The organism is Geodermatophilus sp. DSM 45219, assembly GCF_900104025.1.
Taxonomy (GTDB): Bacteria; Actinomycetota; Actinomycetes; order Mycobacteriales; family Geodermatophilaceae; genus Geodermatophilus.
The window spans coordinates 746,216-801,963 of the sequence record NZ_FNIQ01000003.1 but is presented as its reverse complement, the minus strand read 5'-3'; the positions used below and the strand labels follow the sequence as shown (position 1 = coordinate 801,963).

Annotated in this window: 56 protein-coding genes, 1 pseudogene and 1 riboswitch (2 of these 58 running past the window's edge); of the genes and pseudogenes, 34 read left to right on the top strand and 23 right to left on the bottom strand. The window is 73.5% G+C overall.

Annotated features, from left to right (window positions below; translation table 11 throughout):
- Positions 1-161: the 5' portion of a TetR family transcriptional regulator gene (locus BLR12_RS12855; protein WP_176832483.1), read on the bottom strand. 412 nt of this gene lie to the left of the window's left edge; only the first 161 of its 573 coding nucleotides appear in the window; its start codon is at positions 159-161; the stop codon falls past the left edge of the window.
- Positions 162-242: 81 nt separating this feature from the next.
- Here BLR12_RS12855 and BLR12_RS12850 point away from each other — a divergent pair, with 81 nt between their 5' ends.
- Positions 243-1,055, top strand: coding sequence for a mycofactocin-coupled SDR family oxidoreductase (locus BLR12_RS12850; protein ID WP_091378333.1), 813 nt, complete (start codon positions 243-245; stop codon positions 1,053-1,055).
- A 16-nt stretch (positions 1,056-1,071) separates the two neighbouring features.
- Here the strand turns inward: BLR12_RS12850 and rpsD are convergent, their stop codons facing one another.
- Positions 1,072-1,710 (bottom strand): 30S ribosomal protein S4, encoded by a 639-nt coding sequence (gene rpsD, locus BLR12_RS12845; protein WP_218120643.1) that lies wholly within the window; start codon positions 1,708-1,710, stop codon positions 1,072-1,074.
- A gap of 25 nt (positions 1,711-1,735) precedes the next feature.
- Here rpsD and BLR12_RS12840 point away from each other — a divergent pair, with 25 nt between their 5' ends.
- Positions 1,736-2,485 carry a DUF2470 domain-containing protein gene (locus BLR12_RS12840; protein ID WP_255363465.1) on the top strand — a complete coding sequence of 250 codons (750 nt, stop codon included), beginning with the start codon at positions 1,736-1,738 and terminating at the stop codon, positions 2,483-2,485.
- Positions 2,486-2,488: 3 nt separating this feature from the next.
- Here BLR12_RS12840 and BLR12_RS12835 read toward each other — a convergent pair whose 3' ends face one another.
- The 3 genes from BLR12_RS12835 to BLR12_RS12825 form a co-directional block, all read right to left on the bottom strand.
- Entirely contained in the window at positions 2,489-3,106 is a 618-nt protein-coding gene (locus BLR12_RS12835) for a hypothetical protein (RefSeq protein WP_091378324.1), read from the bottom strand.
- A gap of 107 nt (positions 3,107-3,213) precedes the next feature.
- The gene (locus BLR12_RS12830; protein ID WP_091378321.1) at positions 3,214-4,611 is read right to left on the bottom strand and encodes a YlbE family protein; all 1,398 of its coding nucleotides are present in this window, start codon (positions 4,609-4,611) and stop codon (positions 3,214-3,216) included.
- On the bottom strand, positions 4,608-6,095 hold the full coding sequence (locus BLR12_RS12825) for an FdrA family protein (protein WP_255363464.1): 1,488 nt from the start codon (positions 6,093-6,095) through the stop codon (positions 4,608-4,610). Before BLR12_RS12825 ends, BLR12_RS12830 begins: the two co-directional genes overlap by 4 nt.
- Before the next feature lie 175 nt (positions 6,096-6,270).
- On the opposite strand from BLR12_RS12825, the gene BLR12_RS12820 reads away from it, so the two are divergent.
- The 5 genes from BLR12_RS12820 (at position 6,271) to BLR12_RS12800 (ending at position 12,396) form a co-directional block, all read left to right on the top strand.
- Positions 6,271-7,749 carry a uracil-xanthine permease family protein gene (locus BLR12_RS12820; protein ID WP_091378618.1) on the top strand — a complete coding sequence of 493 codons (1,479 nt, stop codon included), beginning with the start codon at positions 6,271-6,273 and terminating at the stop codon, positions 7,747-7,749.
- Entirely contained in the window at positions 7,746-8,624 is an 879-nt protein-coding gene (locus tag BLR12_RS12815) for an FAD binding domain-containing protein (protein ID WP_091378314.1), read from the top strand. Before BLR12_RS12820 ends, BLR12_RS12815 begins: the two co-directional genes overlap by 4 nt.
- Before the next feature lie 73 nt (positions 8,625-8,697).
- Entirely contained in the window at positions 8,698-9,213 is a 516-nt protein-coding gene (locus tag BLR12_RS12810; protein WP_091378310.1) for a (2Fe-2S)-binding protein, read from the top strand.
- A gap of 40 nt (positions 9,214-9,253) precedes the next feature.
- Complete coding sequence (gene cutA, locus BLR12_RS12805; RefSeq protein WP_091378307.1) at positions 9,254-11,671, top strand: aerobic carbon-monoxide dehydrogenase large subunit; 2,418 nt, start codon at positions 9,254-9,256, stop codon at positions 11,669-11,671.
- Positions 11,668-12,396 carry a CoxG family protein gene (locus BLR12_RS12800; RefSeq protein ID WP_091378303.1) on the top strand — a complete coding sequence of 243 codons (729 nt, stop codon included), beginning with the start codon at positions 11,668-11,670 and terminating at the stop codon, positions 12,394-12,396. The genes cutA and BLR12_RS12800 overlap by 4 nt, the downstream gene beginning before the upstream one ends.
- On the opposite strand, the gene BLR12_RS24035 is transcribed toward BLR12_RS12800, so the two are convergent.
- Together BLR12_RS24035 and BLR12_RS12795 are read right to left on the bottom strand one after the other, a co-directional pair.
- Positions 12,375-13,265: an O-methyltransferase gene (locus BLR12_RS24035; protein ID WP_369803443.1), complete on the bottom strand. Its 891-nt coding sequence runs from the start codon at positions 13,263-13,265 to the stop codon at positions 12,375-12,377. The genes BLR12_RS12800 and BLR12_RS24035 overlap by 22 nt on opposite strands.
- Positions 13,266-13,273: 8 nt before the next feature.
- The gene (locus tag BLR12_RS12795; RefSeq protein WP_218120642.1) at positions 13,274-14,671 is read right to left on the bottom strand and encodes an ATP-binding protein; all 1,398 of its coding nucleotides are present in this window, start codon (positions 14,669-14,671) and stop codon (positions 13,274-13,276) included.
- Positions 14,672-14,689: 18 nt separating this feature from the next.
- On the opposite strand from BLR12_RS12795, the gene BLR12_RS25655 reads away from it, so the two are divergent.
- The gene (locus BLR12_RS25655; protein WP_091378296.1) at positions 14,690-16,141 is read left to right on the top strand and encodes a DNA cytosine methyltransferase; all 1,452 of its coding nucleotides are present in this window, start codon (positions 14,690-14,692) and stop codon (positions 16,139-16,141) included.
- On the opposite strand, the gene BLR12_RS12785 is transcribed toward BLR12_RS25655, so the two are convergent.
- The 5 genes and pseudogenes from BLR12_RS12785 to BLR12_RS12765 form a co-directional block, all read right to left on the bottom strand.
- Positions 16,135-16,605: a very short patch repair endonuclease gene (locus tag BLR12_RS12785; protein WP_255363463.1), complete on the bottom strand. Its 471-nt coding sequence runs from the start codon at positions 16,603-16,605 to the stop codon at positions 16,135-16,137. The two genes, BLR12_RS25655 and BLR12_RS12785, sit on opposite strands and share 7 nt — an antisense overlap.
- A 364-nt stretch (positions 16,606-16,969) precedes the next feature.
- Complete coding sequence (locus BLR12_RS12780; RefSeq protein WP_091378290.1) at positions 16,970-17,911, bottom strand: oxidoreductase; 942 nt, start codon at positions 17,909-17,911, stop codon at positions 16,970-16,972.
- A pseudogene (locus BLR12_RS12775) lies at positions 17,908-18,474 on the bottom strand (peroxiredoxin family protein); the annotation flags it as partial. The pseudogene BLR12_RS12775 and the gene BLR12_RS12780, both read right to left, overlap by 4 nt.
- 130 nt (positions 18,475-18,604) lie before the next feature.
- The gene (locus tag BLR12_RS12770) at positions 18,605-19,165 is read right to left on the bottom strand and encodes a hypothetical protein (protein WP_091378284.1); all 561 of its coding nucleotides are present in this window, start codon (positions 19,163-19,165) and stop codon (positions 18,605-18,607) included.
- Between the two features lie 20 nt (positions 19,166-19,185).
- The gene (locus tag BLR12_RS12765; RefSeq protein ID WP_091378281.1) at positions 19,186-20,307 is read right to left on the bottom strand and encodes a serine hydrolase domain-containing protein; all 1,122 of its coding nucleotides are present in this window, start codon (positions 20,305-20,307) and stop codon (positions 19,186-19,188) included.
- A gap of 362 nt (positions 20,308-20,669) precedes the next feature.
- Between BLR12_RS12765 and BLR12_RS12760 the strand changes: the two genes are divergently transcribed.
- Entirely contained in the window at positions 20,670-21,860 is a 1,191-nt protein-coding gene (locus BLR12_RS12760; protein WP_091378279.1) for a sensor domain-containing phosphodiesterase, read from the top strand.
- Between the two features lie 6 nt (positions 21,861-21,866).
- On the opposite strand, the gene BLR12_RS12755 is transcribed toward BLR12_RS12760, so the two are convergent.
- Both BLR12_RS12755 and BLR12_RS12750 read right to left on the bottom strand, forming a co-directional pair.
- Positions 21,867-22,238 (bottom strand): PPOX class F420-dependent oxidoreductase, encoded by a 372-nt coding sequence (locus tag BLR12_RS12755; protein WP_091378277.1) that lies wholly within the window; start codon positions 22,236-22,238, stop codon positions 21,867-21,869.
- The gene (locus tag BLR12_RS12750) at positions 22,235-22,660 is read right to left on the bottom strand and encodes a DUF6069 family protein (RefSeq protein WP_091378274.1); all 426 of its coding nucleotides are present in this window, start codon (positions 22,658-22,660) and stop codon (positions 22,235-22,237) included. The genes BLR12_RS12755 and BLR12_RS12750 overlap by 4 nt, the downstream gene beginning before the upstream one ends.
- 94 nt (positions 22,661-22,754) lie before the next feature.
- Here BLR12_RS12750 and BLR12_RS12745 point away from each other — a divergent pair, with 94 nt between their 5' ends.
- Positions 22,755-23,186 carry a MarR family winged helix-turn-helix transcriptional regulator gene (locus BLR12_RS12745; RefSeq protein ID WP_091378270.1) on the top strand — a complete coding sequence of 144 codons (432 nt, stop codon included), beginning with the start codon at positions 22,755-22,757 and terminating at the stop codon, positions 23,184-23,186.
- Positions 23,187-23,305: 119 nt separating this feature from the next.
- Here the strand turns inward: BLR12_RS12745 and BLR12_RS12740 are convergent, their stop codons facing one another.
- From BLR12_RS12740 to BLR12_RS12730, 3 genes are all read right to left on the bottom strand, one after another.
- Complete coding sequence (locus tag BLR12_RS12740; RefSeq protein WP_091378267.1) at positions 23,306-24,382, bottom strand: alkene reductase; 1,077 nt, start codon at positions 24,380-24,382, stop codon at positions 23,306-23,308.
- A 334-nt stretch (positions 24,383-24,716) separates the two neighbouring features.
- On the bottom strand, positions 24,717-25,361 hold the full coding sequence (locus BLR12_RS12735) for a response regulator transcription factor (RefSeq protein ID WP_255363462.1): 645 nt from the start codon (positions 25,359-25,361) through the stop codon (positions 24,717-24,719).
- A 297-nt stretch (positions 25,362-25,658) separates the two neighbouring features.
- A complete protein-coding gene (locus tag BLR12_RS12730) occupies positions 25,659-26,372 on the bottom strand; it encodes a LuxR C-terminal-related transcriptional regulator (RefSeq protein ID WP_091378262.1) in 714 nt (237 codons plus the stop codon).
- A gap of 363 nt (positions 26,373-26,735) precedes the next feature.
- On the opposite strand from BLR12_RS12730, the gene BLR12_RS12725 reads away from it, so the two are divergent.
- The 15 genes from BLR12_RS12725 (at position 26,736) to BLR12_RS24030 (ending at position 41,916) form a co-directional block, all read left to right on the top strand.
- The gene (locus tag BLR12_RS12725; RefSeq protein WP_091378259.1) at positions 26,736-27,062 is read left to right on the top strand and encodes a TcmI family type II polyketide cyclase; all 327 of its coding nucleotides are present in this window, start codon (positions 26,736-26,738) and stop codon (positions 27,060-27,062) included.
- Between the two features lie 28 nt (positions 27,063-27,090).
- Entirely contained in the window at positions 27,091-28,803 is a 1,713-nt protein-coding gene (gene accA, locus BLR12_RS12720; protein WP_176832481.1) for an acetyl-CoA carboxylase carboxyl transferase subunit alpha, read from the top strand.
- Positions 28,804-28,832: 29 nt separating this feature from the next.
- A complete protein-coding gene (gene accB, locus BLR12_RS12715) occupies positions 28,833-29,315 on the top strand; it encodes an acetyl-CoA carboxylase biotin carboxyl carrier protein (protein WP_091378612.1) in 483 nt (160 codons plus the stop codon).
- On the top strand, positions 29,312-30,835 hold the full coding sequence (locus BLR12_RS12710; protein ID WP_255363461.1) for an acetyl-CoA carboxylase biotin carboxylase subunit: 1,524 nt from the start codon (positions 29,312-29,314) through the stop codon (positions 30,833-30,835). Before accB ends, BLR12_RS12710 begins: the two co-directional genes overlap by 4 nt.
- Entirely contained in the window at positions 30,799-31,059 is a 261-nt protein-coding gene (locus tag BLR12_RS12705; RefSeq protein ID WP_143018763.1) for an acyl carrier protein, read from the top strand. The genes BLR12_RS12710 and BLR12_RS12705 overlap by 37 nt, the downstream gene beginning before the upstream one ends.
- Positions 31,060-31,187: 128 nt before the next feature.
- A complete protein-coding gene (locus tag BLR12_RS12700; protein ID WP_091378254.1) occupies positions 31,188-31,688 on the top strand; it encodes an SRPBCC family protein in 501 nt (166 codons plus the stop codon).
- The gene (locus BLR12_RS12695) at positions 31,685-32,107 is read left to right on the top strand and encodes a cupin domain-containing protein (RefSeq protein ID WP_091378252.1); all 423 of its coding nucleotides are present in this window, start codon (positions 31,685-31,687) and stop codon (positions 32,105-32,107) included. The genes BLR12_RS12700 and BLR12_RS12695 overlap by 4 nt, the downstream gene beginning before the upstream one ends.
- A 2-nt stretch (positions 32,108-32,109) precedes the next feature.
- Positions 32,110-33,399 carry a beta-ketoacyl-[acyl-carrier-protein] synthase family protein gene (locus BLR12_RS12690; protein WP_304440647.1) on the top strand — a complete coding sequence of 430 codons (1,290 nt, stop codon included), beginning with the start codon at positions 32,110-32,112 and terminating at the stop codon, positions 33,397-33,399.
- A complete protein-coding gene (locus tag BLR12_RS12685) occupies positions 33,396-34,769 on the top strand; it encodes a beta-ketoacyl synthase N-terminal-like domain-containing protein (RefSeq protein ID WP_255363460.1) in 1,374 nt (457 codons plus the stop codon). The genes BLR12_RS12690 and BLR12_RS12685 overlap by 4 nt, the downstream gene beginning before the upstream one ends.
- Positions 34,766-35,107 carry an antibiotic biosynthesis monooxygenase family protein gene (locus BLR12_RS12680; protein ID WP_255363459.1) on the top strand — a complete coding sequence of 114 codons (342 nt, stop codon included), beginning with the start codon at positions 34,766-34,768 and terminating at the stop codon, positions 35,105-35,107. The genes BLR12_RS12685 and BLR12_RS12680 overlap by 4 nt, the downstream gene beginning before the upstream one ends.
- Positions 35,104-37,983 (top strand): FAD-dependent monooxygenase, encoded by a 2,880-nt coding sequence (locus BLR12_RS12675; RefSeq protein ID WP_091378246.1) that lies wholly within the window; start codon positions 35,104-35,106, stop codon positions 37,981-37,983. The genes BLR12_RS12680 and BLR12_RS12675 overlap by 4 nt, the downstream gene beginning before the upstream one ends.
- 35 nt (positions 37,984-38,018) lie before the next feature.
- Positions 38,019-39,302 (top strand): cytochrome P450 family protein, encoded by a 1,284-nt coding sequence (locus tag BLR12_RS12670; protein ID WP_091378599.1) that lies wholly within the window; start codon positions 38,019-38,021, stop codon positions 39,300-39,302.
- On the top strand, positions 39,299-40,141 hold the full coding sequence (locus BLR12_RS12665) for a TcmI family type II polyketide cyclase (RefSeq protein WP_091378243.1): 843 nt from the start codon (positions 39,299-39,301) through the stop codon (positions 40,139-40,141). The genes BLR12_RS12670 and BLR12_RS12665 overlap by 4 nt, the downstream gene beginning before the upstream one ends.
- 5 nt (positions 40,142-40,146) lie before the next feature.
- Complete coding sequence (locus tag BLR12_RS12660) at positions 40,147-40,584, top strand: VOC family protein (protein ID WP_091378240.1); 438 nt, start codon at positions 40,147-40,149, stop codon at positions 40,582-40,584.
- 356 nt (positions 40,585-40,940) lie between these two features.
- A riboswitch (cyclic di-AMP (ydaO/yuaA leader) is annotated at positions 40,941-41,097 on the top strand.
- A 261-nt stretch (positions 41,098-41,358) separates the two neighbouring features.
- Positions 41,359-41,916 (top strand): aggregation-promoting factor C-terminal-like domain-containing protein, encoded by a 558-nt coding sequence (locus tag BLR12_RS24030; RefSeq protein WP_143018762.1) that lies wholly within the window; start codon positions 41,359-41,361, stop codon positions 41,914-41,916.
- 138 nt (positions 41,917-42,054) lie between these two features.
- On the opposite strand, the gene BLR12_RS12655 is transcribed toward BLR12_RS24030, so the two are convergent.
- Complete coding sequence (locus BLR12_RS12655; RefSeq protein ID WP_091378238.1) at positions 42,055-43,044, bottom strand: LLM class flavin-dependent oxidoreductase; 990 nt, start codon at positions 43,042-43,044, stop codon at positions 42,055-42,057.
- Positions 43,045-43,182: 138 nt separating this feature from the next.
- Here BLR12_RS12655 and BLR12_RS12650 point away from each other — a divergent pair, with 138 nt between their 5' ends.
- Positions 43,183-44,400 carry a sensor domain-containing phosphodiesterase gene (locus BLR12_RS12650; protein ID WP_091378236.1) on the top strand — a complete coding sequence of 406 codons (1,218 nt, stop codon included), beginning with the start codon at positions 43,183-43,185 and terminating at the stop codon, positions 44,398-44,400.
- Here BLR12_RS12650 and BLR12_RS12645 read toward each other — a convergent pair.
- Entirely contained in the window at positions 44,390-45,028 is a 639-nt protein-coding gene (locus BLR12_RS12645) for a dihydrofolate reductase family protein (protein ID WP_091378233.1), read from the bottom strand. The two genes, BLR12_RS12650 and BLR12_RS12645, sit on opposite strands and share 11 nt — an antisense overlap.
- A 236-nt stretch (positions 45,029-45,264) precedes the next feature.
- Here BLR12_RS12645 and BLR12_RS12640 point away from each other — a divergent pair, with 236 nt between their 5' ends.
- The 4 genes from BLR12_RS12640 to BLR12_RS12625 all read left to right on the top strand — a co-directional run bounded on the left by BLR12_RS12640 (position 45,265) and on the right by BLR12_RS12625 (position 48,663).
- The gene (locus BLR12_RS12640; RefSeq protein WP_091378230.1) at positions 45,265-46,326 is read left to right on the top strand and encodes a PKD domain-containing protein; all 1,062 of its coding nucleotides are present in this window, start codon (positions 45,265-45,267) and stop codon (positions 46,324-46,326) included.
- A 64-nt stretch (positions 46,327-46,390) separates the two neighbouring features.
- A complete protein-coding gene (locus BLR12_RS12635; RefSeq protein WP_255363458.1) occupies positions 46,391-47,044 on the top strand; it encodes a class E sortase in 654 nt (217 codons plus the stop codon).
- 18 nt (positions 47,045-47,062) lie between these two features.
- The gene (locus BLR12_RS12630) at positions 47,063-47,800 is read left to right on the top strand and encodes an SGNH/GDSL hydrolase family protein (protein ID WP_091378225.1); all 738 of its coding nucleotides are present in this window, start codon (positions 47,063-47,065) and stop codon (positions 47,798-47,800) included.
- Between the two features lie 20 nt (positions 47,801-47,820).
- Positions 47,821-48,663 (top strand): endonuclease/exonuclease/phosphatase family protein, encoded by an 843-nt coding sequence (locus BLR12_RS12625; RefSeq protein WP_255363457.1) that lies wholly within the window; start codon positions 47,821-47,823, stop codon positions 48,661-48,663.
- A 33-nt stretch (positions 48,664-48,696) separates the two neighbouring features.
- Here BLR12_RS12625 and BLR12_RS12620 read toward each other — a convergent pair whose 3' ends face one another.
- Both BLR12_RS12620 and BLR12_RS12615 read right to left on the bottom strand, forming a co-directional pair.
- A complete protein-coding gene (locus BLR12_RS12620; protein WP_091378223.1) occupies positions 48,697-49,131 on the bottom strand; it encodes a VOC family protein in 435 nt (144 codons plus the stop codon).
- Positions 49,132-49,243: 112 nt separating this feature from the next.
- Positions 49,244-51,088: an ABC transporter ATP-binding protein gene (locus BLR12_RS12615; protein ID WP_091378220.1), complete on the bottom strand. Its 1,845-nt coding sequence runs from the start codon at positions 51,086-51,088 to the stop codon at positions 49,244-49,246.
- A 63-nt stretch (positions 51,089-51,151) separates the two neighbouring features.
- Between BLR12_RS12615 and BLR12_RS12610 the strand changes: the two genes are divergently transcribed.
- The 4 genes from BLR12_RS12610 (at position 51,152) to BLR12_RS12595 (ending at position 53,518) form a co-directional block, all read left to right on the top strand.
- A complete protein-coding gene (locus BLR12_RS12610; RefSeq protein WP_091378217.1) occupies positions 51,152-51,571 on the top strand; it encodes a MarR family winged helix-turn-helix transcriptional regulator in 420 nt (139 codons plus the stop codon).
- 218 nt (positions 51,572-51,789) lie between these two features.
- Positions 51,790-52,221, top strand: a complete 432-nt coding sequence (locus BLR12_RS12605) for a DUF1707 SHOCT-like domain-containing protein (protein ID WP_176832480.1) — start codon at positions 51,790-51,792, stop codon at positions 52,219-52,221.
- A gap of 1 nt (position 52,222) precedes the next feature.
- Complete coding sequence (locus tag BLR12_RS12600; protein WP_091378213.1) at positions 52,223-53,305, top strand: winged helix DNA-binding domain-containing protein; 1,083 nt, start codon at positions 52,223-52,225, stop codon at positions 53,303-53,305.
- A 9-nt stretch (positions 53,306-53,314) separates the two neighbouring features.
- A complete protein-coding gene (locus BLR12_RS12595) occupies positions 53,315-53,518 on the top strand; it encodes a hypothetical protein (RefSeq protein ID WP_091378210.1) in 204 nt (67 codons plus the stop codon).
- Positions 53,519-53,530: 12 nt separating this feature from the next.
- Here BLR12_RS12595 and BLR12_RS12590 read toward each other — a convergent pair whose 3' ends face one another.
- Entirely contained in the window at positions 53,531-55,345 is a 1,815-nt protein-coding gene (locus BLR12_RS12590; protein ID WP_091378207.1) for a gamma-glutamyltransferase family protein, read from the bottom strand.
- 48 nt (positions 55,346-55,393) lie between these two features.
- Positions 55,394-55,748 carry the 3' end of a GntR family transcriptional regulator gene (locus tag BLR12_RS12585; RefSeq protein WP_091378203.1) on the bottom strand. Its footprint extends 392 nt past the window's final position, so only the last 355 of its 747 coding nucleotides appear in the window; its start codon lies off the right edge, out of view; the stop codon is at positions 55,394-55,396.

Here is a 55,748-nt window from a genome sequence, read left to right as displayed (position 1 = left end):
AAGTGGTTGAAGAAGGTGCGGCGGGAGACGCCGGCGGCCGCGGCGACGTCGTCCACCGTGACCGCCGCGAAGCCCCGCTGCCGGACCAGCTCGGTCGCGGCCGCCTGCAGGGCACGCCGGCTCTCCCGCCGCTGCGCCTCCCGGGCCGACGGCTGCTCCACGCGGCGCACGGTAGCGGTGACGGTCACACCGAGCCCCTAGGGTCCGCTGCACCCAGTGCAACGAACCCCAGGAGGAGCCGCATGTCCGCACGACGTCTCAAGGGCAAGGTCGCCCTGATCACCGGTGCCGCGCGCGGGCAGGGCCGGGCGCACGCCGTCCGCCTGGCGAGCGAGGGGGCCGACGTCATCGCGCTGGACGTCAACGCCGGTGCGGCGACGACGGCCTACCCCGGGCCGACGGCCGACGACCTGGCCGAGACGGTCCGGCTGGTGGAGGCGCAGGACCGCCGGATCGTCGCGCGGGAGGCCGACGTGCGGGACTTCGCGGCGCTGTCCGCGGTCGTCACCGAGGGGGTGGCCGAGCTCGGCCGGCTGGACGTCGTGGTCGCCAACGCCGGGATCTGCTCGGCGAACCTGTCCTGGGAGATCCCGGTCGAGCAGTGGCAGGAGACGATCGACACCAACCTGACCGGCGTCTTCTTCACCGCCAAGGCGACGGTGCCGGTGCTGATCGAGCAGGGCACCGGCGGGTCGATCATCATCACCAGCTCGGTGGCGGGCCTGCGCGGACTGCCCTTCCTCGGCCACTACGTGGCGAGCAAGCACGGCGTCGTCGGCCTGGCGCGGACGATGGCCAACGAGCTGGGGCAGCACGCCATCCGGGTGAACACGCTGCACCCGCACGGGGTCGCGACCGGGATGACCGTGCCGGACATGCAGCCGCTGCTCGCGCAGTACGCGAGCACGCTGGGGCCGATCTTCATGCAGTCGCTGCCCGACCAGGTGTCCCAGCCCGAGGACATGGCCGCCGCCGTGGCGTGGCTGGCCTCCGACGAGGCGCGGCACGTCACCGGCATCCAGCTGCCGGTGGACCTGGGCACCCTCACCCGCTGAGCGCGTGGCCGGATGGTCAGCGGGAGTAGTGCTCGACGACGAGCTGCTCCTCGCAGACCACCGGGACCTCGTCGCGGTTCGGCGTCCGGTCGTAACGGACGACGAGGTCGGCCAGCCGCACCTCGAGGTAGGCCGGGGCGGTGGCGTGCGCGCCGGAGGCGGCGACGACGAAGGGCTCCTTGCTCTTGGACTTCTCGGCCACCTGCACGAAGTCGCCGGGCTGCAGCCGGTAGGAGGGGCGGTCGACGCGCCTGCCGTTGACCAGCACGTGCTGGTGGGTGACGAACTGGCGGGCCTGGTAGATGGTGCGGGCGAAGCCGGCCCGCAGCACCGTGGCGTCCAGCCGCGACTCGAGGTCCTGGATGAGCGCCTCGCCGGTCTTGCCGCCGGTGCGGCGGGCGCGGTCGAAGGCGGCGCGCATCTGCGTCTCGCTGATGTCGTACTGGGCCCGCAGCCGCTGCTTCTCGCGCAGCCGGGTCGAGTAGTCGCTCTCCTTGCGCCGCTTGCGGCCGTGCTCGCCGGGCGGGTACGGGCGGCGCTCGAAGTAGTCGACGGCCTTGGGCGTGAGCGGGATGCCGAGCGCCCGGCTGATCCGGACCTTGGGACGCGGGGTGTTCACGGGACCTCCTGGTTTGGTTAGGCTCACCTTACCCATGCACCGCAACCACCGAGGAGGGCCCGTGCCCGGTCGCCCGACACTCCCGTCCCTGCCGGCCGACCGCGTCGCGGACGCCGCCGAGCGCGCCCGCACCGCGGCCACCTCCCCCACCGCCTCGGTGCAGGCGCTGGGCCTGGGCAGCAGCCGGCTGCTGGCCGCGGCCACGCTGGACGACGGCCTGGTGCTGGTCGTCGTCCCCCGCAGCGGTGGACTGGCGGCGGCGGTCCGCGAGGCGCCGGAGGGCGACCTGGCCGCGAAGGTGACGGTGACCTCCCGCTCGGCGCAGCCGCTGCGCAACCCGCTGCGCGCCCGGCTGGAGCTGGCCGGGTGGCTGACGCCGGTCCCCGCCGGGGAGGAGACCGAGCTGGTCCTGGCCTTCGCCGCCGTCCGCCCGGACGACGTGCTGCTCGACGTCGGGCTCAGCGCGACGCTGCTGTGCCTCGACGTCGCCGAGGTGCTGCTGCACGAGGGCGGCGGGTGGACGTCGATCGAGCCCGAGGCGTACGCGGCCGCGCGGCCCGACCCGCTGGGCGCCGCCGAGGACGAGCTGATGAGCGAGCACGCCGGCCCGCTGGCCGAGCTGCGCGCCCGGGTGCAGGCGTGGGCCGGCGACGACCCGGTGCACCTGCTGGGGCTGGACCGCCACGGGGTGCTCTTCCGGGTCGAGCCCCGCACCGGCTGCTACGACCTGCGGACGCCGTTCCCCGCGCCGCTCACCTCGACCGGCGAGCTGCCCTCCGCCGTCCGCGCGCTGCTGGCCTGCACCTCCTGACCCTCAGCGACCGGCGAACCAGCTGTCGGCGGGGAGGTCCGGCGAGGGGAGAGCCTCCTCGTGGCCGTGGTCGCGCGGCGCCTCCCAGGGCCAGAGGACGACGACGTGCTGCGCCGCGCGCTGGATCTCGCTGCCGTCGAGCTCGACCACCGACTCGGCGAGGTCGAGGTCGGGACATCGGACGACGAGACGCAGCGGACCCTCGGGCGGGAGCGGGGACAACCACCACGACTGGTCGATCGACGTGTCGCCGCCTCCACCGCCACCCGAGTGGAAGACCACGTCGTCCGCCCGTCCGGGCCCCGGCAGGTTGCTCGCCCGCCGCCCGTCGGCGAACTCGACACCGAACAGGAACTGCTGGGCCGCTCCCGGACGGTGCTCCCAGAACAGCTCGTTGAGGCTGCGCCCCGCACCGAGGACCGCGCCGGCCCGCGCCCGGACGGCGAGGTCGAAGGAGACGCCGGTCGAGTAGACCTGCAGCCCCAGCAGGGCGACCGCGACGTCGTCCGTGCGGCCGAGCAGCAGGTTCTGCGGCAGGGCGACCGGCACCTCGTTGTCCGGCGGGCTCATCCGCCGGTGGAGCTCGTCGTCCGGCTCGATGTGCCCCCCGATGCTCCACATGGTCTGCAGCCTGGCGGGTCGCCGTCGGCCCCGGCAAGCGACATCGAGTCCTGCGAACTGGTGGTGATCGACGGTTGATGGCCACGAGTTCGCAGGTCTCGGCGCGATCAGGCCGTCCGGGCCTCCTGCGCCAGCGCGGCCAGCGCCTGCTCGAAGCACTCCCGCGGCGGCTGCACCAGCCCGGCGCCCACCTGACCGGTGCCGGCGACCCGCCCGGCCATGCCGGTGTTGATCTGCGGCAGCCAGCCGGTGCGCGCCACGGCGAGGACGTCGATGCCGGTCGGGGAGCCGCGGAAGCCGAGGATCGGCACCTGCATCGCCGGGTTCTCCGCGAGCGTGAGCTGGTACATCCGCTCGGTGGTGGCCAGCGCGTCGGGCACGGTGCCGCCGACGAACCGGACGATCGCGGGGGCTGCGGCCATGGTGAACCCGCCGACGCCGTAGGTCTCCATGATCGCGGAGTCGCCGATGTCGGGGTTGGCGTCGTCCGGGCCGTAGTCGCCGAGGAACAGGCCGACCGGGGTGTTGGCCGGGCCGGTGAACCAGCGGTCGCCGGTGCCGGCGGTCTGGATGCCGAACTCGGTCCCGTTGCGGGACATCACGGTGACCATCGTCGAGCCGGGAACGCCGCGGGCGGCGTCCATGGCGAGCTTCGCCGTCGGCATGCCGAGGTTGAGGAAGAAGTGCTCGTTGCCGCCGATGAAGCGCAAGACCGCGGCGATGTCGGACGACGGCGCGTCGACCTCCACGACCGCCGGGGACAGCTCGCGCAGGGTCATCAGCGAGCCGGCGCGGTTGCGGTTGTGCCCCTCGTCGCCCATCTGCAGCATCTGCGCGAGCACCGCCTTGACGTCCAGCGGCTCGGCCATCGAGCGCACCGCGGCCTGCAGCACCGGGCCGAGGACGTCGCGCATCCACCGCAGCCGGGTCAGCACCTCCTCGCTGTAGGCGCCCATCCGCAGCACCTTGCCCAGGCCCTCGTTGAGGTTGCAGAACGCCTGGCGGCCGGTGACCGGGTCCTGCAGGACCCACGTCCACATCGACGGCGAGGTCACACCGGCCATGGGGCCCACCGCCGAGTGGTGGTGGCACGGGTCGAGGGCGATCTCCCCGGCGGCGAGGACCCGCTCGGCCTCCGTGACGGTCGATGCCCAGCCCTCGAACAGGCAGGCGCCGATCAGCGCGCCGCGCAGCGGACCGGAGGCGTCGTCCCACCCGATCGGCGGGCCGGCGTGCAGCAGCGTGCGGTCGCGCAGGCCGAGCACGTCGCGCGCCGGGCGGACGTCGACCAGCCGCGACCCGGCGGCCATCACCCGCTCGACCGCGGTGCGGTTGGCCGCGGCCCTCCGCCGGTCGAGGGCCAGGGTGGCCAGGTCGGCGGGGTCGCCGAAGCCGGGCGGGCGCCAGTCGACGTCGTGGACGTCGGCACCCTGGTCGCGCAGCGCGGCGGAGAACACGTCGACGCCGGCCGCGACGACGGTCGGCGGCCCGGACAGCAGGCTCATCGCGCAGCTCCCAGCAGGTCGAGCGCGTGCCGGGTGGCCTGCGCGTTGGAGGCGAAGACGGCGGCACCGGCCGCGGCGAGGGCGTCGGCCTGGCGGGACCAGCCCTGCGGGTCGGCCTCGGTGCCGATGAGCGCGATCACGACCGGCAGGGTCCCGGCGCGCCGGGCCGCGGACAGCGTGGGCACCAGCGAGTGGGCCGGGTCCGGGTCCGCCCCGTAGCCGAGGACGACGTCCAGCAGCAGCACCGCGGGCTCCCGCCGGGCGGCGAGGTTGCTGATCGCCTCCAGCCGCAGCGTCGGGTCGATCATCGGGTGCGCGCGGCCCACGGTCAGCGCGTCGTCCCCGAAGTCGACCACCACGTGACCGGGGGCGGACAGGTCCGTCCCGAGGTCCAGCTCCGGCCGCAGCGGGGTGTTGGAGCGGACGTCGCCGAGCACGGGCGCGGCCAGCAGCATGGCCTCGTCGGCCAGCGTGCCGCCGGAGTAGAGCCCCTTGAGTGCCGCGCCCGGGACCGGGGTCTCGGCAGGTCCCGGGCGCGACGGCCAGACCGGCACGTCGCGCCCCATGCCGACCAGGAGCGCCTCGACGGCGGCGGTCAGGTCGGGCGCCTCGGGCGAGAGGGCGGCGGAGTGGACCGGCACCGAGAGTTCGGCTGCCGCGGCCCGGACGGATTGCGCGACGGCCGGCGCCGGCGGCTTGGACACCAGCAGCACCCGCTCGGTGACCGGGTCGGCGTCCAGCAGCGCGAGCGCGTCGAGGGTGGCCAGCCCGCCGACCGCCTCGGAGAGGTCGCGCCCGCCCACGCCGAGCACGTGCGAGACGCCGACACCGGCGACGTCGAGCAGGCAGGACACCTGCTGGGCACCGGTGCCGGAGGCCGCGACCAGCCCGACCGGGCCGCGGCGGACGGCGTTGGCGAAGCCGAGGGCCAGGCCGGAGACGATCGCCGTCCCGCAGTCGGGGCCCATGACCAGCACCCCGGCGTCGTGCGCGGCCTGCTTGAGCGCGACCTCGTGCTCGACCGGGACGCCGTCGGAGAAGACCAGCACGCTGCGGCCGGCGGCGATCGCGTCGGCGGCCTCCGCGACGGCGTACTGCCCGGGGACGCTCACGACCGCCAGCGCGGGGCCGTCGGTGGGCAGCGCGTCGAGGCCGGCGCCGATGGTGCGCAGCGGCACGGCCTGCGCGGGACCGGCGGCGCGCTCGCGGGCCGTCAGTGCGGCGTCGACGGCGGCGACCGCGGCGGCCAGCGCGTCGTCGTCCGCAGCCTCGATCGCGACCAGCAGCTGTTCGGGCGAGGCGCCGTCCCCGGGGGCCAGGCCCATGCCCGCGGCGAGCTCCAGGTTGAGCGGCGTGGCCATCGCGACGAGCACCGCGGTGACCCCCGCGCGGGCGCCGACATCCCGGCTGACCTGCATCAACCGGACCGAGTCGGCATAGACGCCGCTGCGCAGGGAGACGTGCCGGACGCCGGTAGCTGTCACCCCGCGCACCGTACCGGTCATTTACCTCAGCGATGAGACATCGACGCAACGACGATTTAGCGCTGAGGTACTTCCGCGCCGTCCCCGGTGCGTGTCACATTGGCGCCCGCTGGGAGCCGGGAACGTCCGTTCGGGGGAACCGGCCACGTCCCAGGTGCGGGTCGAGGAGGCGGTCATGGCGTTCGGCTGGAAGCTCTACGGGGACGGCAAGACCCCGCCGCTGGGCGAGGCGGTGGCACCCGACGAACGGCTCTCCTGGCCGCTCACCGTGGGCATCGGCGCGCAGCACGTCGTCGCCATGTTCGGGGCGACCTTCGTCTTCCCCCTGGTCATGGGCCTGGACGCGAACCTCGCGATCATGATGAGCGGCGTCGCGACGATCATCTTCCTGCTCATGGTGAGCGGGAAGGTGCCGAGCTACCTGGGCACCAGCGCGTCCTTCGTCGGGGGCGTGGTCGCCGTCCGCGCGGCCGGCGGTGACGACGGCGACGTCGTCGGCGCGATCCTGGTGTCCGGCGTCGTCCTGGCCCTGGTGGGTGTGCTCATCCACGTCGCCGGGGTCCGGTTCCTGCACACCATCCTGCCGCCCGCCGTCACCGGTGCCGTGGTGCTGCTGATCGGCTTCAACCTGGCTCCGGTCGTTGCCGGCATCTACTGGCCGCAGGACCAGTGGGTGGCGCTGGCCACGATGACCTTCGTCATCATCGCCTCCCTGCTGCTGCGCGGCTTCTGGGCCCGCATCTCCATCCTCCTGGGTCTGGTCTTCGGCTACCTGCTCTCCTGGCTGCTCGACGTCACCGCCGGTCCGATCACCTCGGTGCTCGGTGGCGCGACCGAGGCGACCGAGCACGACCGCCTGGTGAACATCGCTGCGGTGGGCGACGCGCCGTGGATCGGGTTGCCCGACTTCACCGCCCCGAGCTTCTCGCTGAACTTCTCGCTCCTGGTCCTGCCCGCCGTCATCGCGCTGGTCGCCGAGAACACCGGTCACGTGAAGGCCGTCGCCGCGATGACCAAGCGCGACCTCGACCCGGTCATGGGCCGGGCGATCGCCGCCGACGGTGTCGCCACCGTCGTGGCCACCTCGGTCGGTGGCTCGCCGACGACCACCTACGCCGAGAACATCGGCGTCATGGCCGCCACGCGCGTCTACTCGACCGCGGCGTACTACGTGGCCGCGGTCGTCGCGATCCTGCTGGGCCTCTGCCCGAAGTTCGGCGCGCTGATCAACGCCACCCCGGGTGGCGTGCTCGGCGGCATCACCGTCGTGCTCTACGGGATGATCGGCCTGCTCGGCGTCAAGATCTGGAAGGAGAACCGGGTCGACTTCGCCAACCCGATCAACCTGGTGCCCCTCTCCGCGGGCATCATCATCGCGATCGGGAACGTCACGATGGTGTTCTCCGACAACTTCTCCCTCGGCGGGATCGCGCTGGGCTCGATCGTCGCCGTCGTCGGCTGGCACATCGCCAAGGCGGTCGCCCCGGCCGAGATGAAGGAGGCGCTGGCCCGCGAGGGTGTCCACCCGGCGGCCGCGTCCACGTTCGGGCACGTGCACGGGGACGAGGTGACCCCCGACCCGTCGTCGGTCGACGAGGTCGGCCGCCCGGGTGTCACCGGCTCCGCGACGCCCGGGGAGACCCGCCACCGGTGAAGCCCGCCCCCTTCCGGTACGCCGACCCGCGCTCGGTGGGCGAGGTCCTCGAGGTCCTCGCCGCCGAGGAGGGCGCCAAGGTGCTCGCCGGCGGCCAGTCGCTGCTGCCGCTGCTGTCGATGCGGCTGGCGGCGCCGGCGGTGCTGGTGGACCTCAACCGGGTGCCCGGCCTCGACGCCGTCGAGGTGGACGGGGAGGGCGTGCGGGTGGGGGCGCTGGTCCGGCACGCGGGGCTGCTGGGGGACCACGACGCCGCGCGGGTGCAGCCGCTGCTGGCCCGGGCGACGGCGAACGTGGCGCACCCGGCGATCCGGAACCGGGGGACGACGGTCGGCTCGATCGCGCACGCCGACCCCGCCGGCGAGATGACCTCGGTGCTGGCGCTGACCGGCGGGTCGGTGACCGTGGCGTCGCCGTCCGGCGAGCGCGCCGTCGGCTGGCGGGACCTGTTCGTCGGTCCGCTGGAGACCTCGCTGCCCGGCGCGGCCGTCGTCACCTCGGCCTTCTTCCCGGCGCTGCCACCGCGCTCGGGCACCGCCTTCGCCGAGGTGGCCCGCCGCAAGGGCGACTACGCGGTGTGCGGCGCGGGCGTCGTCGTCACGCTGGACGAGGACCGCCGCGTCGCCGCCGTCCGCGCCTCGTACATGTCGGTAGGACTGGTCCCCGAGGTGCACGACCTGACCGAGTCCGTCGCCGGCTCGCCGGTGGAGAAGGCCGACTGGGCCGCCGCCGGGGCGCTGGCCCGCACGCTGGTCGAGCCGGACGGCGACCTGCACGCCAGCGCCGACTACCGCCGGCTGCTGGTGGGCGTGCTGACCGAGCGGACGCTGGCCGACGCAGCCGCCGAAGCCGCCGCGAAGGTGACGGGCGAGTGAGCATCGTAGGGAGCGCCAGCGACCGAGGAGCGGAGCGAGTCCGGAACCGAGCCATGAGCACCGAGAGGACGCCATGACCAGTGTCGACACCGAGCGGGCCCTCCGGCTGACCGTGAACGGTGTTCCACGTGAAGCCACCGTGCCGGTGCGGCGGCTGCTGTCCGACGCGCTGCGGCACGACCTCGGGCTGACCGGCACGCACGTCGGCTGCGAGCACGGGGTGTGCGGGGCCTGCACGGTGCTGGTGGACGGCGAGCCGGTGCGCTCGTGCCTGGTGCTGGCCGTGCAGGTGGACGGTGCGGCGGTGACCACGGTGGAGGGGCTGGTGCGCGACGACGGACGGGGCGGGCAGGTGCTGCACCCGGTGCAGGAGGCGTTCCGCGAGTGCCACGCGCTGCAGTGCGGGTTCTGCACCCCGGGGTTCCTGGTGACCATCGCCGCCGGGCTCGAGGGACGCGACGCGGCCGAGGAGATCACCGAGGAGGAGGTCGACGACCTGGTCGGCGGCAACCTCTGCCGGTGCACCGGCTACGCGAACATCAAGAAGGCCGTCCGGCACGCGGCCGCGACGATGCGGGACGCCCGGTGACCGCCTTTATCGCGATATTGGCTGCCGTGGAGGGCGCCCCGTGACCACCAAGCTGTTCGGCGAGCCGGTCCGCCGGCGCGAGGACGCCCGGCTGATCACCGGCCGCGGCCGCTACCTCGACGACATCGGTACGGGCGCCCTGGCCGCGGCCTTCGTGCGCAGCCCCCACGCGCACGCCCGCATCACCGACATCGACGTGGACGCCGCCCTGGACGTCGAGGGCCTGGTCGCCGTCTACACCTACGAGGACCTCACCGGCCCGCTCGCCGAGCCGCTGCCGGTGCTCATCCCGCACCCGCAGCTGCACGCGCCGCGCACCGGCTACCCGCTGGCCAACGGCGAGGTGAACCACGTCGGCGAGCCGGTCGTGATGGTGGTGGCGACCGACCGGTACGTCGCCGAGGACGCCGCCGAGCGGATCGTCGTCAGCTACGAGGAGCTGCCCGCCGTGGTGGGGGTGGACGCCGCCCGGGCCGCTGGCTCGTGCGTCCACGAGGAGATCCCGGACAACGTCGCCGCCCGGCACCACCAAGAGACCGGGGACGTCGAGCCGGCGCTCGCCGCGGCGCCGCACAGGCTGTCGTTCACGCAGTACGTCGAGCGCAGCGCGTGCATGCCGCTGGAGGGCAAGGGCGTGCACGCGCGGTGGGACGCCGACGACCACTCGCTGCGGGTGCACACCAGCACGCAGGCCTCGACGTCGGTGCGCGCGGCGATCGCGGCCAAGCTGCAGCTGTCACTCGATGAGGTCGAGGTGATCGCGCCGGACGTCGGCGGCGGCTTCGGCGTGAAGATCGTGCACCCGTGGCCGGAGGAGCTGCTGGTGCCGATGGCGGCGATCGCGCTGGGCCGCGAGGTGAAGTGGACCGAGGACCGCCGCGAGCACTTCATCTCCAGCGCCCACGAGCGGCAGCAGCGGCAGGAGATCGGCGTCGGGTTCGACGACGACGGCCGGATCACCGCGCTCGACGTGCACATCTGGCACGACAACGGCGCCTACACGCCCTATGGGATCATCGTGCCGATCGTGACCGCGACCCAGCTGGTCGGCCCGTACGTGATCCCCGTGTACCGGGTGGTCGTGGAGAGCGTCTACACGAACACCGTCATCGTGACGCCGTACCGCGGCGCCGGGCGGCCGCAGGGCTGCTTCGCGATGGAGCGGACGATGGACCGCATCGCCGACGTCCTCGGCCTGGACCGGGCCGTCGTCCGCGAGCGCAACCTCATCCAGCCCGCGCAGTTCCCGTACGACCACCACCTGACGTTCCAGGACGGCCGGCCGGTCATCTACGACTCCGGCGACTACCCGGGGCTGCTGGCGAAGCTGAAAGCGCTGGTCGGGTGGGACGGCGTCGACGCGCTGAGGGACGACGCCGAGGCGCGCGGCAAGCTGCTGGGCGTCGGGATGGCGATGTACGTGGAGGGCACCGGGCCCGGGCCGTACGAGGGCGGGCACGTGCAGGTGCTGGGCAGCGGCAAGGTGCTCGTGGCGACCGGGCTGACGACCCAGGGCCAGGGGCACGAGACGTCGTTCGCGCAGATCGTCGCCTCCGAGCTCGGGGTGCCGATCGAGGACGTCGAGGTGACCACCGGTGACACCCGCCGCTTCCCGTACGCCGTGGGCACATTCGCCTCGCGGGCGGCGGTGATGAGCGGCAACGCGATCGCGCTGGCCGCGCGCGGGGTGCGGGAGAAGGCGCTGCGGATCGCCGCCGACGTCCTGGAGGCCGACCCCGGGGACCTGGAGATCGACCACGGGGTCGTGCAGGTGCGAGGGACGCCGGGGGCCTCGATCCCGCTGCGGACGGTGGCGGTGCTGTCCAACCCGCTGCGGTACGCGTTCGACGAGGCGGCCAAGCAGGCGACGCAGTTCGCCGTCCAGGCCTCCAATGACAAGCCACCGGTGACGCCCGGGGACGCACCGGGGCTGGAGCACCGCGACTACTACTCGCCGATCCGCTCGACGTTCGCCTCGGGCGCGCACGCGGCGATCGTGGAGATCGACCCGGCGACGTGGGAGATCGACGTCGTCAACTACGCGGTGGTGCACGACTGCGGCAACGTGGTGAACCCGATGATCGTCGAAGGCCAGGTGCACGGCGGCGTCGCGCAGGGCGTGGGCGGGGCGCTGTACGAGCGGATGGCCTACGACGCCGACGGGCAGCTGCAGAACGCGTCCTTCATGGACTTCCTCATGCCGTACGCGTCCGAGGTGCCCGACATCGTGATCGACCACCAGCAGACGCCGTCGCCGCTGAACCCGCTGGGCATCAAGGGCGCCGGTGAGGCCGGCGTGATCCCAGGGTCGGCGGCGCTGGCGTCGGCGATCGAGGACGCGGTGGGACGGCGGATCACCTCGATGCCCATCTCGCCGACCGAGCTGTACGACCTGGTGCGGTCCCCCGACGCGGAGCGGACGGCGGCGTCCGCCCGCAGGACAGGAGTTCGTGCGTGAACCTCGACGGCTCGGCGGTGCTGCACGATTCGCCCGAGGCTGTGTGGGCCGCGCTGACCGATCCGGCGGTGCTGGCCCGGACGATCCCCGGGTGCCTGGCGCTGGAGCGGGTGGGCGAGGACTCCTACCGGATGAACGTCTCGGTGGGCGTCGGTGCGGTCAAGGGGACGTACGCCGGCGAGGTTCACCTGACGGATCAGAACCGGCCGAAGTCCTACGTGATGCATGCGTCGGGGGCGGGGGCGCCGGGTCAGGTGCGGGCGACGGTGACGATCGAGCTGGCACCCGACGGCGATGGCACCGTCTTGACCTACTCGGCGGACGCCGTGGTGGGCGGGCCAGTGGCCGGCGTGGGCCAGCGGATGATCACCGGGGTCGCGAAGCGGCTAGCTGCACAATTCTTCACGGCCATCGATGGCGAGCTGACCGGCACCGTCGTGCCCATCGAGGCCGCGCCGTCGGCTGCTGCGGTGAGCCGGACGGACGCCAAGGCGCCCGCCGCCCCCTCGCCGCAGGTCTTCGCCGGGCGTGCAGGCGTTCCCGCGGGAACGTCCGGCGACCTCCGCACGCTGGCCCTGGGCGCCGCCGGCGGCAGCGCGCTGACCCTCCTCGGCGTCGTTGTTGGCTACATGATGGGCAGAGGTCACTTCGGCGCATCTCCGCAGGGCAGCGAGTCGCGCCAAACCCCGCCGAGTCGAAGGGTTCAGGGCAAAGCTTCCAAGTAGCGATAGATGTCTAGGTAAGCAGCGACGTCCGCTTCACTCACGCCCGGCGACGGATCAAGCGCCGCACCTGCTGCTACGGGCAGCTGACGGTTTAGCCAGGACCGTTCGGGCAACGTCAAGAGGGGCACCTTGAGCCTCAGCGCATCACTTCCCGCCCGAACGAAGTCGAGATCAGAAAACCGACACTGGTCAATAAGGCGCTCAGTCGCAGGGTTGCTAACCACACCGGCAACTATTTGCATGCGAGCTGCATCTTGGTAGTGTATGTTCAGCACTTGGCGCCAGACAGCACTGTCTGCACGCTCGGATAGGGTTCTCCGCAGCTCGGCGTTGAGTATCTCCCATTGAACGTCGGCAAGGCCCCACTGCCCTAAGCGAGCCTCCGAGGCCTCCAGCGGCACCCGATCCGCGCCGACTGCCGACTCTAGCGCTGCAACCCGCTCCCCAAGCTTTTGAGGGTGGGCATTTAGCGTCACCGCTAGGACGCTTCCCGGCAACAGGCGACTAGCTACGGTATCGATGTCTGCAAGGACTTCCGCAGTTTGCGTGCTCGTGTAATCAAGCCACACAATGCTCAACTGCGACCAGTCCAGCGAGGGAAGAATAGTAGAGGCCCTACCCGCTAACACCTCAATGCCGCCATACGGGCGGTTCCAGATATACCGCTCAACATGAGCAGCATCTCCCTCAATGCTGGTCATCTTGGCGATACCGAGCTGCCGGTGAACCAATTCGAAGTCCGCGAACTCGAGTGCACCGAAGCCGACGTATTGGTAATCCGACGGCGCGGCCACGGCGGATAGACGCCGGAGAACATCAACGAACAGACGGCGAGTAACTGCCTTGGACGGCCTAAGCTCGTAAGACATACGGGCCACTAGTCTTCAACCTCGCGGTCGAAGAAGTAATCGAAGGTTCGACGGCCCACGTCCGCAGCGGTTCCCACATTGAGTACCTCTGCCGCCGCCTGAAACCTTTCGATCTCCACGTTGTACTGGATCTTCTGCGTGGTGGGCCGACTGCGCGGCCTGCGCGACGCCTGAGAGGGCTGCGGCGCGACCAGTGTGTCGCTTTGAGCAAGGTCATTCACAGGCACTGACGAGGAATGGCTAAGAGCCTTGAACACAGGCATGTCATCAACGTCATCGCCATACTGACGCTCTGACTTGAGCCTATTTATTACGCTTAACACCTCCGCGAGAGCTTTCTTCATCTCACCACGCACTACTCGCCACACGCGAGAGTCTTGATCGACGCTGGTCTTGGTCGTGTTCCATGGGAGGAGTGACGCATCCAACGAAGTTAGGTAGACATAACCCCGGAATCGCCTATATTGCGGGTGATATGCAGCGGTCCCGTCTCCCCATCCCGTGAGAAATGTTCGTTCCGCAATTAAAAGCAGCCGATCATTGCAGAAGACCCACCAGCCCGCCTGACCCGGATCCGTGAAGTCCTCAGCCTGACCCTCATCCTTTAGGTCGTCGTCGCCGGCTACTATGCCCGCGACGATTCTCGCATTCACGCCGTCGCTGCCGCTCGGCACAAATAGACTTCGATTGATCGGCTTGAAGTCCGGGCCTGTCAACAATTGGGGAGCGAACCCGCGGAGCCTCTGGCCGTTGAGCGTTATCGTCAACCCCTGCTGAAGCACCGACTGATGTCGCATCCTGATTTGCTCGCGCAGTTGCGCAAGGATCAACGGGTCACCGAAGTCTTCAGCCACACTTTCGTGCAGGCGGTCGACGGTGACAACCGTCCCTACCCCCGACCCAGACGCCGGTTCGTAATACTCGTCAATCTGGGACATCCGGAACTGCCAATCGGGGCTCGGATCATCGAGCCAAGCGTCGACATCAACAGGCAAGACGAAGCGACTGTCTCGAGATCGAGATTCGACCGTGAAGCGAGTGCCCAGCTTGAATAACGCCCGCTTCATCCCGATACCAAATTGGCCGACAGAGCCAGCGATGCCAGCATAGTCTTTGGGGCGTCCGAAGCGGAAGGCGTAGTGACGTGCAACATCTATCGGAATACCGCCACAGTCATCACTGATACTGAACTTGTCGACGCCCACGTTCAGGTCAATTTTATGCATTTCTGGAGCACCCGGGCTTGTCGCTCTGGCGCCATCCACGGAATTGTCGACTAGATCCATAACGGCTGGCAGCAGCTCGATGTCCTTTACGAGCATGGAGACAAAGAGCGCCTTGTCCGCGGTAGCTTCGACCTTGAGAGGATCTTGCTCGCCGTCCGGCTTGCCAGCCAGGTCTGTCATGTTCGCCACACCCCGCTCATGCACAGGATGGTGCCACGACCGCAGCGGCGAGACTGTCAGCCCTCGCTGCTAGGCCTGTCGCGTTGGCACTGGACCGCCAGTGTGCGATCGTCACAAGCGGCTGTGGACCGCGTGTTGAACGACCAAGGGAGGCGTTGCCTGGTGGCCGCGTTGGCATCGAGGCCCATTGCGGTAGACCTGTTCGCGGGCGCTGGGGGGCTAAGCCTTGGCCTCGAGCAGGCGGGCTTCGAGGTCGTGGCGGCCGTTGAGTACGACCCGACCCATGCCTTGGTCCACCAATTCAACTTCCCCGCGTGTCAGGTCGTCTGCCGAGATGTCAAGCAAATTGATGCGGCCGACGTGCTGACCGCTGCTCGGCTTGGAGCGGCTCGAATAGGACGACGCCTAGCCAATGGCGCCGACATAGACCTAGTGGCTGGCGGGCCGTCCTGCCAAGGATTTTCATCCGGCGGACAACGGGAGGAGGATGACGAACGCAACAACCTACTACTCGAGTTCGTCAGACTTGTCGTCGAAATCCGGCCACGTGCCTTTCTGCTAGAAAATGTGCCGGGACTGCTGGAGACGAGATTTGACCAGTTCCGCGAGCACGCGTTCAAGCTTTTGCGCAACGCTGGGTACGCCTTGTCGGGCACGAAGTCGTGGATCAACGCTAATGACTACGGCGTTCCACAAGTGCGCAAGCGGATCATTGTGACAGGCATCCTCGACGGTCCGCCTGCAGGCCGTCCCAACAGTCAGAATGTTGGGCTAACCGTGCGCCAAGCTCTTGCTGGGTTGCCGGAAGTTGAAGAGTATCCTGAGCTTTTACTGAGCGACCGTGCGACTCTGCGACCAGTCGACCTCGCGAGAAGAAATGGCACTGTCGGATACGCCAGGCAACTGACTGGCCTGTCGGAACACTCGGATTTTTCCCGGCCCCGCATATGGGATTCGACCGCTATCACAGGTTCGCGCCGAACGGTGCATACGCCGGCCACGAGCAAACGCTTCGAGGAAGTCCCACAAGGGGAAGTTGAGCCTATCAGCCGTCTGTTTCGGCTGGATTGGGATAAGCCTGCACGCACCCTGAGGGCAGGCACGGGGAGGGAAAGAGGGGCGCATACGTCGCCGCGACCCATTCACCCATCACTGCCCAGAGTGATCACCGTTCGGGAGGCCGCTCGTCTTCACGGCTACCCTGACTGGTTTCAATTTGGAGTCACCAACTGGCACGGTCATCGCCAGGTCGGAAATAGCGTGCCCCCACCCCTCGCCCGCGCGGTCGGTAGCATCCTAGTAAGCGCCCTGGGATTTCGTCCTGGTCGACTGAAAAGGGCCATCCCTTTGGGGGACGAGGCGTGGCTAGCAGCGCGCCCCTCGAGAGCGGCTGCACTGACGGGAGCTCTGAATGACGAACTGCCTTCGCAACGGCGCCGAAGCCTTTCCCAAAGCGAGCCCACTCAATAGCGCGGTTTTCGACGCGCCGTGACGATCGCTTGAACTCTTTTCGCCGCTAGAGCGGGATCCTCGTGCTCCCATACTCGGAGCGGCAGCCAATCGGCATCTCTCAATGCTGCGTCAGTATTGTTGTCTCGTAGGACGTTCGACTCGATCTTTTGGCTCCAGAATTGAGAGTTCGTTCTTGACTGGCTGCCATGAATAGGGCAACCGTGCCAAAAGCACCCGTCTACAAAGACGGCGACTCGCGAGGAGGTGAATACTAGGTCCGCCCGTCGGCGCGAGCCAGGTAGCGGTGAGAAGTCTACGCGGTAGCGGAGGCCAGCGGCGTGAAGAAGGCGGCGTATGGCCATTTCTGGCGCTGTATCTCTTGTTCGTTGCTTCTGCATTCTGCGGCGAGTTGAAGGCGTGCCCGCGTAAGACTTGCCGAGTGTGTCCCTGGGCGTCCGCGCGGGAGTCTTGGGCCGACCCACGCACTCAGATTACGTCCATTCTCCGCGATTCTCCACACCATGGTCCGTTGCCGGTTCGGCCTGCCGTGGGTGCCGGACGGATCAGGTTCCGTGTCGTTGGTGGGCAGAGACCCTCTACAGCGCCTTCCGTGCCATCGGCTTGATCTCAACCTTGACGTCCCGCTGCTACCTGGCGGTGGCGACTCGGCGCTCGTCGAGGCCGCGATCCTGGGGATGGAGGCGCCGAGCAACTTGAGGGTCAAGAGGCGGTCAAGTGCTGCCAAGAAGCTGCTTGCGCAAACAGGTATGCCCTCACCTTGAGCGACATCATTACTGCCCGCCGTTGCCATGCCCGGCGAGGTCGTCTACCGAACGAGAGACGCCATCACGGGCTGGTACCGGCGATGGCGACGTCCAGGGGGATGCCGGTCTCACGCTCGGAGACCTGCCACAGGACGTCGATCTGCTCCTGCAGGCCACGTCGGCGGAGGATCGGGCGCGGCACGGCCGGTCCGTGGGAGCCGTAGCGCGGCGCGTACAGCTCCCCGCCTCGAGCCCGCGGATCGGTCGCCGCCCGCAAGTGCGGGCGGACCCCCTCGAACGGCGACATCCCCGACCGCGCCGTCATCACCTCGAAGAACGCCCCCACCCAACCGGCGCCGCCTTCCCGCACCGCGCGAGCCTGCAGGTCGGTGTTCGTCAGCCCCGGGTGCGCCACCAACGAGGCAGCCCGGGTACCGGCAGCCGCGAACCGCTGCTGCAGCCCCAGCCCGAAGTGCAGGTTCGCCATCTTCGACCGCGCGTACGCGCTCCATGCGCCGTAGCCCCGCTCGAGGTGGACGTCCGCCGGGTCCAGCCGCCGGGCCCGGTGCCGCGCCGTGCTGGTCACCGTCACCACCCGCGCGGCCGGCGCCCGCAGCAGCGCCGGCAGCAAGTGCGCGGTCAGCGCCCAGTGCCCCAGGTGGTTGACGCCGAACTGCATCTCGAACCCGTCGGCCGTCGTCCGCTGCGGCATCGCCATCACCCCGGCGTTGTTCACCAGCAGGTCCACCCGCTCGTGCCGCGCCAGCACAGACCTCGCGGCAGCCGCCACCGACGACAGGTCACCCAGGTCCAGCGGCACCACCTCGACAGACGCCGACGGGTGGCTCGCCCGCAGCCGCACCTCCGCGGCCGCCGACTTCTCCGGGTCACGAGATGCCATCACCACGTGCGCCCCCGCACCGGCCAGCGCCAGCGCCGTCTGCAGGCCGAGACCGCCGTTCGCGCCGGTCACCACCGCCGTCCGCCCGGTCAGGTCGGGGATGTCGCGCTCGGTCCAGCTCACCCCTGGGGCGGTGGGTGCTCGGCGCGCCACTCGTCGAAGGCGCCGAGGAACGACTCCGCCATCTGCTTCTCCGTGAGCAGCTGCTCGCGGTCGCGCTCGTCGACCATCCGCTCGCTCAGCGCGCCGGTGTTGAACTTGATCGCGCGGAAGTACGGGATGAACGACGCCGGCTGGAAGGCCCGCTTCGACGGCCGTGGCCCGATGTCCGGCGGGTTCCACGCCGCGGGCGAAGGCACCGCGTCCAGCCCGAGCCCCTCGACCGCGGCCAGGATCGGCTCGTCGTCCGGACGGTCGGTGAAGTCCCGGGACAGCTCGCGGAACACCTCCGTGCCGTCCGGGGCCACCACCACGACGACGGGGCGGAAGATCGACGCGTCCTCGTCCCAGGCATCGAGCGGCTTGGCCAGCCGCGAGCCGTCGGGGTCGCTGACCCAGTGGTAGGGCAGGTGCCAGGTGCGGTTCATCGCCAGCTGCACCTCCGGCGGGTCGGTGGAGGCGAGCACCACCTCCGCGCCGGCGTCGGCGAGGCGGGACAGCGATCGGGCCAGGCGGACCGCCTGGGCGCAGCAGTACGGCTACCAGTCGCCGCGCAGACCGATCAGCACGAGGGCGGCGCGCTCGTCGGAGCGCAGGGCCAGCAGGTCGGCGGAGTCCATCCCGCGACCCTAGGAGCGCCCGGCCGGACCTGCCCGTTCAGCCGCGTGCCCGCGCCTCCGCCCGCAGGGCGACGGCGGTCAGCAGCTCCCACCGGATGGCCGAGCTGCCCGGCCGGACGGCGAGCCAGTAGAGCCCGAAGCGCCGCCGCGAGACGACATCGGTTGCGGCGATCCGCGTCTCGCAGCTCAGCCGGGTGCCCCCGAGGGTCGGCGTCAGCCGGAACTCCATGCCGACCTTCACCCAGCCGGGTTCCGACCAGTCCCGGACGCCGGCGGCGTCCAGCACGGGCGGCCGCTCACCACCGGCCAGCCGCCAGGGCTGCAGCGGACCGCCGAACAGCACGTGCGAGGGCGGGTCGGAGGCCAGCTCCGGGATCGGCACCACGTCGAGGACGGTCCGGTCGAGACCGCCGCGGCGGCGTCCCCTGCCCGACAGCAGCACCGGCAGCGCCCGCACGGCGCTGAGCAGCAGGGACACCGGCAGCGACGAGAGCTGCAGCCGGTGCAGCTCCTCCCACACCACGGACGGCGGTGCGTCGATCACCCGCGCCTGGCGGGTGACGTGGTCGGCCTCGGGCACCACGTCGTCGAGGTCCATGCCGCACCCCCTCGAACGCCTCAGCCGAGCGCCGCGTAGACCGCCCGCACGTAGGACTCGGCCCGGTCGGACCCGAGGACGCCGGGTGCCATCCGGTTCATCAGGTAGCCGATCGTCAGCCGGCGGTCGAGGTCCATGATGATCATGGACCCGCCCCAGCCGCCCCAGAAGAAGGTCCGCCCCGCGGGCACGTACGGGACGATCGGCGAGCCCAGGCAGAAGCCGATGCCGAACCGGAAGGGCTCCTCCAGGACCAGGTCCACGCCGTCGGACTGCTGGTCGAAGACCAGCTCGATCGTCCCGGGCGACAGCAGCCCCTCCCCGCCGAGCGACATCGTCCGCAGGACCCGCACGAGCCCGCGCGCGTTCGTGTGCCCGTTGAGCGCGCCCAGGTCCGCCCGCCGCCACTCCGGCGAGTTGGCAGCACGAGCCGAGGAGACCGGCCCGGTGAAGGTCCTGACCGCCACCGACTCCGGGTCCGGCTCCCGCGGGTCGTCCTCCGACCGCGGCGGCGGCACGACCGGCGCGATCCGGTCCCAGTCCGACTCGCGCGCACCGATCTGGAAGTCCGCGCCCAGCGGCCGGGCGATCTGGTCGGCGACGAACTGCCTGAAGGTGCGCCCGGTGATCCGCCGGACCACCTCACCGACCAGGTGTCCCTGGTTGTTCGCGTGGTAGCCCGACGCCGTGCCCGGCTCCCACCACGGCGCCTGCGCGGCCAGCCGCTCGGTCGAGGTCTGCCAGTCGTACATGTCCGGGATGGAGAACGGCGGGTCCCAGCCGGAGACGCCCGAGGTGTGCGACAGCAGGTGCCGCACCTCGACGTCCTTCTTGCCCCGGGCCGCGAACTCCGGCCAGTAGTCGGCGACCGGCGCGTAGAGGTCCAGCTCGCCGCGCTCCACCAGCAGCAGCGCGGCGAGGGCGAGCACGGTCTTCGTCGTCGACCAGCCGTTGACGATCGTGTCCTCGGTCCACGGGGTGGTCCGGTCGAGGTCGCGGTACCCGCCCCACAGGTCGACGACGGTCTCCCCGTCGAGGTCGACGGCGACCGACGCCCCCAGCTCGTCGGCGTCCAGGTTGCGGGCCAGCGCCTCCCGGACCCCGGAGAAGCGGTCGTCGCAGCTGCCGTACACCTCGGCCATGGAACCTCCCCCGTCCCGGCGCGGCCCCCGTGTCGCGCCGGGACGATGAGACCACGGCCACGCTCCGGATCAGGGAGCAGCGGCGCCGGCCGCGGCCACGAGCGCGATGGTCTGGTCGACGACGGCCCGGCGGTCGGCCTCGGACTCCGGGCTGGTGAGCACCGCGAGGTCCTCGGGTGGACGAGCGCCGAGATGTGCAGGTGGCCGCCGGGAACGTCCCACGCCTGCATGCCTCCGGCGAGTCGGCCTGCCAGGTGGCCGGCCACCCCCTGCGGGTGAGGAACGGGCGGTTTCGTCCGGAGCGGTACCGACTCCCGCCTATGGTGCCGATCACGAGGACACGGACGTCCGCTGGAGGTCGCATGGAACGGGAACGCTCGGAGGCCGAGGAGCAGGTCGCCCGGCTGCTGCGCACGGCGCGCCGCAAGCTCGACCTCAGCGTGGCCTTCCTCAGCCGCGTCGACGCGAACACCCGGACGATGCAGGTCGTCGACACCGACCTGCCCTCCCCCCGGGACGGCTACGCCGGCCCACGCGACAGCGGCTTCTGCCTCGCCGTCATCGAGGGCCGGCTCCCCCGGGTCATGCCCGACGCCCGCGACGTCCCCGAGGCCGTGGCCCTGCTCCCGGCCGACCTGCCGCAGATCCGCGGGCACGTCAGCGTCCCCGTCGTCCTCAGCGACGGCACCGTCTACGGCACGTTCTGCGCCTACGGCCTGGTCACCGACCCCGCCGTGTCACCGCGCGACCTGGCGCTGATGGAGGTGCTCGCCGACGCCGCGGCCCTGGTCATCGAGCCGCAGGTGCGGCTGGAGCAGCGCGACGCCGAGATCCGCGACCGCCTCGCACCGGTCGTGGCCGCCGGCGGGCCGGACGTCGTCCTGCAGCCCATCGTCAGCCTCTGCAGCGGCGCCCGGATCGGCGCGGAGGCGCTCAGCCGCTTCCCCGCGCAGTGGCAGCGCACGCCCGACGTCGTCTTCGACGAGGCCGACGGCATCGGCGAGGGGCACCGCCTGGAGCTGCTCGCCCTGGCCCGCGGCGCGGCACTGCTCGACCGCGTCGACGGCTATGTGTCGCTCAACGTCTCCCCGCAGACCCTGCTGACGCCGGAGTGCGGCGAGCTGCTGGCCGGCCTCCCGCTCGAGCGCGTCGTCCTGGAGCTCTCCGAGCACGACCAGGTGCACGACTACCCGGCCCTGGAGGCCGCGCTCGCCCCGCTGCGCCGGCTCGGCGTCCGGCTGGCCATCGACGACGTCGGCGCCGGCTTCTCCAGCCTGCGGCACATCGTCACGGCCAACCCGGACGTCATCAAGATGGACCGCAGCATCGTCAGCGGGATCGACGCCGACCCGATGCTCGCCAGGCTCGCGCAGTCGCTGGTCGGCTTCGCGCACAGCTTCGACGTCCGCGTCGTCGCCGAGGGCGTGGAGACGGCGGCCGAGCACGCGGTCCTGCAGTCCCTCGGGGTGGACGGCGGCCAGGGCTGGCTCTTCGGCCGGCCCGCGCCGGTCGACGTCCTGGCCGACGCCGGCACGGTCCTGGCCCCCGCCTGAACCTCCTCAGGCCTCCAGCCCCCAGGAGACGATCGACCGGGGGTGGATCCGGAGGAGCGCCTCCCCGGGGGCCGGTGCCTCGACGGTCTCCGCCACTCCCTGCACGGTGACGCAGCGGGGATGCCACGGTGGCAGGACGTCGTCCACCACGAAGGCCGCCCGCGGGTTGGCCCGCGCGTTGCGGTACTTGCGCGTCGCGGCGAACCGGCGCCCGCTGACGTCGATCGTCCCCAGCTCGGCGTTGTAGCTCCACCCCACCGGGACGACGTGCGGCTGCCCGGACGCGTCCGCGGTCGCGAGCCGACCGAGCCGCCGCTCCCCCAGCAGGTACGCCAGCTCCGCCTCGCTGAAGCGGGCGGTGGCCACCGGCGCGGTCACCGCCGCACCGCCCGCGGGAGCAGGGCGACCAGCACCGCGGCCACGACGGCGTGCAGGGCCAGCAGGACGACGACCGACGCCGTCCCCACCCCCATCGCGACCGGCCCGCCGAGCGACAGGAGCAGCACGACCACCGCGGCGGCGCGCCACACCGTCCCGGCCCGTGGGACCGACCGCACCAGGATCGCGAGCAGCGCCCACCCGAGCAGGCCGGCCACCGCGGCCGCCGCGACGACGGAGCCGATCCCGACCGTCCGGGGGGCGCCCTCCGTCCCGACCCGCAGGTCCACCCCGAGCAGCGGGACGGCGACGGCCCAGGCGAGGACCGCGGCGCCGGCCGCGGCCGCGACCGCCAGGGCTGCCGGGGGGACGACGACACGGCCGCGGGAACGCAGGGTGGGGACGGTCGCTGACCTGGTCATGGGACGCACCTGCTCCGGTAGATTCGTTAGCCGCCTAACGAGATGGTTCGGAAGGTTAGGCGCATAAGCATCTGGCCGGCAAGAGGGGAGCGGCATGGACTTCGCCCGGGCGAGACGGGTCAACGACGCCGTCCGTGCGCTCGCGATGCGTCACCGCGCCACCGCCGCACAGGTCCTGGCGCCGCTCGGACTGCACCCCGGGCAGGAGGTGCTGCTGCTCGAGCTGCACGCGCACGGCCCACGCACCCAGGTCCAGCTGGCGGGTGCCAGTGGCTGCGAGCCCCCGACGATCACCGGCAGCGTGCGCAAGCTGGAGAGCGCCGGCCTCGTCGTCCGCCGCCCGTCCGCCACCGACGGGCGGGTGACCATCGTGGAGCTGTCGGACCGGGGTCGGTCGCTCATGCCCGCCCTGGAGGCCGCCTGGTGCGAGCTGGCCGAGCGCACCGTCGCAGGGCTCTCCACCGACCCCGACCGGCTCACCACCGCGCTCCACGAGATGGCCACGGGTCTCGACCCGCGCGGCTGAGCCCGGCGGGACGAACACGCGCTGAGGGCCCTCTCGATCGGATCGAGAGGGCCCTCAGCGTGTCTGCGCCCGGGAGCGGACCGCCTCTCGCGCGCAAAAGGCACCTCGGGCCCGGCGGGTCAGCCGGCCTTGAGCGTCGGGTAGTCGGTGTAGCCCTCGGCGCCCGGCGCGTAGAACAGGTGCGCCTTGGGCTCGTTCTCCGGGTGCTCGCCGGCCCACCGCTCGACCAGGTCGGGGTTGGCGATGGCGGCCCGGCCCACGGCGACGGCGTCGGCGTGCGCGGCCTCGATCAGCCGCACCGCCTCGTCCCGCGTGGTGATCGAGCCGAAGCCGCTGTTGGCGACCAGGTGCCCGCCGAAGCGCTCGCGCAGCTCCTGCACCAGGTCGCCGGCCGGCTCGGCGTGCAGCACCGACAGGTAGGCCAGGCCCAGCGGGCGCAGCTGGTCGACCAGTGCGCCGTAGGTGGCGCGGACGTCGTCCCGGTCGGTCTCGTAGGCGTCCTGGATGTCGTGCTCCGGCGAGATCCGCAGGCCGACCTTGCCGGCGCCGACCGCCGCGGCCACCGCCCGCACGACCTGCACGACGAAGCGCGCCCGGTTCGCCGGGGTGCCGCCGTACTCGTCGGTCCGCTGGTTGGACGCCGGGGAGAGGAACTCGTGCAGCAGGTAGCCGTTGGCGCCGTGGATCTCCACGCCGTCCAGGCCGGCGTCGATGGCGCGCTTGGAAGCGGAGACGAAGTCCTGCAGAGTCTGGCGGGCCTCGTCGACGGTCAGCGCGTGCGGCACCGGGTAGGGCTGCTTGCCCTTCTCGGTGTGCCCCGCGCCGTCGATGGCGATCGCGCTCGGGGCGACGACGCGGCGGCCGCCGTTGACGTCGGGGTGGGTCACCCGGCCGCCGTGCATGACCTGCAGGACGATCTTGCCGCCGCGGGCGTGCACGGCGTCGGCCACGCGGCGCCAGCCCTCGACCTGCTCGTCGGTGACGATGCCCGGCTGGCCGACGAAGGCCTGGCCCTCGTGGTTCGGGTAGGTGCCCTCGGTGATGATCATGCCGAGGCCCGCACGCTGCCGGTAGTGCTCGACGACGAGGTCCCCGGGGACGCCGGAGGCGCCGGAGCGCATGCGGGTGAGCGGGGCCATGACGACGCGGTTGGCGAGCTCGATGTCGCCCAGGGTCACAGGAGAGAACAGGTCCACGGGGAGTGTGACGCCGGGACGGGGGTGCCCCATTCCGGTCCGCCACCGTCACGAGGCTCACAGTCACGCCGGAGCCGGCCGCCGCCCTCCCCGGAACACCGGCGACGGCACCGTCCTGCAGGCGACCGACCCCCACCGAACCCCAGGACCGACCACTCTCGCGCTGTTGCCCCCCCACCCGCGCCGTTGCAGCAGCGCGTGGGCGGAGGCAACAGCGCGAGGGTGCGGGGATCGCCGGGCTTGCTCGTGCCGCAGCACCAGGGACCCAGGAGGGGCACCGTGCCGCGGCGGCCCGGCGCGGGACCGGTACCACCAGGACCGGCACCGCACCGGCTCACGCCGCCGGCAGGCCCTCCCGGGTGACGAGGATGGCCAGCTCGGTCCGGGAGCGGACGTCGAGCCGCCGCATCGACGCGGTCAGGTGGCTCTTCACCGTCGCCAGGCTGAGGAACAGCCGGCGGGCGATCTCCTCGTTGCTCAGCCCCTGCGCCACCAGCTCGGCGACCTCGCGCTGCCGGTCGGTCAGCCGGTCGAGCGCACGCCGCACCGGCACCGGCCGCGACTGCGGCCCGGCCGTCAGGTGGCGCACCAGGTGGCCGGTGGCCACGGAGTCCAGCGCGGCCTCGTGCCGCGACAGCGCCCGGACGCCGTCGACCAGCCGCTGCGCCCCCGACCGCCGGGGCAGGTACCCCCGGACGCCGGCCCGCAGGATCTCCACGAGCTCCGGCTCGGACCCGGGCCCCGGCTCGGCGAGCACCAGCACCGCGGTGTTGCGCCGGCACAGGGCGCGCAGCAGCGGCAGCGCGTCCCCGGCGACCAGGCCCTGCCGGACGACGACGACCACGGTCCCCCCGTCGCCGGTCGCCTCCAGCGCCTCGGGCAGGTGGGAGGTCTCGGCGACGACCGCCATGTCCGGCTGGGCCTCGAGCACCACCCGGAGCCCGACGCGGAAGACCTCGCAGTCCTCGCACAACAGCACGCACACCAGCGTCGTCGGCGGCCGGACGGCGTGGGGCTCACCCGGACCCCCGCACCGTTGCGCGGGCACGGGCGCCACCGCGGCGGGGCCCGGCGGCTGCGCCGCGCACGACCTCGTGACGGACTCGTCCTGGTCCATGTGGTTCCCCCTGTGTCCGGCCCGTTCAGGCCGCCACCAGACAAGCCGGCAGTTGCGACACTAGCCCGTCTCCTCCGGGACTGTAGTGACTCTAACGTGACATGCGCAGGTCGCGTCCAGCTTCCTCCCAGGTTCCTCCGACACGCCGCAACGACGCGCTCACTCCCGGGACGGACCCGTCCCTCCGGGGTGCGGGTTCCGGTGCACGTGGATCGCCAACTGGGTCCGGTCCCGCAGCCCCAGCCGGCGCAGGGCCACCGTGACGTGGCCCTTGACGGTGGCGCGGCTGACCTGGAGCCGGTCGGCGATCTCGGCGTTGGTCAGGCCCTGCGCCACGAGCTCGGCCACCGTCTGCTGGCGGGCGGTCAGCGGACCACGCCGCCCGTCGTCGGCCGGATCCCCGGTGTCCTCCTCCAGCCGGTGCAGCAGCTCCCCGGTGACGCCCGCGTCGAGGACGGTCTCCCCGCGTGCCACCGCGCGCACGCAGTCGACCAGCCGCTGCGAGCTGACGGTGCTGTGCACGTAACCGCTGGCCCCCGCCCGCAGCACCTCGACCAGGTCGCTGCCGTCCCCGGCCTCGCCGAGCAGCAGCACCCGGATGCCGGTCCGGGTCAGCTCGCGCACCAGGTCCCGCAGGTCCGGCCCCTCGCCCTCGAGGCCGACCAGCACCACGTCCGGGTGGACGGCGGCGGCCAGCGACAGCACCTCCCCGCCGCAGCTCGCCTCGGCCACGACGACGACGCCGGGGATGCGGCGCAGGACCGCGCGCAGGCCGTGCCGGAGCACCTCGTGGTCGTCGCAGATCACCACCCGGACCGGCGGGTCGACACCGGAGGCCTCGGACACGAGGACGGCCTCGTCCAGTCCGGCCATGGCGTCAGCTCCGCTCCCGTCCGGCCCCCGTGGGGCGACACCCAGTCGATCCGGAAGCTAGGCCCCGGCCGTGCCGGTCGCCACACCCTTGCGCGGGCCAGACGCAGAACACCCGGCGAGTTCATACCCGGGTAGGGCGGCTCCCCCTCCAGGCTGGGGTGGCCTCCACCGGCAGGGGAGGGTTGCCGCGCCTCGGGGAGGAGGTGGCGACGGCGTCCCCGCTCCCCCGGTCGGGCAGCCGGCACACCCCCCGGGACGCGCCCGCGGCCCCTCCCTGCGGCCGATGCCGAATGGCCCGACGCCGACCTAGCGTCGTCGCATCCCGAGCCCCTCCCCCGGGCCGCAGCGACGCTGGGAGACCCCGTGCACCAGACGATGATCATCGCGAAGATGGCCCCGACCGACGCGGACGACGTGGCCGCCGTCTTCGGCAAGTACGACGCCACCTCGATGCCCCACGAGATCGGCGTGCGGGCCCGCTCGCTGTACCAGTTCCACGGCATCTACGTGCACCTCATCGACTTCGACCGGCCGGCGGCCGACGCGATGCGCGTCGCCCAGACCCTGCCGGCCTTCCGCGCCGTGAGCGAGGACCTGAGGCCCTACATCGAGGCCTACGACCCCGGCTGGCGGTCGCCGCAGGACGCGATGGCCCGGCGCTTCTACCACTGGACGTCGTCCCCCGAGTGAGACCGTCCCGAGCGACTGGGAGACCGGCATGACACGTTCCTCGCCGACCGCGGCACCCCCCGCCCCCGGCGCCCTCGAGCAGGCCGGCTGGGTCTGCTGCCCCGACTGCGGGTGGCTGCTCTACCGCAAGCGGCTGGACCGCAACCTGCACGTCTGCCCCGAGTGCGACCACCACCTGCGGCTCAGCGCCCGGGCCCGCATCGTCCTGCTGACCGACCCGGGCAGCTTCAGCGAGGTCGCGTTCCAGCCGGGCGCGCCGGACCCGCTGACCTTCACCGACCTGCGCGAGTACCCCGACCGGCTCGCCGACGCGGCACGCCGGTCCGGCGAGTCCGAGGCCGTCGTGGTCGGCATCGCCCGGATCGGCGGGGCCGAGACCGTCGTCGCGGTCATGGACTTCGCCTTCCTCGGCGGCAGCATGGGCGTCGAGGTCGGTCGCCGGGTGAGCGGGGCCGCGGAGCTGGCGCTCGATCGCGGCCTCCCCCTGGTCACCGTCTGCGCCAGCGGCGGGGCGCGCATGCAGGAGGGCGTCTTCTCGCTGTTCCAGATGGCCCGCGTCAGCGAGGCGTTCGGCCGGCTCCGCGAGGCCGGGCTGCTCAGCGTCGCCGTGCTGACCGACCCCACCTACGGGGGCGTCTCGGCCTCCTTCGCCACCCTCGCCTCGGTGCTGGTCGGCGAGCGCGGCGCGCACGTCGGCTTCGCCGGCCCGCGCGTGGTGCAGGAGACCATCCGGGCCGAGCTGCCCGCCGACTTCCAGACCGCCGAGTTCCTCCTCGCGCACGGCCTGGTCGACCGGGTGGAGACCCGGGCCGACCTGCGGCCGCTGCTGGTCCGCCTGCTGGCCCTGCACGGCGCCGGCGTCCGGGCCGACGAGCTGCCGGAGGACGACGGCGACGTCGAGCTGCCGGCGGTCGAGGAGGACGCCGACCCGTGGGACGTCGTCCAGCGGGCGCGGGTCGTGGACCGGCCGACGACCCTGGACTACCTGCGCACCGCGTTCGACGACTTCGTCGAGCTGCACGGCGACCGGGCCTTCGCCGACGACGCCGCCGTGGTGGGCGGGATCGCCTCGATCGGCGGGCGCACCGTCGTCGCCATCGGCCACGAGAAGGGCCACTCGGTCCGCGACCGGGTGGCCCGCAACTTCGGGATGCCGCACCCGGAGGGCTACCGCAAGGTGCTCCGGCTGCTCGACCACGCCGAGGCCTTCGGGTTCCCGGTGGTCACGCTGGTCGACACCCCCGGGGCGCATCCGGGACCGGAGGCCGAGGAGCGCGGCCAGTCGCACGCCATCGCCGAGACGATCATGCGCAGCAGCCGGCTGCGGGTCCCGGTGGTCGCCGTCGTCACCGGCGAGGGCGGCAGCGGCGGCGCGCTCGCGCTGTGCACCTCCGACCGGCTGCTGGTGCTGCAGAACGCCTACCTGTCGGTCATCAGCCCGGAGGGCTGCGCGGCCATCCTGTGGCGGACGGCGCTGGCCGCACCGACGGCCGCCCGCGCGATGCGGCTGGGCGCGGCCCACCTGCGGGCCTCGGGGATCGCCACCTCGGTGGTGCCCGAACCGCCGGGCGGCGCGCACACCGACCCCGCCGCGGCCGCCCGCCTGCTGCGCCAGGCGCTCGTCCGCGAGCTGGACGACGTCTGCCGCCTGGACGCCGCGACCCTGCTGGACACCCGCTCCCGGCGGCTCGATCGCATCGGCAGCGACGACGGCCGCCCGCTGCAGCCGGTGGAGGGGTGACCGTGTCCGCCAGCGAGCTGTCCCCGCGCATGAGCGCCACAGCACAGACCTCCGGGTCCGCGACGGAGCCGGACGAGGCCGCCCGGGACCTGCGGGCCGAGGTCGTCGCCCTGGCCCGCGACCTGCCCGGTGGGCTGCGCCGGATCACCGTGCGCAGCGGCGACCGCACCATCGAGGTGGAGTGGGCCGCCGACACCGCGGCACCCGGGTCCGCCGTGCCCCTGGCCCCGGTGCCGGGGACCGCCGAGGCGGCGGAGCCGGCGGGCGCCGTCCGGTCCCCCCTGGTCGGCACCTTCTACGCGGCGCCGTCCCCCGGTGCCGACCCGTTCGTGCACGTCGGCGACGAGGTCGAGCCGGGCCAGACCGTCGGGATCGTCGAGGCGATGAAGCTGATGAACCCGATCGTCGCCGACGAGGCGGGGGTGGTCGCCGAGCTCCTCGTCGCCGACGCCGAGTCGGTCGAGTACGACCAGGTGCTCATGCGGCTGCGGCCGACGGGGCGGGCCCGGTGATCGGCCGCATGCTCGTCGCCAACCGCGGCGAGATCGCCGTCCGGGTCGCCCGGGCCTGCCGCGAGCTGGGCATCGAGGTGGTCGCCGTCTACTCGACGTCCGACCGGAACTCCGCCGTCGTCGACCTGGCCGACGAGGCCGTGCACATCGGGCCCGCCGCGCCGCGGCGCAGCTACCTCAACGTGGCCGCGATCGTGGAGGCCGCCCTGCGCACCGGCGCCGACGCGGTCCACCCGGGCTACGGGTTCCTCTCCGAGGACCCCGACTTCGCCGAGATCTGCGCGGCGGAGGGGCTCACCTTCGTCGGCCCACCGCCGGCGGTCATGCAGCTGATGGGCAACAAGGCCACCGCGCGGCGGCTCATGGCCGACGCCGGGCTGCCGCTGCTGCCCGGCGTCGTCGAGCCGGTCGGCACCGCCGACGAGGCCCGCGAGGTCGCCGCGCGGATCGGCTACCCGCTGATCATCAAGGCGGCCGCCGGGGGCGGCGGGCGCGGGATGACCGTCGTCCGCGAGCCGGCGGACCTGGCCGAGGCCTTCACCAGCACCCGGGCCACCGCGCGGGCGGTGTTCCGGGACCCGGCCGTCTACCTGGAGCGCCACCTGCCGCGGGCGCGGCACGTGGAGGTGCAGGTCCTCTGCGACACCCACGGCAACGGCGTCTCCCTCGGCGAGCGGGACTGCTCGCTGCAGCGGCGGCACCAGAAGCTGCTCGAGGAGGGTCCGGCCGCGCACCTGTCCCCCGCGCAGCGCACCGAGCTCGGCCGGCTGGCGGTCCACGGCGCGCTGTCGGTCGGCTACACCGGCGCCGGGACGATGGAGTTCCTGGTCGACGGGTCCGGGTCGGCCTACTTCATGGAGATGAACGCCCGGATCCAGGTGGAACACCCCGTCACCGAGCTGCTCACCGGCGTGGACCTGGTCCGCGAGCAGATCCTCGTCGCGGCCGGCCGGCGGCTGCACCTGGAGCAGTCCGACGTCGTCCCCCGCGGTGCGGCCATCGAGTGCCGGATCAACGCCGAGGACCCCACCCGGGGCTTCGCCCCCGCACCCGGCCGGCTGGACGTGCTGCAGGCCCCCGACGGGCCGTGGACCCGGTTCGACACCGGCTACCGGCAGGGCGACACGGTGAGCCCGGACTACGACTCGCTGCTGGGCAAGCTGGTCGTCTGGGCCCCCGACCGGGAACAGGCGATCCGCCGGATGGACCGCGCCCTGGCCGAGCTGCGGGTCGAGGGCCCCGGCGTGCACACCACCGTCGCCCTGCACCGCGCCCTGCTCCGCGACCCCGACGTCACCGCCGACCGGCACGACGTGCAGTTCCTCGACCGGCAGCTGCCCGAGGTCCTCGCCCGCGCCCGGTCGCTGGCCGACAACCCGGCCCCCGGCCTCCCGGCGCCCGCCCGCGGGCCGCTCTCCCTCGTCCAGACCCCGGCCGCGGACCCGCGGCCGGACGTTCCACCCCTCCCGGAAGGACCGACACCGTGCCCGACACGACCTTCACTCTCAGCGACCTCATGACCCTGCTCTCCGAGAAGGCCGGCCTGCCGACGACGTCGCACACGACCGACCCGGAGGCGCGCTTCTGCGACATCGGCCTGGACTCGCTGGCCTTCCTGTCCATGCAGACCGAGCTGCAGGACCGCTTCGGCACCGAGATGCCCGACGACAGCCCCGACCGCTACACGCTCGGCGAGATCGTCGAGCAGGTCGACGCCCACCAGCGGTCCGCCGGGATGGCCTGAACGAGGACCCCGTCCTCCTCACGCCTCGTAAGAGGACCCCGTCCTCCTCACCGCTCGCAGGCTCGCGGCGAGCCTCGGGACGGGGCCGGACCGCGACACATCGCTTCGACATCACGAGGAGCTTTCCGATGAGCAGCACCCTCGGGCCCGGTACCCGCACCGCCGGGCACACCGACAACTCGATCCACATCGACGCCCCGATCGACCACGTCTGGGCGATGACCAACGACCTGCCGTCCTGGCCGGACCTGTTCACCGAGTACAGCGAGGTGGAGATCCTCGCCTCCACCGACACGTGGTTCCGGTTCCGGCTCAAGATGCACCCCGACGAGAGCGGCCGGGTGTGGAGCTGGGTCTCCGAGCGCGAGCTCGACGAGGCGGCCCGCGAGGTGCGCGCCCGCCGGGTGGAGCCCGGGCCCTTCGAGTTCATGGACATCCGGTGGAGCTACGCCCCCGAGGGGTCCGGCACCCGGATGCGGTGGGTGCAGGACTTCCGGATGCGCCCGGAGGCCCCGATCGACACCGAGGGCATGACCCGGCGGATCGATGACAACAGCAAGGTCCAGATGGCCATCATCAAGGACAAGGTGGAGGCCGCCGCGCCCCGCGGTGGGGAGCCGACGCCGTGACGACCATCCAGCACGCCCCGACGGCGGTGCGCTGCGGGCCCACCGTCCACCGGGCGGACACGCCCCCCAACCGCCGGCGCGGCGGGGACATCCGCGTCCTGCTCTCGCCGGCGAGCGTCGGCGCCACCGCCGGCTTCATGGGCACCCTCACCCTCGAGCCCGGCGAGGTCGTCACCGAGCACTGGCACCCGTACTCGGAGGAGTACCTCTACTGCCAGAGCGGCGACGTCCTGGTCACCCTGGACGGCGAGGAGCGCCGGCTGACCGCCGAGTCCGCCGTCCACATCCCGATCGGCGTCAGGCACCGCATCGTCAACGACTCCGAGACGACGGCGTTCTTCGTCTTCCTCTGCGGCCCGCTGGCCCCGCGGCCGGAGCTGGGCCACGTCGACACCGAGCCCGCGCCGGCCCAGCAGTGAGCGTGCAGGGGCGGCGGGTCGTCATCACCGGGATCGGCGTGGTCGCTCCCGGGTCGATGGGCCGCGAGGGGTTCTGGGACATGATCACGGCGGGCCGGACGGCGACCCGCCGGATCACCTTCTTCGATCCGAGCCGGTTCCGGTCGCAGGTGGCCGCCGAGGTGGACTTCGACGCCCGGCGGCTGGGGCTGACGGCCCAGGAGGTGCACCGCAACGACCGCTTCGTCCAGTTCGCGATGGTGGCGGCGGACGAGGCGGTGGCCGACAGCGGGCTGCGGCTCGGGGTCGGCGGCGCCCCGGACGCGCCGGAGCCCGAGCGGGTCGGGGTCACCATCGGCAGCGCCGTCGGGGCCACGACCCGGTTGGAGGACGAGTACGTCGACGTCAGCGACGCCGGGAAGCACTGGCTGGTCGACCCCCGCTACGCCTCGCGGTTCCTGCACCAGGCCCTGGTGCCCAGCTGCGCGGCGACCGAGGTGGCGGTGCGCTTCCGGGCGCAGGGCCCGGGGACGGTCGTGTCGACCGGCTGCACGTCGGGCATCGACGCGGTGGGGTACGGCAGCCAGCTGATCGAGGACGGCGACGCCGACGTCGTGATCGCCGGCGCCAGCGACGCGCCCATCTCGCCGATCTCGATGGCCTGCTTCGACACCATCCGGGCGACCACCGCGAACAACGCCGACCCCGAGCACGCGTCCAAGCCCTTCGACGCCCGCCGCGACGGCTTCGTCATGGGCGAGGGCTCCGCGGTGATGGTGCTGGAGGAGCTGGAGCACGCCCAGCGGCGGGGCGCGGAGATCTACTGCGAGGTCACCGGATACGCCAACCGCTGCAACGCCTTCCACATGACGGGCCTGCGCCCGGACGGCGTGGAGATGGCCGAGGCGCTGGACCAGGCGCTGGCGCAGGGGCGGATCGACGGCAGCGAGGTCGGCTACGTCAACGCCCACGGCTCGGGCACCAAGCAGAACGACCGCCACGAGACCGCCGCGGTCAAGCTGAGCCTCGGCGAGGCCGCCTATCGCGTGCCCATGAGCTCGCTCAAGTCGATGGTCGGGCACTCGCTGGGTGCCATCGGCTCCATCGAGATCGCCGCCACGGCGCTCGCCGTGCAGCGCCAGGTGGTCCCGCCGACGGCCAACTACGAGGTGCCCGACCCCGAGTGCGACCTGGACTACGTCCCCAAGACCGCCCGCGACCACAAGGTCGACGTCGCCGTCTCGGTGGGCAGTGGGTTCGGCGGTTTCCAGTCGGCCATCGTGCTGGCCAAGCCCGATCGGAGGCCGTCGTGACCGAGCTGGCGAGGTCGCGCAGCGACACGGTGACCGACACGACCGTCGTCAGCGAGGAGGGCGTGGTCACCGAGGTGGCCGGCCCCGTCCGGGAAACCGCCCCCATGGGCCGGGCCATCACCGCTCCCCCGCGGGGGACCACCCGGCTGCTGGTCACCGGCATCGGCGTCGTCGCCCCCAGCGGCATCGGCGTCGAGGAGCACTGGCGGTCCCTGCTGCGCGGAGAGCTGGCGGTGCGCCCCATCGAGGGCTTCGACGCCGCCCGGTACGGGGTCACCGTCGCCGGGCAGGTGCGCGGCTTCGACGCCGAGCAGTACATCGCCCCACAGCTCAAGGTGCAGACCGACCGGTGGTCGTGGATGTCGCTGGCCGCGGCGACGCTGGCCGCCGAGGACGCCGGTTACATCCCGACGGAGGAGGCCTACGCCACCTCGGTGTTCCTCGCCGCCGGCTCGGGCGGCAACGAGTTCAGCCAGCACGAGATCCAGCGGCTGTGGGCCAAGGGGCCCAAGTCGGTCGGCGCCTACCAGTCGATCGCCTGGTTCTACGCGGCCAGCACCGGCCAGGTCTCCATCCGCGACGGCTACAAGGGGCCCTCCGGCGTCGTCGTCAGCGAGGGCGCCGGCGGGCTGGACAGCATCGGGTGGGCCCGGCGGGTCGTGCGCCGCGGCACCCCGGCGGTCCTCGTCGGCGGCACCGAGGCCGGCGTGACCCCGTACGCGCTGCTGTGCCAGGTCACCAGCGGGCGGCTGTCCACCGCCGCCCGCCCGGAGGACGCCTACAAGCCCTTCGACCGGCGGGCCAACGGGCACGCCATCGGCGAGGGCGGCGCCATCCTGCTCGTCGAGGAGGCCGATGCCGCGCGGGCCCGCAGCGCCCGGCACGTGTGGGGCGAGGTCGTCGGCTACGGCGCCACGCACGACGCCCACCACCACGAGGACCCGGCCCCCGACGCCACGCAGTACGCGCGGGCCATCCGGATCTCGCTCGCCGACGCCGGGGTGACGCCGGACGAGGTGGACCTGGTCATCGCCGACGGCGCGGGCGTCCCCGAGCTCGACGCGCTGGAGGCGCAGGCCATCACCACGGTGTTCGGCGAGCGCGGCGTGCCGGTGACGGCGCCGTCGAGCTGGACCGGGCGGCTCATGGCCGGCGGGTCGGCGCTCAACGTGGCGACCGCCCTGCTCGCCATGCGTGACGGACTGGTCCCGGCCACCGGAAACGTCGACGAGCCGGTGGAGGAGTACGGGCTGGACCTCGTGCGGGAGACCCGGGAGCGCGACCTCGACGTCGTCGTCGTCCTCGCGCGGGGCTTCGGGGGCTTCAACAGCAGCCTCGTGCTGCGCCGGCACCGGGAGGAGACCCAGTGACGGCACCGACGGCCGGGGTGCGCACCGTCCTGCGGATGCGCACCCGTGAGGGCTGCGAAGCGGAGTTCGAGGCGGCCTGGCACCGGGCGGCCGCGGAGATCGCCCGCGTCCCGGGCAACCTGCGCCAGGAGCTGGTCCGCGACGTCGAGGACCCCCGCACCTTCCTCATCACCAGCGACTGGACCGACCGCGCCGCGGTGGACGGGTTCGGCCGCAGCAGCGCCCGCGAGACGCTCACCGAGGCGCTGCGCGACCTGCGCGAGGACGCCGCGCGCAACACCTACGAGGTGCTGGCCGTCGTCCCCGGCGCGGGGCGCCCGGTGGAGGTCCGCGCATGACGGCGGCGGCGGACGGCGGCAGGACGACGGTGCGGACCCTCCTGCGGATGCGCGCGCGGGAGGGCTGCGAAGCGGAGTTCGCGGCGGCCTGGCACCGGGCCGCCGCGGAGATCAGCCGGGTGCCGGGCAACCTGCGCCAGGAGCTGATGCGCGACGAGGGCGACCCGCGCTGGTTCGGCATCGTGAGCGACTGGACCGACCGGGAGTCGGTGGACGCGTTCGGGCGCAGTGCGGCCCGCGAGACGCTCACCGAGGCGCTGCGCGACCTGCGCGAGGACGCCACCCGCTCGACCTTCACCGTGCTGGCGACGGTGGAGGCCGAGCGGCCCCGGCCGGTGCGCATCGACTTCTCCACCAGCGTCAAGCCGGGCGAGCAGGTCGCCTTCGAGCGCGCGTACACGACGGTCACCCAGCGGATCGGGGACTCCCGCGGGTACGTGCGCGAGGAGCTGCTGCGCGACGAGGCCGGCCTGCGGTACCACATCTTCGCGGAGTGGGAGTCCGAGGACGACTTCGTGCAGTGGGTGGAGGACCCCTCCCACATGGACGCCGGCGCACCGCTGGCCCGGTGGCACTCGGTGGAGTTCCGGCGCGAGGTGCTGGAGATCCGCCAGCGGCCCGACGCGGACTCGGACTTCCCGCCGCTGGACCCGCCCGGCGGGGACGTCGAGGTGGACCGGGTGCGCGTCGACACCGCCGTCGCCGTCGAGCCCTGGGAGGCCGAGGCCTTCGAGCTCGCCTACCTCGCCGCCGCGCAGCTGGCCCGCAGCGCCCCCGGCCACGCCCGCGAGGAGCTGCTGCGCGAGCCCGACGGGCGGCGCTACCACGTCGTCGCCGAGTGGGACTCCGAGCGGCACTTCACCGACTGGACGGCGGAGCCGGCGAACTGGACCGCCGGCCCGCTGGGCCGGTGGCTGGCCAGGGGCGAGGACCGCCGGGTCTTCGCGCTGCGCGTGCGGCCCGTGCCGCCGTCGGTCGCCGCCGCGACGCCCGGACCCGCGCAGCAGCCGACCGCAGTGGACGTGCCCGTGGCGCCGGAGCCGGACCTGGAGCTGGTGGCCGGGCCGCCGGTGCAGGTGCCCGAGGTGCCTTCCGCGCCCGAAAGGCACCTGGACCGGGTTCAGCCGAGCACCGTGCCCAGCGCCAGCGTGCAGGAGTTCGTGGAGAAGCCGGACGACGGGCACCCGCTGGTGGCGGCCCCGACGGCGGTCGAGGTCACCCCGCGGCCCGGGCGGGCGGTCGAGGTGCTCGTCGTCGGCGCCGGGCCGGCCGGCCTGACCCACGCCATCGAGCTGGCCCGCCGCGGCGTCGCCGTCCGCGTCGTGGACAAGCGCCCCCAGGCGTCCACGCAGGCGGACAAGGCGATCGGCATCCACTGCCGGACGATGGAGATCTGGGAGGACCAGGGCATCGTCACCGAGGCGATGGACGCCGGGATCTGGCTGTACGGCCAGACGGTGTTCGTCAACGGCGTGCAGACCCACCAGGTCGACTGGGCCGGCCTCGACGAGCTGCCCTACGCCCACCTGGGCCTGCCGCAGTACGACACCGAGCGCATCCTCGGCGCCAAGCTGGCCTCCCTCGGCGTGGTCGTCGAGCGCGGCGTCGAGCTGATCGCCTTCAGCCAGGACGACGAGGGCGTCACCGCGCAGCTGCGGCCCGCCTCGGGCGAGCTCGAGACCACCCGGGCGCAGTACCTGGTCGGCTGCGACGGGGCGCACAGCGCCGTCCGCGCCGGGCTCGGGCTGACCTTCGAGGGCGGGCTGTCGATGTTCCCCCAGCTGTTCATGCTCGGGGACGTCGACGTCGACTGGGACCTGCCGGCCGGGCACCTGGTGCGCTTCGTGCGCATCGAGAACGAGGACGACTTCACCGGGATGCTCGTCTGCGTCCCGCTCAAGGGCCGCAACCGCTACCGGATCGCGACCCTGGCCCCCCAGCGGTGGCAGGACGCGGTGGGCACCGGCGTCGTCCCGCCCGGGTTCTGGCAGGAGTACGAGCCGCCGACGCTGGCGGACGTGCAGGCCGCGATCGACGACCTGGGCCCGCCCGGGACGACGGCGAGCAACCTGCGCTGGTCGTCGGTCTTCCGGATCAAGCACGGCATCGTCGACCGCTACCGGGAGGGGCGGGTCTTCGTGGCCGGCGACGCCGCGCACCTGCACCCGCCGGCCGGCGGGCAGGGGATGAACACCGGCATCCAGGACGCGTGGAACCTCGGCTGGAAGCTCGCCCTCGCCGTCCGCGGGCAAGCCGCGCCGGGACTGCTCGACAGCTACGAGGCCGAGCGCCGTCCCGCCGGGAAGATGATCGTCGACCGGGCCGTGGCCATCGCGTTCACCGACGAGATGGACATGGCCGACGAGAAGGCGCAGTTCCTGCTCGAGATGCAGATGACCATGAACTACGCCAGCAGCCCGCTGGTCGGCGAGACGGCCCCCCGCGGCTTCCCCGCCGGGCCCGAGCCCGGGCACCGCGCGCCGGACGTGCACGGGCTGCGGCGCTTCGGCGTCGCGCACCCCCTGCGGCTGTTCGACCTCACCCGCGGCACCCGCTCCACGCTGCTGCTGTCGGCCGACGCCACCGCGTCGGAGGAGCAGGTGTCGGACCTGGAGAAGCTGGCCGTCGCCGTGCGGCAGCAGACCCGCGGCGAGGTGGGGGCCTACCTCGTCGCCGCCCCCGACGCCCGGGTGCCGCTGCTGGTCGACCTGCCCGTGGTCCGCGACGCCGGGGGCAGCTTCGCCACCACCTACGGCACCGCGGGGGCGGGGACGGCCGCCTACCTGGTCCGCCCCGACGGCCACGTCGGCTTCCGCAGCCGCCCGCTGGACGAGGACGCCCTCCTCGACCACCTGGCCGGGGTCTTCGCGCAGTGACCGACACCCAGACCGCCACTCCCGAGGGAGACACCATGACCCAGACCGCACAGCCGGCACCGGCCGCACCGCCGGACGACGTCGTCCCCGGTCAGGAGATCTACACCCCGGAGTTCCGGGCCGACCCCTACCCGGTCTACGCCCGGCTGCGCGCCGAGCGCCCGGTCGTGAAGGTGCGGACGCCGCGGTTCGACTCCTTCCTGGTCACCCGCTACGACGACGCCCGCCAGGCGCTGTCGGACCCGCGGCTGTCCAAGGACCTGCACCGCGCCGGGGACACCTACCTCGCGGTGTTCGGCGAGAAGGCCCGGCAGATCAACACCAACATGCTCAACTCCGACCCGCCCGAGCACAGCCGGCTGCGGCGCCTGGTGACCCAGGCGTTCACGCCGCGGCGGATCGAGGCGATGCGCCCCCGGGTGGAAGAGATCGTCGAGGGCCTGCTGGACCGGATGGCGCCGCGCGGCCGCACCGACTTCGTCGACGACTTCGCCCTGCGGCTGCCGCTCGCGGTGATCGGTGACCTGCTCGGCATCCCGGCGGCCGACCACGAGGAGATCCTCGCCGGCACGCAGGTCATCCGGACCGTCGGCACCGGTGGGCGCAGCCCCCAGGAGGACCGGGCGGCCATCGGGCAGGCCCAGGAGCGGCTGCACGCCTACTTCACCGGCCTGGTCGCGACCAAGCGGGAGGACCCCGGCGAGGACCTGGTCAGCGCGCTCATCACCGCCCGGGACGGCGAGGGCCGGCTGTCGGAGGCCGAGCTGGTCTCCACCTGCTTCCTGCTGCTGTTCGCCGGCTACCAGACGACCTCGGACTTCCTCGGCAACGCCGTGGTGGCGCTGCTGACCCACCCCGAGGAGATGCAGCGGCTGCTCGACGACCCGGACGCGGTCCCCGACGCGGTCGAGGAGCTGCTCCGCTTCGACGGCTCGGTGCCGGTGTCGAGCTTCCGGTTCGCCACCGAGGACCTCGAGATCGGCGGCGTGCCCATCCCGCAGGGCTCGATCGTCACGGTCGTGCTCAGCGCCGCCGACCACGACCCGGCGCTCACCCCGGACCCCGACCGGCTCGACCTCTCCCGTGGCCCCACGCAGCACCTGGCCTTCGGCCACGGCGTGCACTACTGCCTGGGCACGGCCCTGGCGCGGCTGGAGGCGACCACCGCGCTGCGGCGGGTGCTCGTCCGCCTGCCCGACCTGCGCCTCGACGTCCCCGTCGAGGACCTGCAGTGGCTCCCGGCCGCCTCGGCCTTCCGCGGGCTGCTCGAGCTGCCGCTGCGCTTCACCCCCACTCCCACCCCAGGAGGCCCCCGATGACGCAGACGACACCCGCGGCCAACCCCCAGGCCACTGCCTCGGCCGACCCTGCCGCCGACGCCTCGACGACCCCCACGGAACAGCCCTGGGCCAACGACACCGTCGAGTTCGCGAACACCGCCTCGGCGCCCGCGACCTGGTACTCGGGCACCTGGCGCCCGTTCCGCAACGTCATCGTCTGCCGGATGGTCCCCGGCAGCGAGGACAAGGTCGGGCCGGTGTTCGCCTACTACGACCGGACCACCCGGCCGCAGGACCTCGGCGTCGTCGGCCGGGCCCTGCTCTCGTACGAGGGCCTGTACCTGCACGTCATCGAGCGCAAGGAGGACCCGGAGGTCTCCGGCCAGCGCCGGGGCCTGCCGGCGTTCCAGGCGATCGCCGAGGCCATCGCCCCCTACGTGACGCCCTACCCGAGCTACTGGCAGAACCCGTCGCACTCGGTGGCGAAGCACTTCTACACGTGGGTGCCCGAGGGCGAGGTCTCCCCCGACCGGGAGATGACCGTCATCGTCCAGCGGATGCGGCCGGGCAGCGAGGAGGACGTCGCCCGGGTGTTCGCCGAGTCCGACGCGGGTGGGCTGCCGACCGAGACCGGCGTCACCGGCCGGTGGCTGTACTCGATGGAGGACGTGTTCGTGCACCTCCTGGAGCAGGACCGGGTCAAGGCCGCGGCCGTGCGCGAGAACCACGAGTCGATGAGGCCGGCCTTCGCCAAGGTCATGGCGGACCTCGCCCCCTACGTCAGCCCATACCGCCCGGAGACGTGGCAGAGCCCGCGCGACTCGGTCGCCCGGGTGTTCCACCGCTGGACGGCTCCGGACTGGCAGCCCGAGGCCTGACGGCGATGACCCTGCGCGGGATCTCGACGCTGATCTTCCTGGTGGACGACGTGGCCGCGGCCACCGACTGGTACACCGAACTGCTGGGCGTGCCGCCGGTGTTCACCCGGCCCGGGCGCGGCGGGCGCGTCGGCTACGCGAAGTTCGCCGTCGGCGACTCCGGTGCCGAGCTCGCCATCGCCGACCGCGCCAAGGCCCCGCCCGGGACCACGTCCGGGCCGGGCGGCGCGCTCGTGCACTGGCGGGTGGACGACGTCGGCGCGACCCTCGCGCGGCTGACGTCGATGGGCGCCCGCGAGCACCAGCCGGTCACGCCGCACGGGCCGTTCGTCACCGCGGTGGTGGTGGACCCCTTCGACAACCTGCTCGGCCTGCAGGGGGTCGCGGCCGTCCCGCACTTCGCCGACGACCGCGACTGCGCCCCGGCGACCACGGCGACCTGACCGCGCGGGCGGTGGCCGGTCCGGGCGGGTCCCGGGCCGGCCGCCGTCCTGCCCGTCCCGCGACGACGGCCCGGCGGTGGCCGAGGCCCGCTGCCTGCCGCCGGCCCTCGTCCGGCTCCGACGGCCGGCCGTGGACGGGCGTCGGGTACGGGTCCGGACGGGTGGCGCCGGAGCAGCGCGCCACCCGTCGGCCGCGGTGGTCGCGCAGGGTGAGCCGACGAGCGCGTGTCCTGGCGTGTCGGCGGCCTGTCACCAGGTCGCCGGCACCAGGTCGGTCCCGGCGATTGTCACGGGATGGTCACGGCCCTACGTTTCCTGCGTCCGGCCGGTCGGCACCTCCCCGACCGGGGAACCCGCGCCGGATGCCGCCGAGTCGCGCTCCCCGCGTGGGCGCGAGCCGGGGACCCACCTGCACCACCGGGGTGAGTCCCGCTCCCGGACACCTCGGGAGCGGGTAGGGCCCTCCCAGCCCGAACCCGTCAGCTCACCCGGTAGGCGGCCAAGGGAGAACGGAGTTCCATCGCGCCCGGGGCCTCGGAGCCCCGCGGCCGCAGGTCCGGGACCGTCGCGTGCCCGCCTGCCTTCCTGCCAGGACCAGCCCCCGCACGGCGCCCGCAGCCGGACCGAGCCCGTCGTCCGGCCGGTGCCGCACGCCCGGCTGCCGACCCTGCACGTCCAGGCCTCGTGCCGCAGCTCGCCCAGTACGGCCCGCCACCGGCGCCGCCGCCATCGGCGCGCGCCCTCCGCAGCTCGCACCCCAGGAGGACTGCCCTCATGCACGCACGCACCCGCCGCACCCTGCACCTGCTGACCGCCACGGGCGCCATGGCGCTCACGCTCACCTTCGCCGGGCAGTCCCTCGCCCAGGCCGACGAGCCGGGACCGGACGGCGACCGCTCGTCGTCCTGGGACGGCCAGCGGTGGGACGGCGACCGCTCGCAGCGGGACGGGGCCGACGAGGCCGCGACGCCGGCACCCGCACCCGCACCCGCACCCGCTCCCGCGCCGGCGCCGGCGCCTGCGCCCGCACCCACCGGCACCGGGACGCAGGCCTACAAGGACTACGCGGCCGGCCAGGTCGGGAACGCCACCCAGTTCGGCTGCCTCGACCAGCTCTGGGAGGCCGAGAGCGACTGGACGCCGACCGCCCAGAACCCGACGAGCACCGCGTACGGCATCGCCCAGTTCCTGAACGCGACCTGGGCGAGCACCGGCATCGCCAAGACGTCGGACCCGTTCAGGCAGATCGACGCGGGCCTGGTCTACATCGAGGAGCGCTACGGCAGCCCCTGCGCCGCCTGGGACTTCCACCAGGCCAACAACTGGTACTGACCCTCAGGCACTGCGGGCGTTCCTCGTGCTCTGCGGCTGCAGCAACGCCAGCACAGCGCGAGGAACGCCCGCAACGGCGGCCCCCCTGCAGGGTCCCGCCGCGAGCTCGCGAGTGGCGGGGGGCAGGGGGGTCCTTCTTCAGGCGGCGACGGTCGCCATCGCCTCGGCGGTGAGCTCGACCGAGCGCAGCCGGCCCTCCACCCCGGGGAACTGGTGGGCCACGATCAGCTCGTCGGCGTCGGCCTCGCGCGCGAAGCCGGTCAGGTGCTCCCGCACCTCGGCCGGGGTGCCGACCGCGGTGTGGGTCAGCATCGTGTCGACGTGCACGCCGGCGCCACCGTCGAGCAGCAGCTGCGCCTCGTCGTCCGTCAGCGCCTTCCCGCGGCCGAACAGGCCGGCGGCCAGCCGCCGCCGGGCCGCGGCGAACGCCTCCTCGGCGGCCGCGCGGCTGTCGGCCGCGACCGCGTTGACCCCGGCGATCACGTACGGCCGGTCGAGCTGCGCCGACGGCTGGAACTCGCGGCGGTAGGCCTCGACCGCCGGCTGCAGCATCGACGGCGCGAAGTGCGAGGCGAAGGCGTACGGCAGGCCCAGCGCGGCGGCGAGCGTCGCGCCGAACATCGACGAGCCCAGCACGTACAGCGGCACGTCCGACCCCTTGCCGGGGATCGCGTCGACCCCCGGTACCTGGGACTCACCGGTCAGGTAGCCCTGCAGCTCGAGCACGTCCTGCGGGAAGCGGTCGGCCGAGCGCGGGTCGCGGCGCAGCGCGTACATGGTGTTCTGGTCCGAGCCCGGCGCGCGGCCCAGGCCCAGGTCGATCCGGCCCGGGTACATCGCGTCGAGGGTGCCGAACTGCTCGGCGATCGTCAGCGGCGAGTGGTTGGGCAGCATGACGCCGCCGGCGCCGAGCCGGATGGACGACGTGTGCGCGCCGACGTGCGCGATGAGCACGCTGGTCGCCGAGGAGGCGATGGTCGGCATGTTGTGGTGCTCGGCGTACCAGACCCGCCGGTAGCCGGACCGCTCCGCACGCTGGGCCAGCGCGACGCTCGCCGCGATGCTGTCGGCCGGCGTCTGACCCCTCGAGATCGGCGCCAGGTCGAGGACGGACAACGGGATGCTCATGTGCTCTCGGACCTCTCAGCTGGTGTTGCTCAGCGCAACCACCGACGTCCCGCCGTCCTTCCCTCCCCCCAACGGGTGAGGACGCTCCAGCTCACGCCGCGGTCGGTCGATGCCCGCTGTGGAGGAGAGGAGGCGTTCATGCGCAGGAAGCGTTCGGCCGCCGACCAGCAGATCGCCGACCTGCTGGTCACCGCGAAGAAGTCGCTGGACCTCAGCGTGGCGTTCCTGAGCCGCCTGGACGGCACGACCCAGCACCTGGAAGTCGTGGAGACCTCGGTGCCGGTGCTGGTCCAGGAGGGTGCGAAGGTCCGCCAGGACACCTCGTTCTGCCAGGCGATCCTCGACGGGAAGCTGCCCGCCGTCATCCCGGACGTGAAGCGGTACCCGGCCGCGATGGCGCTGCCGAGCGCGCGCATCCCGCGCATCCGCAGCTACGTCTCCACGCCGGTGGTCCTCAGCGACGGCAGCCTCTACGGCACGTTCTGCGCCTTTGGCTTCACCTCCGACAAGCAGCTCGGCAAGCGCGACGAGGCGCTGGTGAAGGTGCTCGCGGGCGCCGCCGCGGTGATCATCGAGCCCGAGGTCCGCGAGCAGCAGCGGCGCAGCGAGATCGAGGGCCGCCTCGACCCGGTCGTCGCCGAGGGCGGTCCGGTCGTCCTGCTGCAGCCCGTCGTCGACCTCGCCACCGGCACCCGCGTCGGTGCCGAGGCGCTGTCCCGCTTCCCGGCCGGCTGGGGGCGCACGCCCGACGTCGTCTTCGCCGAGGCGCACAGCGTCGGGATGGGCCACGCCCTGGAGCTGCAGGCCCTGGAGCGCGCCGCCGAGCACCTCGACCGCGTCGGCGGCTACGTCGCCATGAACGTCTCCCCCGCCACCCTGCTCACCCCGGCGTGCGGCGAGCTGCTGCGCCGGCTGCCGCTGCACCGAGTCGTGCTGGAGCTCACCGAGCACGACGCGGTCGAGGACTACGACCGCCTCTCCGCCGCCCTGGCCCCCGTCCGGGCCGCCGGGCTGCGGCTGGCCATCGACGACGTCGGCGCCGGCTTCTCCTCGCTGCGGCACATCGTGGTGACCGCCCCCGACGTCATCAAGCTCGACCGCAGCATCGTGACCGGCCTCGCCGCCGACCGGGTGCTGGCCACGCTGGTCGGCTCGCTGGTCTCCTTCGCCCACGGCTGCGGCGCCCACGTGGTCGCCGAGGGCGTGGAGACGGCGGAGGACGCGACGGCGCTGCGCGCGCTGGGCGTCGACCACGGCCAGGGCTGGTACTTCGGCCGGCCCGGGCCGCCCGAGGCGCTCGGCCTCCCGGCGCCCCGGACCCGGGCCGCCGTCCCCGGGGTGCTGCTCAACCGCTGACCCCGTCCGCGTACTCGGCGCCCATCGCGCCGGTCCGCACCTCGCCGGCCCGCCGGTAGGTGCACAGCAGCACGCCGGCCGGCGTCGTCGAGGACGCCGTCAGCCGCCACGACCCCGGCACCGCGCCGGCCCCGAACAGCCGCTTGCCCTCCCCCAGGACGACGGGGGCCACCACCAGGCGCAGCTCGTCGACCAGGTCGGCGCGCAGCAGCGTCTGCACCAGGCCGGGCGAGCCGTGCACCTGCAGCTCGCCACCGTCCTGCTCCCGCAGCTCCCGCACCGCCGCCACCACGTCGCCCTCGACCAGCCGCGCACCCGACCAGTCCAGCGAGGTCAGCGTGCGCGAGGCGACGTGCTTGGTGCGGGTGTTGAGCGCCTCGGCGACCGGATCGCCCTCGGTCGGCGTCTGCGGCCAGGCCGCGGCGAAGATCTCGTAGGTCCCGCGGCCGAGCAGGAAGTCCTCGACGCCGGCGAACCAGGCGTCCATCTGCGCGCCGAGGGTGTCCTCGAAGAACGGGACGAGCCAGCCGCCGTGGGCGAAGCCGCCGGTGGTGTCCTCGTCGGGGCCGCCGGGGGCCTGCACGACCCCGTCCAGCGTCGTGAACTCGGTGACGACGAGCGGTCGCACGGGGGTCCTCCTCGGGTCGGTGGGGTCTCCCGGGTAGGACGGCGGGCGGCCTGCGGGCTCATCGGTGCCGCTCGCGGGATCACGGAGAGTGACGACTCGGCGGCCGACCCCCCGTCCAGGAGTCACCCGGCCGGGCGCCAGGGGGTGTGTCGGCGCACCCGGCGGACCGGACGCTCCTGCTGCCCGACGGGGGACGGGCAGGCCGGCCCCCGCGTGCACGACCTCGGGGGGTCACCGTGAAGCGCATCACCGGTCTCGTCACCACAGGGGCACTCGCCCTCGGCACCAGCGCCCTGCTCGGCGCGGCCGCGCCCGGGGTCGCCTCGGCGTCCGGCTGCGGCGTCACCACGCTCGACACGGCCGGACTCGAGCGGTCCTTCAGCGGCCGGCTCACCGGGGTGGGCGACGGGGCCGTCGCGCAGATGCTCCCCGAGGGGCTGCGCCTGACCACGCCGTCGGCCGACGACGACCCGGACCTGGGGGCCTACGCCTCGTACTTCGTCAGCGGCCTGGAGATCCCGCTGGCCGACGCCACGTCCCAGTCGAACGCGGCGCTCGACGTCTCGCTGGCCGCGGGCCAGTCCCTCGACAACCACCCGACGTACGAGATGTACCTCGACCTCGACGCCACCGACGGCGTCCAGCTCGACGACGCCATCCTCGTGTACTGGGCGCCGGGGGCCGACGAGCCGACCGACGTCTGGGAGAGCGGACTGGGCGACCTGACGGAGCTCGACAGCGAGAGCCTCAGGGAGGCCACCCTCGCCGAGGTCAGCGCCGCCTACCCCCACGCCGTGATCACCGACATCGGCTTCCAGCTGCTCTACCAGCAGGGCGCGGACGTCACCGTCCACGGCATGACGTTCGGCTGCAACGAGTTCCGGTTCTCCTCCGGCCCGCAGACCCAGCCCGACGGCCAGGCACCGACCGCCGCCGTCACCGCCACCAACGACGGCGCGACCTACACCTTCTCCGCTGCGGGGTCGACCGACGCCGACGGCGAGATCACCGGCTACGCCTGGGACTTCGGTGACGGCTCCGAGCCGGCCGGCGGCGTCGAGGTGCAGCACGAGTTCACCGCCCCGGGCACCTACACGGTCAGGCTGACCGTCGTCGACGACAGCGGCACCGAGGCCACCGCGACGCACGAGGTCGTCGTCCTGGCGCCGCCGACCGTGTGGGGCACCGCGCTGCCGAACACCGGCGCCGACGTGCTGGGCCTCGCCGCCGCCGGCGGGCTGGTCCTGCTCGGTGGTGGCGCCGGCCTGGTCGCCACCCGTCGTCGTCGCCAGGTCTGAGGACAGCCGTCCCGCCCGCCGGGCGGCTGGCGGGACGGACGACCGATCGGGAGGGGGAGGCGTGGTGCGCAGACTGGTCCGCACGCTGTCGGCACTGGCCGTCGTGGCGGGAGCGCTGGTGCTGCTGGTCGTGGCCCACCAGGTGTGGGGCACCGACGTCGGTGCCGGCCGGGCGCAGGACCGGGTGGCCGACGAGCTCCGCGAGGAGTGGTCGGCCCCCGGGGCGCCCACCGAGCCCGACCCGGGCGGGGCGTTCGCGTTCCTGCACGTACCGCGGCTCGGCGCGGACTGGACCCGCGCGGTCGTCGAGGGCGTCGACCCCGGCCAGCTGGAGGCGGGGCCCGGCCACTACCCCGGGACGGCGGCCCCGGGCGCGCTGGGCAACTTCGCCGTCGCCGGCCACCGGGTCGGGCAGGGCAGCCCGTTCCTCGACCTGGACACGGTGCAGCGCGGGGACCCGGTGGTGGTCGAGACCGCCGACACCTGGCACGTCTACCGGGTGACGGCGACGCTCGTGGTCGCGCCGACCGACACCTGGGTGGTCGCCCCGACGCCCGGCGGACCGGCCGACGGCCCGGCCACCGGTGCCTTCCTCACCCTGACCACCTGCCACCCGGAGTTCTCCGACCGCGAGCGGCTCGTGGTGCACGGGGAGCTGGAGACGTCGCTGGCCAAGGCCGACGCCCCCGACGGCCCGGCCGCGCTGCGGAGCCCGTGACCGCACTACGGTGCGGGCATGGGAGCAGTCGGCGTCCAGGTGAGCCGTCCGCTGGCGCTGGCGTTGGCGCCGGTGCTGGTCCGCCAGGGCCGGCAGGTGCGGGAGCGGACGCCGGTCCTGCCCGAGGCCGCCGGGGACCGGAGCGGCGTCGAGCCGGCCGGCCCGGCGGGCCGGGACGTGCCACCCCTGGGTCTGGTGGTCGTGGGTGAGTCCACGGCCGCGGGAGTCGGCGTGTCCGACCAGCGCCAGGGGGTGGCGCGCCAGTTGGCCGCCGAGGTCGCTCGTCGCCGCGGTCTCCCCGTGGCGTGGACGGTCTGCGCGCGCACCGGCGCCACCGCCGGCCACACCGCCCGTGAGCTGGTCCCGAGCGCGCCGGTCGGTCAGGACCTCGCCGTCGTCGTCCTCGGGGTCAACGACGCCCTGCGCTTCCGCAGTCGCCGCGCCTGGCGCGGGCGGGTCGTCCGGGTCCTCGACGCGCTCGGGCCGCACCTGGCCCCGGGCGGGCGGGTCGTGCTGGCCGGCGTGCCGGACCTGGGGTCCTTCCCCGCACTGCCGCAGCCGCTGCGCGCCGTGCTGGGCTGGCACGCCCGGAGCCTGGACCGGCAGTTGCGGCGCCTGGCGGCACAGCGTCCCGGCGTGCTGCACGTCCCCGGGCCGCCGCTGACCGGTGAGGGTCTGTTCGCCGCGGACGGGTTCCACCCCAGCGCGTACACCTATGCCAGGTGGGCCGCTCACCTCGCCGACGCCGTGGCCTGAGGGCCCTCGAGTCGGCGACCGTGCCCAGCGTCGAGCAGCGGGTGCGCGTGGTGACCTGGAACCTGTGGTGGCGCTTCGGGGACTGGCGGGAGCGCCAGGAGGTGATCACGGCCCACCTCGTCACCGAACGGCCCGACGTCGTCGGCCTGCAGGAGGTGTGGACCGCTGCCGGCAGCAACCAGGCCCAGCTGCTCGCCGACCGGCTGGGCATGTACTGGGCGCTGGCACGGTCCCCGGCTCCCGGCCGGTGGCAGCAGCGCCTGGGGAGTCCCACCATCGGCATCGCCAACGCCGTCCTGAGCCGCTGGCCGATCACCGACCACGAGAGCGTGGCACTGCCGGCTCCTGCGGGACGCCCGCAGGAGCACACGCTCCTGCACGCCACGATCGACGCACCCGGCGGACCGATCCCCTTCTCCACCACCCAGCTGGAGTCCGCCCCGGCGGAGTCGGCCATCCGGTGCAGCCAGGTGGGCGCCGTCGTGCGTTCCGTGGCCGCCCGCGTCCCGCACGCCGCGCACGGCCATCCGCCCGTGGTCACCGGTGACCTCAACGCCGAGCCGGACTCCGACGAGGTCCGCCTGCTGTGCGGGCACGAGACCAGGCCGGTGGTGCCGGGCTCGGTCCTCGTCGACGCCTGGCGCTACACCGACCCGGCCGATCCCGGGTGGACCTTGGACGCGCGCAACCCCCACGTGGCCGCCAGCCACGAGCCCAGCGCCCGCATCGACTACGTCCTCGTCGGCCCACCCGGCCCTGCCGGCCGCGGGCACGTGCGCGACGCGCGCGTCATCGGCGACCAGCCGGTGGACGGCACCTGGCCCTCGGACCATGCCGGGGTCCTCGTCGACCTCGCACCGTGAGAGTCCCCGCCGGCCGCGGCTCCGGGCGGCCGGTCACAACTGGGCGGTGAGCTCCACCGCGATGCCGTCGGGGTCGAAGAGCGCGAGGAACGCCATGCCCATGGCCGGCACCTCCCGGATCGGGCCGTGCTCCACCCCGTGCCGGTCGAAGACGCCCACCGCGGTGTCGAGGTCCCGCCTGCTCCCGACGGAGAAGCTCACGTGGTCCAGGCCCACCCGGAAGGGGTCGAAGCGGTCGCCGGCGTGTGCCGCGTCCACCGGGCGCAGTCCCACCATCACTCCGGCGTTCACCAGCACCACGCCGCCCTGCAGGGTGTCGGCGACCAGCCCGCCCGGGTCGTCCGGGGGCGGACTGTCCAGCGCCACGTCGAAGCCCAGGACCCCGGTGTAGAAGGCGCGGGACCGCTCCACGTCGGTGACGGTGAGCCGGATGTGGTGCGGCGTGCCGATCGCGAAGGGGGCGCTCATGCGCGGACGCTAGCCCCGCCGAACTCCGCACACCATCCGACGACAGCGCTCCCGTACTCGGTCGTGGCCGCCCAGGGTGTGCCGCTGCACCGGGGGCCTGCCGTGCTCCCCGCTACGCCGCGAGCACGGGCTCGCGGTCGCCGCCGGCCGCGAGTGCGGCGTAGCGGCCGCCGCGGGCGACCAGCTCGTCGTGCGTGCCGCTCTCCACGACGCGTCCGGAGTCGAGGACGGCGATCCGGTCGGCGTGCCGCACGGTCGAGAGCCGGTGCGCGATGGTGATCGTCGTCCGCCCCCGGCTGGCCTCGTCGAGCGCGGCCTGCACCGCGCGCTCGGTGCCGGTGTCCAGCGCGCTGGTGGCCTCGTCGAGCACCAGCACCCGCGGGTCGCGCAGCAGCGTGCGGGCGATGGCCAGGCGCTGCTTCTCCCCGCCGGAGAACCGGTGACCGCGGGCGCCGACGACGGTGTCGTAGCCGTCGGGCAGGGCGGCGATCACGCCGTGGACCTGGGCGCGGCGAGCGGCGTCCTCGATCTCGGCGTCGGTGGCCTCGGGCCGGGCGTGCCGCAGGTTCTCCCGCACCGTCGTGTGCAGCAGGTAGGTCTCCTGCGCCACGACGCCGACCACCCGCGACAGGGTGGCCAGGGACAGGTCGCGCAGGTCGATCCCGTCGACGGTCACCCGGCCGGCGGTCGGGTCGGCCAGGCGGGCGACCAGCGAGGCCAGCGTGCTCTTGCCCGACCCGGTCTGCCCCACCAGCGCCAGTGTCGTCCCGGCGGGGACGGCGAGGTCGACGCCGTCCAGCGCCGGCCGGTGCCCGTCGGGGTAGGTGAAGGAGACACCCTCCAGCCGCACCTCGCCGCGGACGGCGGCCGGGTCCAGCGGCACCGGGTCGGCCGGGTCGTCGACCTCCACCGGCAGGTCGAGGTACTCGAACACCCGGCTGAACAGCGCCATCGAGGCGGTCACCTGCACACCGACGTCCAGCAGGCCCATGAGCGGGCGGAACAGCGCGCCCTGCAGCGTGGTGAAGGCGACCAGGGTGCCGATCGTCATGCCGCCGGCGGTCGCCGGCAGCCCCGCGGCCAGGTAGATCAGCGCCGGGATGCCGGCGAAGACGATGCTCATCGTGGCCATCCGCCACCGTCCGGCCAGCTGGGCGCGCACCTCGAGGCCGACCAGGTCCTCCGACGTCGCGGTGAAGCGGCGCGACTGCGCGGGCCCGGCACCGAGGGTCTTGCCGAGCAGCACGCCGCTGACCGACAGCCCCTCCTCGACCTGGGCGTGCAGGTCGGCCAGGTGCCGCTGGCGCTGCGCGGTGACCGTGCGGCGCATCCGGGCGACCTTGCGGGTCAGCGCGACGGCCGGCGGCAGGACGACCAGCGAGAGCAGGGACAGCCGCCAGGACAGCGCCACCATCGCGGCGATCGTGCCGATGACGGTGGTCGCGTTGGCCGCCAGCGACGTCGCCGTCGAGGTGACCACCGACTGCATGCCGGAGATGTCGTGGGTCAGCCGCGACTGCACCTCACCGCCCCGCGTGCGGGTGAAGAAGCCGAGCGACTGCCGCTGCAGGTGGCTGAACACCGCCGTCCGCAGGCGGTGCATGACCCGCTGGCCGACGGTCGTCGACAGCCAGGTCTGCACCACGCCGAGGACGGCGGTGGTCGCGGCGACGGCGAGCATGCCGAGGACCGCCCAGACCAGCAGCCGCACGTCCTGCCGCGGCAGCGCCTCGTCGATGACCAGCCGGACGAGGAACGGCGTCGCCAGCGCCACCACGGACGAGGCGACGATGAGCACCACGACCACGGCGACCTGCCAGCGGAAGGGTGCGAACAGCGCGGTCACCCGGCGCAGCGGCACCGGGTTGCGCTCGAGCTGGGCGCGGTCGGCCGGGTCGGCGGTGCGCCCGGAGCGCCCGCCGCCGCCTGGTCCCCTGGCGTCGTCGATGGCGACCACCTCCTGTTTGCTGAGGCTACCTCACCATGAGGCAACCGCACGCTCCTCGCTAGGATTCCCCGCATGCCGGACGACGACGCCGAGGCGCTGGGCGAGCTGCTCGTGCGGGCCGCCCGCGGGCAGCGCCGGCGGTGGCGGGACACGCTGGCGCCCTGGGAGCTCTCCCCGCACCACGCCCGCGCGCTCCGGGTGGTCACCGACCGTGCCGGCACCCGCCTCTCCGACCTCGCCGAGGCACTGCACATCGCCCCGCGCTCGGCCACCGAGGTCGCCGACGCGCTGCAGGCCCGCGGGCTGGTCGAGCGGACGCCGGACCCGACCGACCGGCGAGCCGTCGTCCTCACACCGACCGACGAGGGGCACCGGGTGCAGCGCGAGATCGCCGCCGCGCGGGCGGCCGACACGCGCGACCTGTTCTCCCGGCTCGACGCAGACGACCGCGCCGCCCTCGCCCGGATCCTGCGCGTCCTCGCCGCCGACTGAGCGGAAGGGCTCCCTCGGCGCGAGACCCCGACCCCGACCCCGACCCCGGCCTCGCGAGTTGATCATGGGCTTCCTGCCGGGCGTGGTGGCGTGTCCGCGCGTGTCGCGTGCACCCATCCCATGATCAACTGCGCGGGGGCGTCCTGACCCCGCTCCGGCGTCACCCGACCGCGCGTCGCACCTCCCACCGCGGACGGCCGGGCTGCCACGATCGGGACGTGATCGAGCCGGTGCACCCCGACGAGCTGCGCGTGTCGGACCCCGAGCGGGCCGCCGTCCAGGACCGGCTGCGCCGCGCCGTCGCCGCGGGGCAGCTGGACCTGTACGAGTTCGACACCCGGGTGCAGTCGGCCTGGGCGGCCCGCACGCGCGGCGAGCTGGCGCGGGTGACCCGCGACCTGCCCGAGCCACCGCCGGACCCACCGCCACCGCCACCGCTGGGCCGCCGGTTCTCCGACGACGACGCCGGCACCGCGATGCGGGTGCTGACGATCGTCTGGGCGAGCATCGCCGCGGTGAACCTCGTGGTGTGGGGGCTGGTCTCGGTCAGCAGCGACGGGGAGGTCTACCCGTGGTGGATCTGGCTGAGCGTCCCCGGGGCCGCGCTGCTGGTGCTGTACGTGGTCGGCGTCGGCCGGCCGAAGCGCTGACGTGCCGCCGACCCTGACCCGCCGGCAGGTGCTGGACCTGCGGGTGCACGCCCAGCAGATCGGCCGCGCGGAGGGCAGCCCCGCCGACACCGCCGTCCTCGACCTCGGCGTCCAGGACACCGGCCCGGACGGCGGCCGGTGGGCGCTCGCGCTGCGCGGCGTCGCCGCGGACGCCGGCGAGCTGTCGACCGTGTGGACGATCCGCGGCGCCCCGCACCTGTACCGGCGGGCCGACCTGCCCGGGGTCGCCGCGGCCACCGCGCCGTTCTCCGACGCAGACGCGGGCAAGCGCATCTTCGACGCGGCCAAGCCGCTGAAGGCCGCGGGGATCGCCAACCTCGAGGGCCTGGACGTCGTGGCCGCGGCCATGCGATCGGTGGTCACCGCCCCGATGGTCAAGGGCGAGATGTCCGGGCGGCTGACCGAGCTCCTGCCCGCGCCCTACCTGCGGTCCTGCCGCCCGTGCGACGCCACGCACGTCCACGAGATGCCGTTCCGGCTGGCCGCGCTGCGCGCCGGGCTGGAGCTGGAGCCCGGCACCTCCCCGCCCGTGCTGCGCCCGGTGCCGGGCCTGGTGCCCGCCGACACGGTGCCGCCGCACCTGGACGTCGTCCGCGGCTACCTGCGGCTGCTCGGCCCGGCGACGCCGAAGCTGGTCGCCGGCTACCTCGACGCGCCGGTCGCGGACGTGCAGGCCCGCTGGCCGGAGGACGCCGTCGAGGTGCCGGTGGACGGCGAGCGGCGCTGGCTGCTCGCCGAGGACGCCGCCCGGCTGGACGACGTCCCGCCCGCGACCGGTGTCTCCCTGCTCGGCCCGTTCGACCTCTTCCTGCAGGCACGCGACCGGTCGCTGCTGGTCGCCGACCCGGCCCGGGCCAAGGCGATGTGGCCGGTGCTCGGCCGGCCCGGCGCGGTGCTGGCCGACGGCGAGGTCGCCGGCACCTGGCGGCCGCGCAAGACCGGGTCCTCGCTCGCCGTGGCGGTCGAGCTCTGGTCCCCCGTCCCGCACGAGGCCCTCACCGCGGCCGCCGAGCGACTGGCCGCCTTCCGCGGGGTAGTGCTCAAGGACGTGCACATCGACTGAGGAGAGACCATGACCGGTCCCGACGACGCCTTCCTGGCGCCCGACGACGCGCTGCGGGGCTTCGACGACGACGACAGCGACATCGAGTCCGGCACGGGCGACGGTGACCGCCCCGGCGCGGACGACGTCGAACGCCCGAACCCCGCCGGGGCCGCGGTCGAGGACGCCGGCCGCTCGGCCGGCTCGCTGGACGACGGGACCGAGCCGGGGTAGGGCCCTCCGGGCTCAGCGGCCGGCGGCGTAGCCCTGCATGCCGCGCGGGTTGGCCGCGGCGCGCAGCACGCCGGTGTCCGGGTCCCGCGACACCGCCGACAGCCGGCCCAGCGACCAGGGGCCGGAGACGGTGACGTCGTGCCCGCGCCGGCGCAGCCCGGCGATCGCCCGGTCCCCGAGCCGGTCCTCCACGACGACCTCACCGGGGGTCGCCTGCCGCGGGTAGAACGACGACGGGAAGCTCGTGGTGTGCCACGCCGGCGCGTCGATGGCCGCCTGCAGGTCGAGCCCGCCCACGGTGTGGGCCAGCCAGAAGCACAGCTGCCACTGCTCCTGCTGGTCCCCGCCCGGGGTGCCGAAGGCCAGCGTGGGCACGCCACCGCGCAGGGCCAGCGACGGGGTGAGCGTGGTCCGCGGGCGCCGCCCCGGCACCAGGGAGTTGGGCAGGCCCGGCTCCAGCCAGAACATCTGGGCCCGCGTGCCCAGGGCGAAGCCCAGCGACGGGATCACCGGCGAGCTCTGCAGCCAGCCGCCCGACGGGGTGGCCGAGACCAGGTTGCCCCACCGGTCGACGACGTCGACGTGGCAGGTGTCGCCCCGGGTCGTCCCGCGGGTGTCGACGGTCGGCTCCCCCACCCCGGCCAGGGTCTCGGCCGACGGGTCCAGGCGTGCGGACGCCTCGGTGACGAAACCCGGCAGCAGCGGCGGGCGCCCGCCGGGCGAGCCCGGCCGCAGCTCCCGGCTCGCCCGCTCGCCGACCAGCGCGCGCCGCCCGTCGGCGTACCCCGCCGACAGCAGGTCCTCGACCGGCACGTCGGCCGCGTCGCCGTACCAGGCCTCGCGGTCGGCCATCGCCAGCTTCACCGCCTCGACGGCGGCGTGCACCAGGTCGGCGTCGGCGGCCCCGGAGGCGTAGGCGTCCGGGCCGGTGACCGGCAGCCCGTCCAGCACGGCCAGCGCCTGCAGCAGCGAGGGCCCCTGCGACCACGGCCCGGCCTTGGCCAGCGTCCACCCCCGCCAGTCCAGGGTCACCGGCGGCTCGTACGTCGGCGTCCAGCCGGCCAGGTCCTGCGCGGTCAGGAACCCGGCGTGCGCGCGACCGGAGTCGTCCACCACCGGCTGCCGGCAGAACCCGTCGACCGCCTCGGCGACGAAGCCCGAGTACCAGGCCACCAGGGCGGCGTCGACCTGCGCCTCCCGGGAGGGGCCGCGCGCGGCGTCGAGCAGCCGGCGGTAGGTCGCGGCGAGCACCGGGTTGCGGAACAGCTCACCGGCGCGCGGCACCGCGCCGTCGCCGGTGAGCCAGGTGGCGGCCGAGGTGGGCCAGTGGGCGCGGAAGTGGTCGGCGACCGAGGAGATGGTGGCCACCGCGCGGGGGACGAGCGGCTGGCCGGACTCGGCGTACCCGATCGCGAAGCGGAGGACGGCGTCCAGCGGGAGCGTGCCGTGGTCGCGCAGCAGCGTCAGCCAGCCGCCCACGGCGCCGGGGACGGTGGCGGCCAGCAGGCCGGTGCCGGGGACCAGGGACAGGCCGAGGTCGGCGAAGGCCGCGGTGCTCGCCGCGGCCGGAGCGACCCCCTGGGCGGAGAGGACGACCGGCCGGCCGGCGTCCCCACCCTGCCCGCCGCGGGCGAACAGGATCGGGACCTCGCCGCCCGGCCCGTTGAGGTGCGGCTCCACCACCTGCAGGGTGAACCCCGCCGCGACGGCCGCGTCGAACGCGTTCCCCCCGGCCTCGAGGATCGCCATGCCCGCCGCGCTGGCGAGCCAGTGCGTGGAGGCGACCATGCCGAAGGTGCCGGCCAGCTCCGGCCGTGTCGTGAACATCTCAGACCACCTGGGAGTCGAAGTCGGCGGGGGGACGGGGCACCGGCCTCATGCGGGCCGGTCGGGCAGGGGGGACAGCGGTGCACGGGCTCCGGGGACGTCGTGCGACGGGCTCGGCGCCGAGGCGTCGGGGAGGGCTGCCGCGGCGGCCGCGTCCACGTGCTCCGCCGCCGCCTGCTCGGCGGCCTCGGGGTCGCCGGACGCGATCGCCTCGACCAGCCGCACGTGCTCGGTCCACGAGTGCGGCGCGCGGTCCACGACGCCGAGCCGGAAGACCCACTCCACGTGCCGGTACAGCGACACCGACAGCGTGCCCAGCCACCGGTTGCCGCCGATGTCGATGATCCGGCGGTGCAGCGCGCTGTTCAGCTCCGCGACCAGGTCGAAGTCCTGCACCTCCGTG

Excerpts from the sequence above, each read along its gene's own strand:
- BLR12_RS12850 (WP_091378333.1), top strand. The coding sequence starts at position 243 with ATGTCCGCACGACGTCTCAAGGGCAAGGTCGCCCTGATCACCGGTGCC.
- rpsD (WP_218120643.1), bottom strand. The coding sequence starts at position 1,710 with ATGGGTAAGGTGAGCCTAACCAAACCAGGAGGTCCCGTGAACACCCCG.
- BLR12_RS12835 (WP_091378324.1), bottom strand. The coding sequence starts at position 3,106 with ATGTGGAGCATCGGGGGGCACATCGAGCCGGACGACGAGCTCCACCGG.
- BLR12_RS12830 (WP_091378321.1), bottom strand. The coding sequence starts at position 4,611 with ATGAGCCTGCTGTCCGGGCCGCCGACCGTCGTCGCGGCCGGCGTCGAC.
- BLR12_RS12820 (WP_091378618.1), top strand. The coding sequence starts at position 6,271 with ATGGCGTTCGGCTGGAAGCTCTACGGGGACGGCAAGACCCCGCCGCTG.
- BLR12_RS12810 (WP_091378310.1), top strand. The coding sequence starts at position 8,698 with ATGACCAGTGTCGACACCGAGCGGGCCCTCCGGCTGACCGTGAACGGT.
- BLR12_RS24035 (WP_369803443.1), bottom strand. The coding sequence starts at position 13,265 with ATGTCTTACGAGCTTAGGCCGTCCAAGGCAGTTACTCGCCGTCTGTTC.
- BLR12_RS12795 (WP_218120642.1), bottom strand. The coding sequence starts at position 14,671 with ATGACAGACCTGGCTGGCAAGCCGGACGGCGAGCAAGATCCTCTCAAG.
- BLR12_RS25655 (WP_091378296.1), top strand. The coding sequence starts at position 14,690 with ATGCACAGGATGGTGCCACGACCGCAGCGGCGAGACTGTCAGCCCTCG.
- BLR12_RS12770 (WP_091378284.1), bottom strand. The coding sequence starts at position 19,165 with ATGGACCTCGACGACGTGGTGCCCGAGGCCGACCACGTCACCCGCCAG.
- BLR12_RS12765 (WP_091378281.1), bottom strand. The coding sequence starts at position 20,307 with ATGGCCGAGGTGTACGGCAGCTGCGACGACCGCTTCTCCGGGGTCCGG.
- BLR12_RS12760 (WP_091378279.1), top strand. The coding sequence starts at position 20,670 with ATGGAACGGGAACGCTCGGAGGCCGAGGAGCAGGTCGCCCGGCTGCTG.
- BLR12_RS12750 (WP_091378274.1), bottom strand. The coding sequence starts at position 22,660 with ATGACCAGGTCAGCGACCGTCCCCACCCTGCGTTCCCGCGGCCGTGTC.
- BLR12_RS12745 (WP_091378270.1), top strand. The coding sequence starts at position 22,755 with ATGGACTTCGCCCGGGCGAGACGGGTCAACGACGCCGTCCGTGCGCTC.
- BLR12_RS12730 (WP_091378262.1), bottom strand. The coding sequence starts at position 26,372 with ATGGCCGGACTGGACGAGGCCGTCCTCGTGTCCGAGGCCTCCGGTGTC.
- accA (WP_176832481.1), top strand. The coding sequence starts at position 27,091 with ATGACACGTTCCTCGCCGACCGCGGCACCCCCCGCCCCCGGCGCCCTC.
- accB (WP_091378612.1), top strand. The coding sequence starts at position 28,833 with ATGAGCGCCACAGCACAGACCTCCGGGTCCGCGACGGAGCCGGACGAG.
- BLR12_RS12700 (WP_091378254.1), top strand. The coding sequence starts at position 31,188 with ATGAGCAGCACCCTCGGGCCCGGTACCCGCACCGCCGGGCACACCGAC.
- BLR12_RS12675 (WP_091378246.1), top strand. The coding sequence starts at position 35,104 with ATGACGGCGGCGGCGGACGGCGGCAGGACGACGGTGCGGACCCTCCTG.
- BLR12_RS12670 (WP_091378599.1), top strand. The coding sequence starts at position 38,019 with ATGACCCAGACCGCACAGCCGGCACCGGCCGCACCGCCGGACGACGTC.
- BLR12_RS12665 (WP_091378243.1), top strand. The coding sequence starts at position 39,299 with ATGACGCAGACGACACCCGCGGCCAACCCCCAGGCCACTGCCTCGGCC.
- BLR12_RS12660 (WP_091378240.1), top strand. The coding sequence starts at position 40,147 with ATGACCCTGCGCGGGATCTCGACGCTGATCTTCCTGGTGGACGACGTG.
- BLR12_RS24030 (WP_143018762.1), top strand. The coding sequence starts at position 41,359 with ATGCACGCACGCACCCGCCGCACCCTGCACCTGCTGACCGCCACGGGC.
- BLR12_RS12655 (WP_091378238.1), bottom strand. The coding sequence starts at position 43,044 with ATGAGCATCCCGTTGTCCGTCCTCGACCTGGCGCCGATCTCGAGGGGT.
- BLR12_RS12650 (WP_091378236.1), top strand. The coding sequence starts at position 43,183 with ATGCGCAGGAAGCGTTCGGCCGCCGACCAGCAGATCGCCGACCTGCTG.
- BLR12_RS12630 (WP_091378225.1), top strand. The coding sequence starts at position 47,063 with ATGGGAGCAGTCGGCGTCCAGGTGAGCCGTCCGCTGGCGCTGGCGTTG.
- BLR12_RS12620 (WP_091378223.1), bottom strand. The coding sequence starts at position 49,131 with ATGAGCGCCCCCTTCGCGATCGGCACGCCGCACCACATCCGGCTCACC.
- BLR12_RS12610 (WP_091378217.1), top strand. The coding sequence starts at position 51,152 with ATGCCGGACGACGACGCCGAGGCGCTGGGCGAGCTGCTCGTGCGGGCC.
- BLR12_RS12595 (WP_091378210.1), top strand. The coding sequence starts at position 53,315 with ATGACCGGTCCCGACGACGCCTTCCTGGCGCCCGACGACGCGCTGCGG.
- BLR12_RS12590 (WP_091378207.1), bottom strand. The coding sequence starts at position 55,345 with ATGTTCACGACACGGCCGGAGCTGGCCGGCACCTTCGGCATGGTCGCC.